The 57,015-nt window shown below is 53.7% G+C and carries 55 protein-coding genes (1 of these 55 only partly in view); 30 read left to right on the top strand and 25 right to left on the bottom strand.

What is annotated here, in order from left to right:
• The 3 genes in view from kdpB to kdpF are tightly spaced (at most 20 nt apart) and all read right to left on the bottom strand, a layout consistent with a single transcriptional unit that may run on beyond the window.
• Positions 1 to 1,216, bottom strand: partial view of a potassium-transporting ATPase subunit KdpB gene (gene kdpB / locus QQZ17_RS25410; RefSeq protein WP_152405463.1) — the 5' portion only. It extends 833 nt beyond the left edge of the window; only the first 1,216 of its 2,049 coding nucleotides appear in the window; it begins with the start codon at positions 1,214 to 1,216; the stop codon falls past the left edge of the window.
• Between the two features lie 20 nt (positions 1,217 to 1,236).
• Positions 1,237 to 2,916, bottom strand: a complete 1,680-nt coding sequence (gene kdpA / locus QQZ17_RS25405; protein ID WP_152405462.1) for a potassium-transporting ATPase subunit KdpA — start codon at positions 2,914 to 2,916, stop codon at positions 1,237 to 1,239.
• A complete protein-coding gene (gene kdpF / locus QQZ17_RS25400) occupies positions 2,916 to 3,005 on the bottom strand; it encodes a K(+)-transporting ATPase subunit F (RefSeq protein WP_042285393.1) in 90 nt (29 codons plus the stop codon). The genes kdpA and kdpF overlap by 1 nt, the downstream gene beginning before the upstream one ends.
• Positions 3,006 to 3,313: 308 nt before the next feature.
• On the opposite strand from kdpF, the gene QQZ17_RS25395 reads away from it, so the two are divergent.
• From QQZ17_RS25395 to nei, 11 genes are all read left to right on the top strand, one after another.
• Positions 3,314 to 3,520: a YbfA family protein gene (locus QQZ17_RS25395; protein WP_152405461.1), complete on the top strand. Its 207-nt coding sequence runs from the start codon at positions 3,314 to 3,316 to the stop codon at positions 3,518 to 3,520.
• Positions 3,521 to 3,614: 94 nt separating this feature from the next.
• Positions 3,615 to 4,568, top strand: a complete 954-nt coding sequence (locus QQZ17_RS25390) for a YbgA family protein (RefSeq protein WP_152405460.1) — start codon at positions 3,615 to 3,617, stop codon at positions 4,566 to 4,568.
• Between the two features lie 20 nt (positions 4,569 to 4,588).
• A complete protein-coding gene (gene phrB, locus QQZ17_RS25385; protein ID WP_152405459.1) occupies positions 4,589 to 6,007 on the top strand; it encodes a deoxyribodipyrimidine photo-lyase in 1,419 nt (472 codons plus the stop codon).
• A gap of 175 nt (positions 6,008 to 6,182) precedes the next feature.
• Positions 6,183 to 6,926 carry a radiation resistance protein YbgI gene (gene ybgI / locus QQZ17_RS25380; RefSeq protein WP_152406374.1) on the top strand — a complete coding sequence of 248 codons (744 nt, stop codon included), beginning with the start codon at positions 6,183 to 6,185 and terminating at the stop codon, positions 6,924 to 6,926.
• A 162-nt stretch (positions 6,927 to 7,088) separates the two neighbouring features.
• Complete coding sequence (gene pxpB / locus QQZ17_RS25375; protein ID WP_152405458.1) at positions 7,089 to 7,745, top strand: 5-oxoprolinase subunit PxpB; 657 nt, start codon at positions 7,089 to 7,091, stop codon at positions 7,743 to 7,745.
• Complete coding sequence (gene pxpC, locus QQZ17_RS25370) at positions 7,739 to 8,671, top strand: 5-oxoprolinase subunit PxpC (RefSeq protein ID WP_152405457.1); 933 nt, start codon at positions 7,739 to 7,741, stop codon at positions 8,669 to 8,671. The genes pxpB and pxpC overlap by 7 nt, the downstream gene beginning before the upstream one ends.
• Complete coding sequence (pxpA, locus tag QQZ17_RS25365; RefSeq protein WP_152405456.1) at positions 8,661 to 9,395, top strand: 5-oxoprolinase subunit PxpA; 735 nt, start codon at positions 8,661 to 8,663, stop codon at positions 9,393 to 9,395. The genes pxpC and pxpA overlap by 11 nt, the downstream gene beginning before the upstream one ends.
• 75 nt (positions 9,396 to 9,470) lie before the next feature.
• A complete protein-coding gene (locus tag QQZ17_RS25360) occupies positions 9,471 to 10,199 on the top strand; it encodes a DUF969 domain-containing protein (protein ID WP_046477539.1) in 729 nt (242 codons plus the stop codon).
• The gene (locus QQZ17_RS25355) at positions 10,196 to 11,191 is read left to right on the top strand and encodes a DUF979 domain-containing protein (RefSeq protein WP_152405455.1); all 996 of its coding nucleotides are present in this window, start codon (positions 10,196 to 10,198) and stop codon (positions 11,189 to 11,191) included. The genes QQZ17_RS25360 and QQZ17_RS25355 overlap by 4 nt, the downstream gene beginning before the upstream one ends.
• 9 nt (positions 11,192 to 11,200) lie before the next feature.
• Positions 11,201 to 11,845 carry a pyroglutamyl-peptidase I gene (pcp, locus tag QQZ17_RS25350; protein WP_152405454.1) on the top strand — a complete coding sequence of 215 codons (645 nt, stop codon included), beginning with the start codon at positions 11,201 to 11,203 and terminating at the stop codon, positions 11,843 to 11,845.
• A gap of 23 nt (positions 11,846 to 11,868) precedes the next feature.
• Positions 11,869 to 12,660 (top strand): endonuclease VIII, encoded by a 792-nt coding sequence (nei, locus tag QQZ17_RS25345; RefSeq protein ID WP_152405453.1) that lies wholly within the window; start codon positions 11,869 to 11,871, stop codon positions 12,658 to 12,660.
• On the opposite strand, the gene QQZ17_RS25340 is transcribed toward nei, so the two are convergent.
• Positions 12,657 to 13,703: an AbrB family transcriptional regulator gene (locus tag QQZ17_RS25340; protein ID WP_152405452.1), complete on the bottom strand. Its 1,047-nt coding sequence runs from the start codon at positions 13,701 to 13,703 to the stop codon at positions 12,657 to 12,659. The two genes, nei and QQZ17_RS25340, sit on opposite strands and share 4 nt — an antisense overlap.
• Positions 13,704 to 13,890: 187 nt before the next feature.
• On the bottom strand, positions 13,891 to 15,174 hold the full coding sequence (locus QQZ17_RS25335) for a citrate synthase (RefSeq protein ID WP_284554213.1): 1,284 nt from the start codon (positions 15,172 to 15,174) through the stop codon (positions 13,891 to 13,893).
• A gap of 695 nt (positions 15,175 to 15,869) precedes the next feature.
• Here QQZ17_RS25335 and sdhC point away from each other — a divergent pair.
• The 17 genes from sdhC (at position 15,870) to QQZ17_RS25250 (ending at position 34,366) form a co-directional block, all read left to right on the top strand.
• Entirely contained in the window at positions 15,870 to 16,274 is a 405-nt protein-coding gene (sdhC, locus tag QQZ17_RS25330; protein ID WP_043001371.1) for a succinate dehydrogenase cytochrome b556 subunit, read from the top strand.
• The gene (gene sdhD, locus QQZ17_RS25325; RefSeq protein WP_046477550.1) at positions 16,268 to 16,615 is read left to right on the top strand and encodes a succinate dehydrogenase membrane anchor subunit; all 348 of its coding nucleotides are present in this window, start codon (positions 16,268 to 16,270) and stop codon (positions 16,613 to 16,615) included. The genes sdhC and sdhD overlap by 7 nt, the downstream gene beginning before the upstream one ends.
• Positions 16,615 to 18,381: a succinate dehydrogenase flavoprotein subunit gene (sdhA, locus tag QQZ17_RS25320; RefSeq protein ID WP_152405450.1), complete on the top strand. Its 1,767-nt coding sequence runs from the start codon at positions 16,615 to 16,617 to the stop codon at positions 18,379 to 18,381. Before sdhD ends, sdhA begins: the two co-directional genes overlap by 1 nt.
• A 15-nt stretch (positions 18,382 to 18,396) precedes the next feature.
• Positions 18,397 to 19,113, top strand: a complete 717-nt coding sequence (sdhB, locus tag QQZ17_RS25315; protein ID WP_152405449.1) for a succinate dehydrogenase iron-sulfur subunit SdhB — start codon at positions 18,397 to 18,399, stop codon at positions 19,111 to 19,113.
• 288 nt (positions 19,114 to 19,401) lie between these two features.
• Positions 19,402 to 22,203 carry a 2-oxoglutarate dehydrogenase E1 component gene (gene sucA, locus QQZ17_RS25310; RefSeq protein ID WP_152405448.1) on the top strand — a complete coding sequence of 934 codons (2,802 nt, stop codon included), beginning with the start codon at positions 19,402 to 19,404 and terminating at the stop codon, positions 22,201 to 22,203.
• Positions 22,204 to 22,217: 14 nt separating this feature from the next.
• Positions 22,218 to 23,444, top strand: coding sequence for a 2-oxoglutarate dehydrogenase complex dihydrolipoyllysine-residue succinyltransferase (gene odhB / locus QQZ17_RS25305; RefSeq protein WP_152405447.1), 1,227 nt, complete (start codon positions 22,218 to 22,220; stop codon positions 23,442 to 23,444).
• Positions 23,445 to 23,589: 145 nt separating this feature from the next.
• Complete coding sequence (gene sucC, locus QQZ17_RS25300) at positions 23,590 to 24,756, top strand: ADP-forming succinate--CoA ligase subunit beta (RefSeq protein WP_042320639.1); 1,167 nt, start codon at positions 23,590 to 23,592, stop codon at positions 24,754 to 24,756.
• Complete coding sequence (gene sucD / locus QQZ17_RS25295; RefSeq protein ID WP_152405446.1) at positions 24,756 to 25,625, top strand: succinate--CoA ligase subunit alpha; 870 nt, start codon at positions 24,756 to 24,758, stop codon at positions 25,623 to 25,625. Before sucC ends, sucD begins: the two co-directional genes overlap by 1 nt.
• Before the next feature lie 539 nt (positions 25,626 to 26,164).
• The gene (locus tag QQZ17_RS25290; protein WP_152405445.1) at positions 26,165 to 26,629 is read left to right on the top strand and encodes a PTS sugar transporter subunit IIA; all 465 of its coding nucleotides are present in this window, start codon (positions 26,165 to 26,167) and stop codon (positions 26,627 to 26,629) included.
• A gap of 164 nt (positions 26,630 to 26,793) precedes the next feature.
• Complete coding sequence (locus QQZ17_RS25285; protein ID WP_152405444.1) at positions 26,794 to 27,075, top strand: PTS sugar transporter subunit IIB; 282 nt, start codon at positions 26,794 to 26,796, stop codon at positions 27,073 to 27,075.
• Between the two features lie 8 nt (positions 27,076 to 27,083).
• Positions 27,084 to 28,481: a PTS galactitol transporter subunit IIC gene (locus tag QQZ17_RS25280; protein WP_371305206.1), complete on the top strand. Its 1,398-nt coding sequence runs from the start codon at positions 27,084 to 27,086 to the stop codon at positions 28,479 to 28,481.
• 48 nt (positions 28,482 to 28,529) lie between these two features.
• Entirely contained in the window at positions 28,530 to 30,074 is a 1,545-nt protein-coding gene (locus QQZ17_RS25275; RefSeq protein WP_152405443.1) for an FGGY-family carbohydrate kinase, read from the top strand.
• Positions 30,074 to 31,108: a zinc-dependent dehydrogenase gene (locus QQZ17_RS25270; protein WP_152405442.1), complete on the top strand. Its 1,035-nt coding sequence runs from the start codon at positions 30,074 to 30,076 to the stop codon at positions 31,106 to 31,108. The genes QQZ17_RS25275 and QQZ17_RS25270 overlap by 1 nt, the downstream gene beginning before the upstream one ends.
• Before the next feature lie 178 nt (positions 31,109 to 31,286).
• Positions 31,287 to 32,024 carry a GntR family transcriptional regulator gene (locus QQZ17_RS25265; protein WP_152405441.1) on the top strand — a complete coding sequence of 246 codons (738 nt, stop codon included), beginning with the start codon at positions 31,287 to 31,289 and terminating at the stop codon, positions 32,022 to 32,024.
• Positions 32,025 to 32,035: 11 nt separating this feature from the next.
• Complete coding sequence (locus QQZ17_RS25260) at positions 32,036 to 32,896, top strand: class II aldolase (RefSeq protein ID WP_152405440.1); 861 nt, start codon at positions 32,036 to 32,038, stop codon at positions 32,894 to 32,896.
• A gap of 20 nt (positions 32,897 to 32,916) precedes the next feature.
• A complete protein-coding gene (locus tag QQZ17_RS25255) occupies positions 32,917 to 33,186 on the top strand; it encodes an HPr family phosphocarrier protein (RefSeq protein WP_152405439.1) in 270 nt (89 codons plus the stop codon).
• A 124-nt stretch (positions 33,187 to 33,310) separates the two neighbouring features.
• A complete protein-coding gene (locus tag QQZ17_RS25250) occupies positions 33,311 to 34,366 on the top strand; it encodes a galactitol-1-phosphate 5-dehydrogenase (protein WP_152405438.1) in 1,056 nt (351 codons plus the stop codon).
• Between the two features lie 191 nt (positions 34,367 to 34,557).
• On the opposite strand, the gene QQZ17_RS25245 is transcribed toward QQZ17_RS25250, so the two are convergent.
• Genes QQZ17_RS25245 through otnK form a run of 8 tightly spaced genes read right to left on the bottom strand, consistent with a single transcriptional unit; the run spans position 34,558 to position 41,333 of the window.
• Positions 34,558 to 35,214 (bottom strand): aspartate/glutamate racemase family protein, encoded by a 657-nt coding sequence (locus tag QQZ17_RS25245; protein WP_152405437.1) that lies wholly within the window; start codon positions 35,212 to 35,214, stop codon positions 34,558 to 34,560.
• Positions 35,211 to 35,630 carry a GlcG/HbpS family heme-binding protein gene (locus tag QQZ17_RS25240; RefSeq protein WP_152405436.1) on the bottom strand — a complete coding sequence of 140 codons (420 nt, stop codon included), beginning with the start codon at positions 35,628 to 35,630 and terminating at the stop codon, positions 35,211 to 35,213. Before QQZ17_RS25240 ends, QQZ17_RS25245 begins: the two co-directional genes overlap by 4 nt.
• A gap of 6 nt (positions 35,631 to 35,636) precedes the next feature.
• On the bottom strand, positions 35,637 to 36,983 hold the full coding sequence (locus QQZ17_RS25235) for a bile acid:sodium symporter family protein (RefSeq protein ID WP_152405435.1): 1,347 nt from the start codon (positions 36,981 to 36,983) through the stop codon (positions 35,637 to 35,639).
• Positions 36,984 to 37,007: 24 nt separating this feature from the next.
• Positions 37,008 to 37,817, bottom strand: a complete 810-nt coding sequence (locus QQZ17_RS25230) for a 3-keto-5-aminohexanoate cleavage protein (RefSeq protein ID WP_152405434.1) — start codon at positions 37,815 to 37,817, stop codon at positions 37,008 to 37,010.
• 36 nt (positions 37,818 to 37,853) lie between these two features.
• Positions 37,854 to 38,630, bottom strand: coding sequence for a hydroxypyruvate isomerase family protein (locus QQZ17_RS25225; RefSeq protein WP_152405433.1), 777 nt, complete (start codon positions 38,628 to 38,630; stop codon positions 37,854 to 37,856).
• Positions 38,611 to 39,420, bottom strand: coding sequence for a DeoR/GlpR family DNA-binding transcription regulator (locus QQZ17_RS25220; RefSeq protein ID WP_174349147.1), 810 nt, complete (start codon positions 39,418 to 39,420; stop codon positions 38,611 to 38,613). Before QQZ17_RS25220 ends, QQZ17_RS25225 begins: the two co-directional genes overlap by 20 nt.
• 6 nt (positions 39,421 to 39,426) lie before the next feature.
• Entirely contained in the window at positions 39,427 to 40,071 is a 645-nt protein-coding gene (gene otnC, locus QQZ17_RS25215; protein WP_284554212.1) for a 3-oxo-tetronate 4-phosphate decarboxylase, read from the bottom strand.
• Positions 40,068 to 41,333: a 3-oxo-tetronate kinase gene (gene otnK / locus QQZ17_RS25210; RefSeq protein WP_152405425.1), complete on the bottom strand. Its 1,266-nt coding sequence runs from the start codon at positions 41,331 to 41,333 to the stop codon at positions 40,068 to 40,070. The genes otnC and otnK overlap by 4 nt, the downstream gene beginning before the upstream one ends.
• Before the next feature lie 372 nt (positions 41,334 to 41,705).
• Between otnK and QQZ17_RS25205 the strand changes: the two genes are divergently transcribed.
• Positions 41,706 to 42,599, top strand: a complete 894-nt coding sequence (locus QQZ17_RS25205) for a PocR ligand-binding domain-containing protein (RefSeq protein ID WP_152405424.1) — start codon at positions 41,706 to 41,708, stop codon at positions 42,597 to 42,599.
• Here QQZ17_RS25205 and cobA read toward each other — a convergent pair.
• A complete protein-coding gene (cobA, locus tag QQZ17_RS25200; RefSeq protein WP_152405423.1) occupies positions 42,578 to 43,357 on the bottom strand; it encodes a uroporphyrinogen-III C-methyltransferase in 780 nt (259 codons plus the stop codon). The two genes, QQZ17_RS25205 and cobA, sit on opposite strands and share 22 nt — an antisense overlap.
• 405 nt (positions 43,358 to 43,762) lie before the next feature.
• On the opposite strand from cobA, the gene QQZ17_RS25195 reads away from it, so the two are divergent.
• Positions 43,763 to 44,671, top strand: coding sequence for a LysR family transcriptional regulator (locus QQZ17_RS25195; RefSeq protein ID WP_152405422.1), 909 nt, complete (start codon positions 43,763 to 43,765; stop codon positions 44,669 to 44,671).
• A gap of 61 nt (positions 44,672 to 44,732) precedes the next feature.
• Here QQZ17_RS25195 and cobO read toward each other — a convergent pair whose 3' ends face one another.
• The 11 genes from cobO to QQZ17_RS25140 form a co-directional block, all read right to left on the bottom strand.
• A complete protein-coding gene (gene cobO, locus QQZ17_RS25190) occupies positions 44,733 to 45,335 on the bottom strand; it encodes a cob(I)yrinic acid a,c-diamide adenosyltransferase (protein ID WP_152405421.1) in 603 nt (200 codons plus the stop codon).
• A gap of 9 nt (positions 45,336 to 45,344) precedes the next feature.
• Positions 45,345 to 46,997 carry a class I fumarate hydratase gene (locus QQZ17_RS25185; protein ID WP_152405420.1) on the bottom strand — a complete coding sequence of 551 codons (1,653 nt, stop codon included), beginning with the start codon at positions 46,995 to 46,997 and terminating at the stop codon, positions 45,345 to 45,347.
• Positions 46,998 to 47,110: 113 nt separating this feature from the next.
• Positions 47,111 to 48,112: a glutaminase A gene (gene glsA, locus QQZ17_RS25180; RefSeq protein WP_284554211.1), complete on the bottom strand. Its 1,002-nt coding sequence runs from the start codon at positions 48,110 to 48,112 to the stop codon at positions 47,111 to 47,113.
• A gap of 126 nt (positions 48,113 to 48,238) precedes the next feature.
• Entirely contained in the window at positions 48,239 to 49,546 is a 1,308-nt protein-coding gene (locus tag QQZ17_RS25175) for a dicarboxylate/amino acid:cation symporter (RefSeq protein ID WP_102602246.1), read from the bottom strand.
• Positions 49,547 to 49,715: 169 nt separating this feature from the next.
• Positions 49,716 to 50,033: a DUF4387 domain-containing protein gene (locus tag QQZ17_RS25170; protein ID WP_152405418.1), complete on the bottom strand. Its 318-nt coding sequence runs from the start codon at positions 50,031 to 50,033 to the stop codon at positions 49,716 to 49,718.
• Entirely contained in the window at positions 50,030 to 51,400 is a 1,371-nt protein-coding gene (locus tag QQZ17_RS25165; protein ID WP_046477579.1) for an acyclic terpene utilization AtuA family protein, read from the bottom strand. The genes QQZ17_RS25170 and QQZ17_RS25165 overlap by 4 nt, the downstream gene beginning before the upstream one ends.
• A 3-nt stretch (positions 51,401 to 51,403) precedes the next feature.
• Positions 51,404 to 52,645 (bottom strand): methylaspartate ammonia-lyase, encoded by a 1,242-nt coding sequence (locus tag QQZ17_RS25160; protein WP_046477582.1) that lies wholly within the window; start codon positions 52,643 to 52,645, stop codon positions 51,404 to 51,406.
• A complete protein-coding gene (locus tag QQZ17_RS25155) occupies positions 52,645 to 54,090 on the bottom strand; it encodes a methylaspartate mutase subunit E (RefSeq protein WP_046477584.1) in 1,446 nt (481 codons plus the stop codon). The genes QQZ17_RS25160 and QQZ17_RS25155 overlap by 1 nt, the downstream gene beginning before the upstream one ends.
• 18 nt (positions 54,091 to 54,108) lie before the next feature.
• Positions 54,109 to 55,497 carry a methylaspartate mutase accessory protein GlmL gene (gene glmL / locus QQZ17_RS25150; RefSeq protein ID WP_152405417.1) on the bottom strand — a complete coding sequence of 463 codons (1,389 nt, stop codon included), beginning with the start codon at positions 55,495 to 55,497 and terminating at the stop codon, positions 54,109 to 54,111.
• Positions 55,497 to 55,946 carry a methylaspartate mutase subunit S gene (glmS, locus tag QQZ17_RS25145; RefSeq protein ID WP_152405416.1) on the bottom strand — a complete coding sequence of 150 codons (450 nt, stop codon included), beginning with the start codon at positions 55,944 to 55,946 and terminating at the stop codon, positions 55,497 to 55,499. Before glmS ends, glmL begins: the two co-directional genes overlap by 1 nt.
• Before the next feature lie 958 nt (positions 55,947 to 56,904).
• Positions 56,905 to 57,015, bottom strand: a 111-nt coding sequence (locus QQZ17_RS25140) for an IS1 family transposase (protein ID WP_001691633.1), incomplete at its 5' end; no start/stop codon positions are given.

The following is a 57,015-nucleotide window of genomic DNA, read 5'->3' as shown; positions in this document are numbered from 1 at the left end:
CAACGTGGCGACGGATAGCATCGACAGAGCCTTTACGAATCATCCGGTTGTCGATGTTAATGCCGCTCATGCGACTCTGGGCGGTAAAGGGAACAAAGGTGGCATGCAGCGACTGCACGTCACGCTCGCGCAGGTTAAACCGCTGCTTGGCGAGGATTACGATGCTGCGGCCTTCCGGCGTCTCATCGGCTAATGAAGAGAGCTGTGCGGCGTCGGCCAGCGTTTTTTCATCCACGCCCTGTGCAGGCAGGAAGTCCGAGGCCTGACGGTTGCCCAGCGTGATAGTGCCGGTTTTGTCCAGCAGCAGTACGTCCACGTCGCCTGCGGCCTCCACTGCGCGTCCGCTGGTGGCGATGACGTTCGCGCCGAGCATACGGCTCATCCCGGCAACGCCAATGGCGGAGAGCAACCCGCCGATAGTCGTCGGGATCAGACAAACCAGCAGGGCGACCAGTACCGTGACGCTGACCGCGTGACCGCCCCAGACTGAAAACGGCCACAGCGTGGCGGTTGCCAATAAAAAGACAATCGTCAGGGCGACCAGCAAAATAGTCAGGGCAATCTCGTTGGGCGTTTTACGGCGCTGCGCGCCTTCGACCATGGCGATCATCCGGTCAAGGAAGGTTTCGCCAGGGTTCACGCTGCATTCGATCACCAGCCAGTCGGAGAGAATGCGCGTCCCGCCGGTTACCGAGGCAAAATCGCCGCCGGACTCACGAATTACCGGCGCGGACTCGCCGGTAATGGCGCTTTCATCCACGGAGGCACCGCCTTCAATGACTTCGCCGTCGCAGGGAATAATATCGCCTGCTTCCACCAGCACGATATCGCCTTTGCGCAGCTCATCGGCCGGGACGTGGTCCATCTTCGCGCCGTACTTCGGCTCACGCAGTTTGCGCGCGAAGGCGGTTTTTTTAACCCCTTTGAGGCTGTTGGCCTGCGCTTTACTGCGCCCCTCGGCGAGCGCTTCGGCAAAGTTGGCAAACAGTACGGTGACCCACAGCCACAGACTGATTGCCCCGGTAAACAGCGCGCTGCCCGCCATCTGTCCCGTCGCCATCGCGAGCGCGATAGCGGTAGTCAGCAGGCTGCCAATCCAGACGATGAACATCACCGGGTTGCGCCACTGGGTATGTGGACTTAATTTTTTCACTGCGTCCATCAGCGCCTGAGCGACCAGAGAGGGTTCGAACAGCGCCAGTTGTTTGCGACTCATAACATTCTGCTCCGCATTGCTCAGCGTAAGGAAAGATGTTCAGCGACTGGGCCAAGCGCCAGTGCGGGAATAAAGGTCAGGGCGCCGACTAACAGCACAGTGCCTATCAGTAAACCGATAAACAGCGCGCCGTGGGTCGCCAGCGTACCAGGACTGGCCGGTTGGCTTTTTTTCGCCACCAGCGAGCCGGCAATCGCCATCACCGGGATGATGACCCCGAAGCGGCCGACAAACATGCAGAATGCCAGCAGGCAGTTCCAGAACGGGGTGTTGGCGCTCAGACCGGCAAAGGCGCTGCCGTTGTTGTTGGCCGCTGAAGAGACGGCGTACAGCACTTCACTAAAGCCGTGTGGACCGGGGTTGAGCATGGCGCTACGTCCCGCATTGGTCATCATGGCGAGCGCGGTACCGAGTAAAACCAGCGCAGGGGTGACCAGAATCGCCAGCGCGGTCATTTTCATCTCGCGAACATCAATTTTTTTGCCCAGGTATTCCGGTGTGCGACCAATCATCAGCCCGGCGATAAACACCGCCAGCAGCACGAACAGCAGCATGCCGTAAAGACCTGAACCAACGCCGCCGAATACCACTTCACCAATTTGCATTAGCCACATCGGCACCATGCCGCCCAGCGCGGTCAACGAGTCGTGCATGGCGATCACCGCGCCGCAAGAGGCCGCCGTCGTGACCACGGCAAACAGACTGCTCACCAGCACGCCAAAGCGGCTCTCTTTACCTTCCATATTGAGACTGGAATCTGCGCCAAACTGCAGCAGATGCGGGTTGCCCTGAACTTCTGCCCACATCACTACCGCAACGCAGACGATAAAGATGAGCGACATGGCCCACAGCAGCATCCGTCCCTGACGACGATCGCCTGCCGCGTCGCCAAACGCGAAGCAGAGTGCGGCTGGAATTAAAAAGATCGCCAGCATTTGCACCATGTTGGTCAGCGCAGTGGGGTTTTCGAATGGATGCGCAGAGTTAGCGTTAAAGAAACCGCCGCCGTTGGTCCCCAGCATTTTGATGGCTTCCTGCGAGGCCACTGGCCCCATCGGCAGCAGTTGTTGCACGCCTTCAAGGGTGGTGAAGGGTTGATAGGGCAGCAGGTTTTGCAGGCTGCCTTGCTGAATAAAGAACAGCGCAATCACCAGCGCGATGGGGCATAAGATCCACAGCGTAATGCGTACCAGATCGACCCACGCATTGCCCAGCGTGCTCATGCTCTGGCGCGTAAAGGCGCGGATCAGGGCAAATACCACGGCGATCCCGGTTGCGGCAGATAAAAAGTTTTGTACCGTCAGTCCGGCCATCTGGCTGAAGTAGCTTAAGGTGGTTTCCCCGCTGTAGGACTGCCAGTTGGTGTTAGCCACAAAGCTGACCGCGGTGTTGAGCGCCAGATGCCACGACAGGCCAGGCAGCTGCTGTGGATTCAGCGGCAGAAGGTTCTGCCACAACAACAACAGAAACAGGATGGTCAGCCCCAGCATATTCAGCGCGAGGATCGCCAGCAGGTACTGCTTCCAGTTCATTTCGCGTGACGAAATGCCCAGCCCGCGCCAGATCAGGCGCTCAATACCTGCCGTACCGGGTAGCGAGTTATTGCCGATCAGCCGCGCCAGGCCCGTGCCTAACGATCTTGCGAGTACGAATAAAATCACCAGGAAACTGAAGATGAGTAAAAATCCTTGCGCAGCCATCAGAACGCCTCCGCATTGATTAATGCATACACCAGGTAACCTAATAATAAGAAAATCAGCACGATGCCGATTATCACGCCTGCACTCACAGTGCACCTCCAGTGGCATAAATGAGATAAACAAAGCGTAAATATCTGGCTGCAAAGATTTCGCAAAAATCGGCGTCGGGGGTGTAAAAAAAGTATAAAAATGGCAAAGACCATCATTTAACTAATGATTAGTATTAATTTAACCTTTATGTAACTTAATTACGCGATAAAGATAAACAAAGCGTAAATAGCTAAAAATAAGTGGTCGGATGAGTAGTAAAATTACACGCAAAGCGGTACTATTTTCAGCAGATAACCAATTTGACTTTACCGGTGATGATTACCGGCCAGATAAAGGGGAGAGAATCATGGGGTTGTACAAAGAATATCCAGCACATGTTGTATTGTTACGCCGTACTTTCGCCGTCGTGGCTGGGGTGCTGGCGCTGCCGGTCATGTTGTTCTGGAAAGACCGCGCCCGTTTTTATAGCTATTTACACCGTGTGTGGTCAAAAACCAGCGATAAACCGGTGTGGATGGATCAGGCTGAAAAAGCCACCGGCGATTTCTACTAAGCCTATCGCGTTCAGAAAAACCGCCAACAGCAATGTGGCGGTTTTTTTATGTCTCTGTGTCTACACTTATTTCAGGAATGGAAAAGGAGACATCATGAGCGAGAAAATCCCTGTTGGCATTAGCGCCTGTTTGTTAGGGGAGGCGGTTCGCTTTGATGGTGGACATAAGCGCCTGACCTTTGCAGTCGAAGAACTTTCACCGTGGGTGCACTTTGAACCCGTTTGTCCGGAAATGGCGATCGGCCTGGCGGTGCCGCGTCCTGCACTGCGTTTAGTCAAAATGGAAGAGGCAATTGCATTGCGTTTCAGCGATCGGCGGGAGGGCGATTTAACCCAGATGATGACCGCGTTCAGTGAAGAACGTGTCAGTCGTTTCGAACACCTTTGTGGTTATATCGTCTGTGCGAAATCCCCCAGTTGCGGCATGGAACGCGTACGCGTGTATGACGCGGAAGGAAAAAACAACCGTAAGGCCGGGCGCGGTATCTATACCGCAGTGCTGATGGCGCGCTTTCCGTGTCTCCCGGTTGAAGAAGACGGGCGACTGCACGATCCACAGTTACGAGAAAATTTTGTCGCGCGGATTTATGCACTGCATGAATTGCATGGTCTTCGCCAACAAGGACTGACGCGCGGCGCGCTGATTAACTATCACAGCCGCTATAAACTGTTACTGCTGGCTCATTCACAGCCGGAATACCGCGAACTGGGGCGCTTTGTCGCTGCTATCCACGAATGGGAAAACCTGGATGCGTTTTTCATTGAATATCGTCTGCGCCTGATGAAACTGCTGTCCCATCCTGCCACCCGGCGTAACCATACCAATGTCCTGATGCACGTTCAGGGCTATTTTCGCAAACAGCTCAATGCCCGTCAGCGGCAGGAGTTGGCTTCCCTCATTGACGGCTACCGACGCGCTACGCAACCACTGCTTGCGCCAGTCACGCTGCTCAAACACTATATGGCGGAATATCCGGATGCGTATCTCTCCGGGCAACGCTATTTTGATCCCTGGCCGGAAGCCCTGCGGCTGCGCTACGGGAGCTGATTTTTTCTTTCGGGAGTGTTATGTCCACCCATCTGGTCTGGTTTCGCCGCGATCTCCGTCTGCATGACCATCTTGCCCTTGCCGCCGCCTGTCGCCACCGCTCCGCGCGCGTCGTGGCGCTGTTCATCTCCACGCCTGGACAGTGGGCGAACCATGAAATGTCACCGCGGCAGGCCGCCTTTATCCAGGCCCAGTTGACCGCCTTACAAAAGGCGCTGGCGGAAAAGGGCATTCCGTTACTGTTTGAGGAGGTCGATGATTTTGCGGCCAGCATCGACGTGGTGAAATCGGTGTGTGAACAGCAGGACGTCAGCCATCTGTTCTACCACTACCAGTACGAAGTGAATGAGCGTGAGCGCGATGCGGCAGTGGAACGCGCGTTACCTGATGTGGTTTGCGAAGGGTTTGATGACAGCGTGATCCTGCCGCCAGGTTCGGTGATGACGGAAAATCATGAGATGTATAAAGTCTTCACGCCGTTTAAAAACGCCTGGCTAAAACGGCTGAAGGAGGGGATGCCGGTGTGTGTTCCCGCGCCCGAACGGCGTGAAGGGCATGAGGTTTCGACATCGCTGCCTCCGATTAACCTTAACTATCCGCAGCAGGATTTTGACCAGACCCTTTTCCCGGTAGACGAGAAAGCTGCGATTGCCCGGCTGCGTCAGTTTTGCCAGCAGGGCGCGGGCGAGTACGAAGCACGACGTGACTTCCCGGCGATTGAGGGCACCAGTCGTTTGTCCGCCAGTCTGGCAACGGGGGGCTTGTCGCCACGCCAGTGCCTGCATCGCCTGCTGGCGGAACAGCCGCAGGCGCTGGACGGCGGCACGGGCAGCGTCTGGCTGAACGAACTCATCTGGCGCGAGTTTTATCGTCATCTGATGACGTACCATCCCAAACTGTGCAAACACCGCCCCTTTATCCTCTGGACCGATCGCGTGCGCTGGCGGGACAGCGCGGCCCATTTTCAGGCCTGGCAAGAAGGAAAAACGGGTTATCCGATTGTCGATGCGGCGATGCGGCAACTGAACGCCACCGGCTGGATGCATAACCGCCTGCGGATGATTACGGCCAGCTTCCTGGTGAAAGATCTGCTGATCGACTGGCGTAAAGGCGAGCGTTATTTCATGACGCAACTGATTGATGGCGATCTCGCCGCAAATAACGGCGGCTGGCAGTGGGCGGCCTCCACCGGAACCGACGCCGCGCCGTACTTCCGCATTTTTAACCCGACGACGCAGAGTGAAAAGTTCGACTGCGACGGTGAGTTTATCCGCCAGTGGATCCCAGAACTGAGCGATGTACCGGGCAAGGCGATACACGAACCGTGGAAATGGGCGACAAAAGCGGGCATCACGCTCGACTATCCGCAGCCTATTGTCGATCACAAACAGGCGCGCGTGGAGACGCTTGCCGCGTATGAGGCCGCGCGAAAAAGCTGACGGTGACTATGCGGTCTGGCGCCATAAATATTCAGAAGGACGCGTGTAAACCCGTCCTCTTTTTTATGGTTTAATGCGGGGCGATGGTTTCTTAATATGGCTAATAATTGTCTATCGACGAACAGGCACAGGGACGCTATGTTAACGGAGTGCATAAATAAACAAGGGATCGATGATGAAAAACACCGAACTGGAGCAACTGATCAACGAGAAACTGAACAGCGCCGCCATCAGCGACTACGCGCCAAACGGTTTACAGGTTGAAGGCAAAGAGACGGTGCAGAAAATTGTCACCGGCGTGACCGCCAGTCAGGCGTTACTGGATGAAGCGGTGCGTTTGCAGGCCGATGCGGTCATCGTTCATCATGGTTATTTCTGGAAAGGCGAGTCCCCGGTGATTCGCGGAATGAAGCGCAATCGCCTGAAAACACTGCTGGCGAATGACATTAACCTCTACGGCTGGCATCTCCCGCTGGATGCGCATCCGGAACTGGGCAACAACGCACAGCTGGCGTCCCTGCTGGGCATCACCGTGCTGGGGGAAATCGAGCCGCTGGTTCCCTGGGGCGAACTGGCGATTCCGGTGCCGGGGCTGGAACTGGCGTCGTGGATTGAAGCGCGTCTTGGACGCAAGCCGCTGTGGTGCGGTGATACCGGGCCGGATACCGTTAAACGTGTTGCCTGGTGCACCGGCGGTGGACAAAGCTTCATCGACAGCGCCGCGCAGGCTGGCGTCGACGCCTTTATCACCGGCGAAGTTTCTGAACAAACCATCCACTCTGCCCGTGAACAGGGGCTGCATTTCTACGCCGCCGGACACCATGCTACCGAACGCGGCGGGATCCGTGCGCTCAGCGAATGGCTGACGGAGAACACCGATTTGGATGTGACATTTATTGATATTCCCAACCCTGCATAACCCGCCTCATAAGGGCTATTTTACTTGCCATTCTGGCCCTGGGCAGTGCTCAAAATCCTCACGTACTCCCTGTACGCTCCGGTTTTTGCGTGCTGTCCGAGTCCAGACTGGCTGCGACAATAACGCCTGATGAAGCGGGTGGTAAGAACAAGAGGAACGCAAGTGCAACGAGCGCGTTGTTATCTGTTAGGTGAAACGGCGGTGGTGCTGGAGCTTGAGCCGCCGGTGACGCTGGCGAGCCAGAAACGTATCTGGCGACTGGCCCAGCGTTTGGTTGAGACACCAAACGTTGTTGAGGCTATTCCTGGAATGAACAATATCACCGTGATCCTGCGCGACCCGCAAACGCTGGCGCTGGATGCGATTGAACGCCTGCAACGCTGGTGGGAGGAGAGTGAGGCGCTGGAGCCTGACTCGCGCTATATCGAAATTCCGGTGACCTACGGCGGTGCTGGCGGTCCCGATCTGGCAGACGTTGCCCGCCACAGCGGTCTGAGCGAAAAGCAGGTGGTGGAACTGCACGCGTCGGTCGAGTACGTGGTCTGGTTTTTAGGTTTTCAGCCCGGATTCCCGTATCTCGGCAGCTTACCGGAACAACTGCACACGCCAAGACGCGCTGAGCCGCGGCTGATCGTTCCGGCGGGGTCGGTGGGTATCGGCGGGCCGCAAACGGGGATTTATCCGCTGCCAACCCCCGGCGGCTGGCAACTGATCGGACACACCGCGCTGCCGCTGTTCGACCCGAAAAAAGAGCAACCGGTTCTCCTGCGCCCCGGCGATAGCGTGCGCTTTATCCCGCAGAAGGAGGGGGTATGCTGAATATTATTCGCGCGGGACTGTACACCTCGGTTCAGGACGGCGGTCGGCACGGTTTTCGTCAGTCAGGCGTCAGCCACTGCGGCGCGCTGGATAAACCCGCGATGCAAATCGCCAACCTGTTGGTGGGCAATGAGGCCAGTGCGCCAGTACTGGAAATTACCCTTGGGCAGTTAGTGGTGGAGTTTGAAACCGACGGCTGGTTTGCCCTGACCGGTGCGGGATGTGAAGCGCGACTGGACAATCACCCCGTCTGGACAGGCTGGCGTCTGCCGGTAAAAGCGGGCCAGCGTCTGGCGCTGAAGCGTCCGCAGCACGGTATGCGCAGCTATCTTGCGCTGGCGGGCGGCATCGACGTGCCGGAAGTGATGGGGTCTTGCAGTACCGATCTCAAAGTGGGCATTGGCGGGCTGGAAGGTCGTCTGCTCAAAGATGGCGACCGGCTGGCCATCGGCAAACCCCGACGCACGTTCAGGGAGGCGCTGGGGGTAAAACAGCTGCTGTGGGGGAACCGCATTCGGGCGCTGCCGGGGCCGGAGTATCACGAATTTGACGCGGTTTCGCAGGAGTCGTTCTGGCGATCGCCGTGGCATCTCAGTCCGCAGAGTAACCGGATGGGCTACCGCTTACAGGGGCAGCCGTTGACGCGAACGACGGATCGGGAACTGGTGTCGCACGGTCTGCTGCCTGGTGTGGTTCAGGTACCGCACAACGGCCAGCCGATTGTGTTAATGAATGATGCCCAGACGACCGGCGGCTATCCGCGCATCGCCTGTATTATCGAGGCTGACATGTACCATCTGGCGCAGATCCCGCTCGGTCAACCCATTCACTTTGTTCAGTGTTCGCTGGAGGAGGCGCTGAAAGCGCGTCAGGACCAACAGCGCTATCTGGAACAACTCACATGGCGACTCAACGATGAACATTGATTTAAATGCGGACCTCGGTGAAGGCTGCGCCAGCGATGGTGCGCTGTTGACGCTGGTCTCATCGGCTAACATTGCCTGCGGATTTCATGCCGGCGATGCGCAAACCATGCTGGCAAGCGTGCGTGAAGCGCTGAAAAATGGCGTTGCCATTGGCGCGCATCCGAGCTTTCCGGATCGGGAAAACTTTGGCCGCACGGCGATGACGCTGCCTGCACAAACGGTCTACGCACAAACGCTGTATCAAATCGGCGCGCTGGCGGCAATGACCCGGGCGGAGGGCGGCGTCATGCGTCATGTGAAACCTCACGGCATGCTCTACAACCAGGCGGCGAAAGATCCGCAACTGGCGGATGCCATTGCGAAGGCGGTGCACGCCTGCGATCCGGCGCTGATTCTGGTCGGCCTGGCGGGAAGCGAACTGATCCGCGCGGGTGAGCGCTACGGTCTCGCCACGCGTCAGGAGGTGTTCGCCGATCGTGGTTATCTGGCGGATGGCAGCCTGGTGCCGCGCAGCCAACCGGGCGCGCTAATTGAAGACGAAGAACAGTCGCTGGCACAAACGCTGGAGATGGTTGAGCGCGGACGCGTAAAAAGCCTCACCGGTGAATGGGCAAGCGTCATCGCGCAGACGGTTTGTATTCATGGCGATGGCGAACACGCGCTGGCCTTCGCCCGTCGTTTACGCTCGGCATTTGAATCACGCGGTATCAAGATTGTCGCATAAGAATTGACGCAGCCCCCACTGAGGGGCTGTGCATATAAAAACACCACAACAAAACACAACATACAGGAATGGATTATGGGAGATGCAATAACTCTCTGGCCACTGATGGGCATCGCCGTCATTGTGGTTGGATTTCTTTTACGTTTTAACCCGGTGCTGGTGGTCATTGTCGCCGGAATCGTCACTGGACTGGCGGCGCAAATGCCGTTCGCCACGATCCTCGAAAAGCTGGGCGAAGGTTTTCTCAACACCCGCAACCTGCCGTTTATCCTGCTGATCCCGCTGGCGGTTATTGGCCTGCTCGAGCGTCACGGTCTGAAAGAACGCGCTCAGGCGTGGATTGCCAAAATTCAAAGCGCCACGTCAGGTCGCCTGCTGATTGTCTATCTGTTCATTCGTGAGGCTACCGCTGCGCTGGGGCTGACCAGTCTGGGCGGACATCCGCAAATGGTGCGCCCGCTGTTAGCGCCAATGGCGGAAGGGGCAGCGGAGAAAACGTACGGGACATTGCCCGGCGCGGTGCGCTACCGCCTGCGGGCGATGTCGGCGGCGACGGATAACGTGGGACTCTTCTTTGGTGAGGATATCTTCGTGGCGTTCGGCGCGATTATCTTCATGCACAACTTTATGCTGGAGTCCGGCGGCATTCAGACCGAGCCGCTGCACATTGCCCTGTGGGGGATCCCGACGGCCCTGTGCGCCTTTGTGATCCACGGTACGCGACTGTGGCGACTGGATAACTATCTGCAACGCGAGATGGCGAAAGCCGGTTCTGTCGACACCCGCAAAGGAGAGGCGCAATGAATTTTCAGCAAAGCTACCTCTACTGGCTGGCGGGGATCGTTCTGCTCATTGTCGCCATCATGTCCTGGCAGGACAAAGCCAATCCGCGTCGGTTGACGACGGGGCTATTCTGGGGCGTCTACGGGCTGTTGTTCTTACTGGGCGACTGGACATATCAACTGGTGGGCGACAAACGTACGGTCAACATTGCCGTGGGCGTCGCGGTGGTGTTAATGGCGCTGATCGCCGGCTTTGGCGGCGTGAAATTGGGGAGTTATCATCAGCGTACCCGCGAGCAGCGTGAAGAGAGCGCCACGCGTCTGGGGAACCGCCTGTTTTATCCGGCGCTGGCCATTCCGGTTGTCACCGTGATTGGTGTGCTGATGTTCAACCATATTCCGGGATTGCAGGATGCCCTGTTTGGACCGGGCAATCACGCCACGCTGGTGACGCTGTTCTCGATGACCGCAGGCTCGCTGATTGGTCTGGGTATGGCGATTAAAATGACCCATGAGAAGGTGCATCAGCCAGTCCAGGAGGCGCGCCGCCTGCTGGATTCCATCGGTTGGGCATTTATTCTGCCGCAGATCCTCGCGACGTTAGGGCTGCTGTTTACGGCGGCAGGCGTCGGCAGCGGAATTTCATATCTTACGCAAGAGTATCTGGCCGTCGACAGCCGCTTCATTGCGGTGGCGGTGTATACCGTTGGGATGGCCCTGCTGACGATGGTGATGGGCAATGCGTTTGCCGCCTTCCCGATTGTCACGGCGGGGATTGGCATTCCGATTCTGGTGCTCCAGCACGGCGGGAATCCGGCGGTGATGGCGGCCATCGGGATGTTCTCCGGCTATTGCGGCACGCTGATGACGCCGATGGCGGCGAACTTTAACATTGTGCCCGCCGCGCTGCTGGAACTGCCGGATAAAAACGCGGTCATTAAAGCGCAGGTGCCGACCGGTGTGCTGTTACTGCTCGTTAACGTGTTCCTGATGTATTTCCTGATGTTCCTGTAAGGAGGACGGATGAAAACAGTCTTAATTACCGGGTTTGAGCCCTTCGGCGGCGAGCAGGTTAACCCTTCCTGGGAAGTGGTCTCTCGCCTCGACAATGCTATCATCGCGGAGTGTCGCGTGGTGGCACGCCAACTGCCGTGTGTGTTTGGCGACGCGCTCAGTGTGCTGAACTCGGCCATTGATACGCTCTCTCCGTCGCTGGTGTTGGCGATCGGTCAGGCGGGCGGACGTACGGATATCACCGTTGAGCGCGTGGCTGTCAACGTCGACGACGCCCGTATCCCGGACAATAAAGGCCAACAGCCGGTGGATGAGCCGATTGTTGTCGGCGGGCCTGCGGCCTGGTTTAGCACGCTGCCGATCAAAGCGATGGTGGCGGCGATGCGTGAAGCCGGCGTGCCAGCGTCGGTATCACAGACGGCGGGGACGTTTGTCTGCAACCATGTGATGTACGGATTGCTGCACAAACTGAGCGGCAGTGCGGAGGTGAAGGGGGGATTCATCCATATCCCTTATCTGCCGCAGCAGGCGGCGGCGCATCCGGGGGCACCCAGTATGGCGGCGGAAACGGTGCGTCTGGCGCTGGAGGTGGCGATCGCCACCGCATTACAGGTCGACGATGACATCGCCGTGACGGGTGGTGCCACGCACTAATCTTCTCAGATAAGGACAGAACCATGCCTGAAGGCCCGGAAATCCGCCGCGCGGCGGATAACCTGGAGGCGGCGATCAAAGGCAAACCCTTGACGGATGTCTGGTTTGCCTTTGCGCAGTTAAAACCGTATCAATCCCCGCTGGTGGGGCAGACCGTCACGGCGATGGAGACGCGCGGCAAAGCGCTGCTGACCCATTTTTCCGATGGCCTGACGCTCTACAGCCATAACCAGCTGTATGGCGTCTGGCGCGTGGTGGACAGTGGCGACACGCCGCAAACCACCCGCGTTCTGCGCGTTAAACTGCAAACGGCGGACAAAACCATTCTGCTCTACAGCGCGTCTGATATTGAAATGTTGACGCCGGCGCAACTGACCACCCATCCCTTTCTGCAGCGGGTCGGACCGGACGTGCTGGACCCGCGCCTGACGCCTGATGAGGTGAAAACCCGGTTACTCTCACCGCGTTTTCGCAACCGCCAGTTTTCTGGTTTGCTGCTGGATCAAGCCTTTCTTGCCGGGCTGGGGAACTATCTGCGGGTGGAGATCCTCTGGCAGGTGGGATTAACCGGTCAGCATAAAGCCCGCGATCTCAGCGAGGTGCAACTGGAAGCGTTATCGCATGCGCTGTTGGATATTCCGCGCCTGTCGTATACCACGCGCGGTCAGGCGGATGACAACAAACATCATGGCGCGCTGTTTCGTTTTAAGGTGTTCCACCGCGACGGTGAACCCTGCGAGCGCTGCGGCGGGATCATCGCAAAAACCACGCTCTCTTCCCGCCCGTTTTATTGGTGTCCACATTGCCAGCATTAATGCGCCTGTCGTGGCGCCTTTGCTGAAATAAAGCGGGCGATGGCCGGGCCGGTAAGGAGAATACTGAACAGGCGCAGGGTTTGCATCGCCATAATCAGCGTCATATCGGCGTGACTGCCGGCGGCAATCACCGCAACCGTATCCAGCCCGCCTGGGCTGGTGGCGAGATAGGCGGTTAAAAAGTCAATCTGCATATAGTGGGCGAGCCCCCAGGCCATCGCCGCACAAATCGCCAGTAAGGCGAAGATAGAGACCAGGATCTGCGGCAACGGTCGCAGTGCCATAATAAATACCTGCTTGTCGAACCCGAGACCAATCTGCCAGCCTATAATCATATAGGCTATTGCCAGCAGCCATTCCGGCAGTTCAATTACCATCACGCCGCTCGCGTGCAGCACTGCGCCGACCAGCATCGGCACCAGCATCGTACCGGAGGGAATGCGCAGCACCCGTCCAATAACGCTGGCTACCGCCGCTAGCAGCAGCGTAGTGAACAAATTGCCGCTCAGCGGCGGGAACCACTCAATCTGTTGGCTGACGGCTTCCGCGCTTTCGCCCATGATAAACCGCGTCACCAGCACCGCCGCTCCGGCGACAAACAGCACCCGCAGATACTGCATAAAGGCGACCAGACGGATGTCCGCGCCGTAATCCTGGGCCATTGCAACCATCGCCGCCGCGCCGCCAGGCGATGAGCCCCACGCGCCGGTGTTACCCGGTAGCGAACTGTAGCGCACCAGCAGCCAGCCGACGACCGTGCTGGAGAGCAGCGTCACCAGCAGCACCGCCAGAACCACTACCCAGTTTGCCGCCAGCGTCGTTAATAATGAGCCTGACAAATTCTGCGCAATCATACAGCCAAGAATGGCCTGCGCGCCGAGGAACGTACAGCGAGGGAGTCGCAGGGAGATACCGCGAAGACTAAACAGAATACCGGTGATCATCGGGCCGAGCAGTAACGCCGCCGGAAGATGAATGCTGAGAAAGAGCAGGGACAGAAGGAGTGACAGCAAAAACAACAAGCCCCACTGCAGAACTGGCATCCTGTGCTCCCGGAAGAAAATGAACAAACTATCCGTAAATCATAGAGAAGGGCAAAGAAGATTAATATAACGAGGGTCAAGAAAAGGTAGGGAAGTTGCCGGATGGCGCTAACGCTTATCCGGCCTACGAATTGACAACCGTAGGCCGGATAAGACGCGGTAGCGTCACCATCCGGCAGTCTGACGATTAATGCTTAAGGTCAGATTTAAAGTCACGCTTGTCGTAGCCGGTATACAGCTGACGCGGACGAGCGATTTTCATGCCATCGGTATGCATTTCGCTCCAGTGCGCAATCCAGCCAACGGTACGCGCCATCGCGAAGATAACCGTGAACATGGAAGACGGGATCCCCATCGCTTTCAGGATGATACCGGAGTAGAAGTCGACGTTCGGGTAGAGTTTCTTCTCGATGAAGTACGGGTCGTTCAGCGCGATGTGTTCCAGCTCCATCGCCACTTCCAGCAGGTCATCTTTGGTACCCAGCTCTTTCAGTACTTCGTGGCAGGTCTCACGCATCACGGTCGCACGCGGATCGTAGTTTTTGTAAACACGGTGACCGAAGCCCATCAGGCGGAAAGAGTCATTCTTGTCTTTCGCACGACGAACAAATTCCGGAATGTGTTTAACCGAGCTGATTTCTTCCAGCATTTTCAGCGCCGCTTCGTTCGCGCCGCCGTGTGCTGGTCCCCACAGGGAAGCAATACCCGCCGCGATACAGGCAAACGGGTTCGCGCCAGACGAGCCGGCAGTACGTACGGTCGAGGTGGACGCGTTCTGTTCATGGTCGGCGTGCAGGATCAGGATACGGTCCATTGCGCGTTCCAGTACCGGGTTCACTTCATAAGTTTCGCACGGCGTGGAGAACATCATGTTCAGGAAGTTACCGGCGTAGGAGAGGTCATTACGCGGATAAACAAACGGCTGGCCGATAGAATATTTGTAACACATCGCCGCCATCGTCGGCATTTTGGACAGCAGACGGAATGCTGCGATTTCGCGGTGGCGCGGATTGTTAACATCCAGAGAGTCGTGATAGAACGCGGCGAGCGCACCGGTGATCCCGCACATCACCGCCATCGGATGTGAATCGCGGCGGAAAGCGTGGAACAGACGGGGGATTTGCTCATGGATCATCGTATGGCGGGTCACGGTGGTTCTGAACGCGTCGTATTCTGCCTGCGTCGGTTTTTCACCGTTCAGCAGGATGTAACATACTTCCAGATAGTTAGACTCGGTGGCTAACTGATCGATCGGGAAGCCGCGATGTAACAAAATTCCTTCATCGCCGTCGATGAACGTAATTTTTGATTCGCAGGATGCAGTAGAGGTGAAACCAGGGTCAAAAGTGAACATCCCCTTTGAACCCAGGCTACGAATATCAATAACATCTTGACCTAGCGTGCCCTTCAGCACATCCAGTTCAATAGCAGTATCACCATTTAGCGTGAGTTTTGCTTTTGTGTCAGCCATTTACGGTCTCCTTAGCGCCTTATTGCTTAAGACTACTCAGGTGAGATTTGCCATCGATACATCAATCAACCGTTACCAGTTTGTTATTCGGCTCGCCGCTCTGGATAGAGGAGAAAACCAGGGTACAGAGCAATGGGCGCTTGCAGGTAAATCAGTTAACTCATGGTGAATTAGCAACAAATCAACAACTTAGCAATCCGAATTATTCAACCTGTCTATCACTATTAACTGTACTGAAGGGATCGGTCAATATCTTCCTACTGTTGCATAACTTATTTGCAGGTTAAAGAGTGACCCCATAACTTTTACGCATTATATGCTTTTTCTGGTGTTGTTTGTAACAACTTTGTTTAATGATTGTCAAATCAGATGATTAAAAATTAAATAAATGTTGTTATCGTGACCTGTGTCACTGTTCGGGATAAAACCCGACAAACTATATGTAGGTTAATTGTAATGATTTTGTGAACGTCCTATACTGCCGCCAGGTCTCCGGAAACCCCTGCAATCCCGAGCCACCCAGCGTTGTAACGTGTCGTTTTAGCATCTGGAAGCAGTGTTTTACATGACGCGCAGTTATAGAAAGGACGCTGTCTGACCCGCACGCAGACCGGAGGAAGGAAATCCCGTCGTCTTTCAGGCTACAGGAGATTCACTCTCTGTACCCGAAGTCCAAAGGGAATAATAAGAACAGCATGTGGGCGTTATTCATGATAAGAAATGTGAAAAAACAAAGACCTGTCAATCTGGATCTACAAACGATCCGGTTCCCAATCACGGCGATAGCGTCCATTCTCCATCGCGTTTCCGGAGTGATCACCTTTGTGGCGGTCGGGATCCTGTTGTGGTTACTGGGCACCAGCCTCTCTTCCCCTGAAGGATTCCAACAGGCATCCGCCATCATGGGTAGCTTTTTTGTTAAATTTATTATGTGGGGCATCCTCACCGCGCTGGCGTATCACGTCGTGGTCGGCGTGCGTCACATGATGATGGATTTTGGTTATCTGGAAGAAACATTCGAAGCGGGTAAACGCTCTGCCAAAATCTCTTTTGTTATCACTGTCGTGCTTTCACTTCTCGCAGGAGTCCTCGTATGGTAAGCAACGCCTCCGCACTAGGACGCAATGGCGTACATGACTTCATCCTGGTCCGTGCTACCGCTATCGTTCTGACGCTATACATCATCTATATGGTGGGTTTCTTCGCTACAAGCGGCTCACTTACCTGGGAAGTCTGGACCGGTTTCTTCTCATCGGCTTTCACCAAAGTCTTCACCCTGCTGGCACTTTTCTCCATCTTGATTCATGCCTGGATCGGCATGTGGCAGGTGTTGACCGACTACGTTAAACCACTGGCAATTCGTTTGCCGCTGCAGCTGGCTATCGTCGTTGCACTGGTGGTTTACGTGATTTATGGATTCGTTGTGGTGTGGGGTGTGTAATGAAACTGCCAGTCAGAGAATTTGATGCTGTAGTCATTGGTGCAGGCGGCGCAGGTATGCGCGCAGCGCTGCAAATTTCCCAAAGCGGCCAGACCTGTGCGCTGCTGTCCAAAGTGTTCCCGACCCGTTCCCATACCGTTTCCGCGCAGGGTGGCATCACCGTTGCGCTCGGTAATACCCATGAAGATAACTGGGAATGGCACATGTACGACACCGTTAAAGGGTCGGACTACATCGGTGACCAGGACGCGATCGAATATATGTGTAAAACCGGCCCGGAAGCGATTCTGGAACTGGAACACATGGGGCTGCCGTTCTCCCGTCTTGACGATGGCAAAATTTACCAGCGTCCGTTTGGCGGCCAGTCGAAAAACTTCGGCGGCGAGCAGGCGGCACGTACCGCGGCGGCGGCTGACCGTACCGGTCACGCGCTGCTGCATACGCTGTATCAGCAGAACCTGAAAAACCACACCACGATTTTCTCCGAGTGGTATGCGCTGGATCTGGTGAAAAACGCCGATGGCGCGGTGGTCGGTTGTACCGCACTGTGCATCGAAACCGGTGAAGTGGTCTACTTCAAAGCCCGCGCTACGGTGCTGGCGACCGGCGGCGCAGGCCGTATCTATCAGTCCACCACTAACGCCCACATTAACACCGGTGACGGCGTGGGTATGGCTATCCGCGCGGGCGTGCCGGTGCAGGATATGGAAATGTGGCAGTTCCACCCCACCGGTATTGCCGGCGCGGGCGTTCTGGTGACAGAAGGCTGTCGCGGCGAGGGCGGTTATCTGCTGAACAAACACGGCGAGCGCTTTATGGAGCGTTATGCCCCGAATGCGAAAGACCTTGCGGGTCGTGACGTGGTGGCGCGTTCCATCATGATCGAAATCCGTGAAGGTCGCGGCTGCGACGGCCCGTGGGGCCCGCATGCTAAACTGAAACTCGACCATCTGGGTAAAGACGTTCTTGAATCCCGTCTGCCGGGTATCCTGGAACTGTCCCGTACCTTTGCGCACGTTGACCCGGTGAAAGAGCCGATTCCGGTTATCCCAACCTGTCACTATATGATGGGCGGTATTCCGACCAAAGTGACCGGTCAGGCGCTGACGGTGAACGAGCAGGGTGAAGACGTGGTGATCCCAGGGCTGTTTGCCGTGGGTGAAATCGCCTGCGTATCGGTACACGGTGCTAACCGTCTGGGCGGTAACTCGCTGCTGGATCTGGTGGTGTTTGGTCGTGCGGCAGGTCTGCATCTGCAGGAATCTATCGCCGAGCAGGGCGAACTGCGCGACGCCACAGAAGACGAAATCGATGCTTCCCTGGCGCGTCTGAACCGCTGGAACAACAACCGTGATGGTGAAGATCCGGTGGCGATTCGCAAAGCGCTGCAAGAATGTATGCAGCATAACTTCTCGGTCTTCCGTGAAGGCGATGCGATGGCGAAAGGGCTGGAAGAGTTGAAAGCTATCCGCGAGCGTTTGAAAAATGCCCGTCTGGACGACACCTCCAGCGAATTTAACACCCAGCGCGTTGAGTGTCTGGAGCTGGATAACCTGATGGAAACGGCTTACGCGACCGCCGTGTCCGCCAACTTCCGTACCGAAAGCCGTGGCGCGCATAGCCGCTTCGACTTCCCGGAGCGTGATGATGCAAACTGGCTGTGCCATTCCCTGTATCTGCCAGAGACGGAATCCATGACCCGACGTGAAGTCAACATGGAACCGAAACTGCGCCCGGCATTCCCGCCGAAGATTCGTACTTACTAATGCGGAGACAGGACAATGAAACTCGAGTTTTCAATTTATCGCTATAACCCGGATGTTGATGACGCTCCGCGCATGCAGGATTACACCCTGGAAGGCGAAGAAGGGCGCGACATGATGCTGCTGGACGCGTTGATGCAGCTCAAAGAGAAAGACCCCACGCTCTCTTTCCGCCGCTCCTGCCGTGAAGGCGTGTGCGGTTCAGACGGCGTGAACATGAACGGGAAGAACGGTCTGGCTTGCATTACGCCAGTGTCAGCGCTGGTTCAGCCTGGTAAGAAAATTGTTATCCGTCCGCTGCCCGGATTGCCGGTGGTCCGCGATTTGGTAGTAGACATGGGGCAATTCTATGCACAATATGAGAAGATTAAGCCTTACTTATTGAATAATGGGCAAAATCCGCCAGCTCGCGAGCATTTACAGATGCCTGAGCAGCGTGAAAAACTTGATGGGCTGTATGAATGTATTCTGTGCGCATGCTGCTCAACATCTTGCCCATCCTTCTGGTGGAATCCGGATAAGTTTATCGGCCCGGCAGGTCTGTTAGCTGCGTATCGCTTCCTGATCGACAGCCGTGATACTGAAACCGACAGCCGTCTGGAAGGGATAAGTGATGCATTCAGCGTATTCCGCTGTCACAGCATCATGAACTGCGTCAGTGTATGTCCTAAGGGACTGAACCCGACGCGCGCCATCGGCCATATTAAGTCGATGCTGTTGCAACGTAGTGCGTAAGTAGACATTGCCCGCGGTGGCAATCCTGTAGGCCGGATAAGACGTTTACGTCGCCCTCCGGCACATTTTGCCTGATGGCGCTTCGCTTATCAGGCCTACGGGGTCGCCATCCGGCAAATGAGTGCAGGAAACCTCTAAAAACTGCCCCCTATGTTTGACAGTTTTTAAAGGTTCCTTAGCGGACGCAGATCACACGACAGTCCGTAACAAGTGAACCCCGGCACGCATACGGCGTATGCGTGGTAGTATCCACGGCGAAGTAAGCATATAAATGCTTAAGGGATCACGATGCAGAACAGCGCTTTGAAAGCCTGGTTGGACTCTTCTTACCTCTCTGGCGCAAACCAGAGCTGGATAGAACAGCTCTATGAAGACTTCTTAACCGATCCTGACTCGGTAGACGCTAACTGGCGTTCGACGTTCCAGCAGTTACCTGGCACCGGAGTCAAACCGGATCAATTCCATTCCAAAACACGTGATTATTTCCGTCGTCTGGCGAAGGATGCCTCACGTTACTCTTCTTCAATTTCCGACCCTGACACCAATGTGAAGCAGGTAAAAGTCCTGCAGCTCATTAACGCTTATCGCTTCCGTGGTCACCAGCATGCGAATCTCGATCCGCTGGGACTGTGGCAGCAAGAAACTGTGGCCGATCTGGATCCCTCCTTCCACGATCTGACAGAGGCCGATTTCCAGGAAAGCTTTAACGTAGGTTCTTTTGCCGGCGGCAAAGAGACGATGAAGCTGGGTGAGTTGATTTCTGCGCTCAAACAAACGTACTGCGGCCCGATTGGCGCTGAGTACATGCACATCACCAGCACCGAAGAGAAACGCTGGCTGCAACAGCGGATCGAATCCGGTCGCGCCGCATTCAGCGGTGAAGAGAAAAAACGCTTCCTGAGCGAACTGACCGCAGCAGAAGGTCTGGAACGTTACCTGGGCGCGAAATTCCCGGGGGCGAAACGCTTCTCGCTGGAAGGCGGCGATGCGTTAATTCCAATGCTCAAAGAGATGATCCGCCATGCTGGCAACAGCGGCACCCGTGAAGTGGTGCTGGGGATGGCGCACCGTGGTCGTCTGAACGTACTGGTCAACGTGTTGGGTAAAAAACCGCAGGACCTGTTCGACGAATTTGCGGGCAAACATAAAGAACATCTCGGCACCGGTGACGTGAAGTACCACATGGGCTTCTCGTCAGATATCGAAACCGAAGGCGGTCTGGTTCACCTGGCGCTGGCGTTTAACCCGTCGCACCTGGAAATCGTCAGCCCGGTGGTGATTGGTTCCGTGCGTGCACGTCTGGACCGACTGGACGAACCCAGCAGCAACAAAGTCCTGCCGATCACCATTCACGGGGACGCCGCGGTCACCGGGCAGGGCGTGGTTCAGGAAACCCTGAACATGTCGAAAGCGCGGGGTTACGAAGTGGGCGGTACCGTTCGCATCGTCATCAACAATCAGGTGGGCTTCACCACCTCTAACCCGCTGGATGCCCGCTCCACCCCGTACTGCACCGACATTGGTAAAATGGTACAGGCGCCTATCTTCCACGTGAATGCGGACGATCCGGAAGCGGTCGCGTTCGTGACGCGTCTGGCGCTGGACTTCCGTAACACCTTCAAACGCGACGTCTTCATCGATCTGGTGTGCTACCGCCGTCACGGCCACAACGAAGCCGACGAGCCGAGCGCAACCCAGCCGCTGATGTATCAGAAAATCAAAAAGCATCCGACCCCGCGCAAAATCTACGCTGATAAGCTGGAAGCGGATAAGGTCGCGACGCTGGAAGATGCCACTGAAATGGTCAACCTGTATCGCGACGCGCTGGACGCGGGCGAATGCGTGGTGAAAGAGTGGCGTCCGATGAACATGCACTCCTTTACCTGGTCGCCGTACCTCAACCACGAGTGGGATGAAAACTACCCAAGCCAGGTGGAGATGAAGCGTCTGCAGGAACTGGCGAAACGCATCAGTACGGTGCCGGAAGCGGTGGAAATGCAGTCACGCGTCGCGAAGATTTACGGCGATCGTCAGGCGATGGCCGCCGGTGAGAAGCTGTTCGACTGGGGCGGCGCCGAGAATCTGGCCTACGCCACGCTGGTTGATGAAGGTATTCCGGTTCGTCTGTCCGGTGAGGACTCAGGTCGCGGCACCTTCTTCCACCGTCACGCGGTTATTCACAACCAGGCGAACGGTTCAACCTATACCCCGCTGCAGCATGTGCATAACGGACAGGGTTCCTTCCGCGTCTGGGACTCCGTGCTGTCTGAAGAAGCGGTACTGGCATTCGAATACGGCTACGCCACGGCGGAACCGCGTACCCTGACTATCTGGGAAGCGCAGTTCGGTGACTTCGCCAACGGTGCACAGGTGGTTATCGATCAGTTCATCTCCTCCGGCGAGCAGAAATGGGGCCGGATGTGTGGCCTGGTGATGCTGCTGCCGCACGGTTACGAAGGGCAGGGGCCGGAGCACTCCTCCGCGCGTCTGGAACGTTATCTGCAGCTTTGCGCCGAGCAAAACATGCAGGTGTGCGTACCGTCTACCCCGGCACAGGTGTATCACATGCTGCGTCGTCAGGCGCTGCGCGGAATGCGTCGTCCGCTGGTGGTCATGTCGCCGAAATCGCTGCTGCGCCATCCGCTGGCCGTCTCCAGTCTGGATGAACTGGCTAACGGCACCTTCATGCCGGCCATCGGCGAAGTTGATGACCTCGATCCGAAAGGCGTGAAGCGCGTGGTGATGTGTTCTGGTAAGGTTTATTACGACCTACTGGAACAGCGTCGCAAGAACAACCAGAAAGATGTCGCCATTGTGCGCATCGAACAACTCTATCCTTTCCCGCATCAGGCGATGCAGGAAGTATTAAAACAGTACGCTCACGTACATGATTTTGTCTGGTGCCAGGAAGAGCCGCTCAACCAGGGCGCATGGTACTGCAGCCAGCATCATTTCCGTGAAGTAATTCCATTTGGGTCCGCTCTGCGTTATGCAGGTCGCCCGGCCTCCGCCTCTCCGGCGGTAGGGTATATGTCCGTTCACCAGAAACAGCAACAAGATCTGGTTAATGACGCGCTGAACGTCGATTAATTAAAGGATAAATAATGAGTAGCGTAGATATTCTTGTTCCCGACCTGCCTGAGTCCGTAGCGGACGCGACTGTTGCCACCTGGCACAAAAAACCGGGTGATGCAGTGGTTCGTGACGAAGTGCTGGTAGAAATCGAAACTGACAAAGTGGTACTGGAAGTACCGGCATCAGCGGACGGCATTCTGGATGCGGTTCTGGAAGATGAAGGCACGACCGTGACTTCGCGCCAGATCCTGGGTCGCCTGCGTGAAGGCAACAGCGCCGGTAAAGAAACCAGCGCGAAGTCTGAAGAAAAAGCGTCCACCCCGGCGCAGCGTCAGCAGGCCTCTCTGGAAGAACAAAACAACGATGCGCTGAGCCCGGCGATCCGTCGCCTGCTGGCTGAGCACAACCTCGACGCCAGTGCTATCAAAGGCACCGGTGTAGGTGGTCGCATCACCCGTGAAGATGTGGATAAGCACCTGGCAAAAGCGCCTGCGAAAGCCGAGGCCAAAGCCGCATCAGCCGCGCCTGCTGCAGCTGCACAGCCAGTTCTGGGTGCGCGCAGCGAAAAACGCGTACCGATGACCCGTCTGCGCAAACGCGTTGCCGAGCGTCTGCTGGAAGCGAAAAACTCCACCGCCATGCTGACGACCTTCAACGAAGTCAACATGAAGCCAATTATGGATCTGCGTAAGCAGTACGGTGAAGCGTTTGAAAAACGTCACGGCATCCGTCTGGGCTTCATGTCCTTCTACGTGAAGGCCGTGGTGGAAGCGCTGAAACGCTATCCGGAAGTGAACGCCTCTATCGATGGCGACGACGTGGTGTATCACAACTACTTCGACGTGAGCATGGCGGTTTCTACGCCGCGCGGTCTGGTGACCCCGGTTCTGCGTGACGTTGATACGCTGGGTATGGCTGACATCGAGAAAAACATCAAGACGCTGGCAATCAAAGGTCGTGACGGCAAGCTGACGGTAGAAGATCTGACGGGCGGTAACTTCACCATCACCAACGGTGGTGTGTTCGGTTCCCTGATGTCCACGCCGATCATCAACCCGCCGCAGAGCGCGATCCTCGGGATGCACGCGATTAAAGATCGTCCGATGGCGGTAGATGGCAAGGTGGAAATCCTGCCGATGATGTACCTGGCGCTGTCCTACGATCACCGCCTGATCGATGGTCGCGAATCCGTGGGCTTCCTGGTGGCGATTAAAGAACTGCTGGAAGATCCGACACGTCTGCTGCTGGACGTGTAGTAAACAAGAGTATCACCTGCCCGTAGGCCGGATAAGGCGTTTACGCCGCCATCCGGCATTGATGAGATGCCTGATGGCGACGCTCCCGCGTCTTATCAGGCCTACGGTTTAAAGATAACGATTACCTGAAGGATGGACAGAACACATGAACTTACATGAATACCAGGCAAAACAACTTTTTGCCCGCTATGGCTTACCGGCGCCGGTGGGTTATGCCTGTACTACTCCGCGTGAAGCTGAAGAAGCGGCATCGAAAATCGGTGCAGGTCCGTGGGTAGTAAAATGTCAGGTTCACGCGGGTGGCCGTGGTAAAGCGGGCGGTGTGAAAGTGGTCAAAAGCAAAGAAGAGATTCGCGCTTTTGCTGAACACTGGCTGGGCAAACGTCTGGTGACCTATCAAACAGACGCCAACGGTCAACCGGTAAACCAGATTCTGGTTGAAGCAGCGACCGATATCGATAAAGAGCTGTACCTGGGCGCGGTGGTTGACCGTAGCTCCCGTCGCGTGGTTTTCATGGCCTCCACCGAAGGCGGCGTAGAAATTGAAAAAGTCGCGGAAGAAACCCCGCACCTGATCCACAAAGTTGCGCTCGATCCGCTGACCGGCCCAATGCCGTATCAGGGACGCGAGCTGGCGTTCAAACTGGGTCTGGAAGGCAAACTGGTTCAGCAATTCACCAAAATCTTCATGGGTCTGGCGACGATTTTCCTTGAGCGCGACCTGGCGCTGATCGAAATCAACCCGCTGGTTATCACTAAGCAGGGCGATCTGATCTGCCTCGACGGCAAACTGGGCGCTGACGGCAACGCGCTGTTCCGCCAGCCGGATCTGCGTGAAATGCGCGATCAGTCTCAGGAAGATCCGCGTGAAGCGCAGGCTGCGCAGTGGGAACTGAACTACGTCGCACTGGATGGCAACATCGGCTGTATGGTTAACGGCGCGGGTCTGGCGATGGGCACCATGGACATCGTGAAACTGCACGGCGGCGAACCGGCTAACTTCCTTGACGTTGGCGGCGGCGCAACCAAAGAGCGTGTGACCGAAGCGTTCAAAATTATCCTCTCTGACGACAACGTTAAAGCGGTTCTGGTTAACATCTTCGGCGGTATTGTGCGCTGCGATCTGATCGCTGACGGCATCATCGGTGCGGTAGCGGAAGTGGGTGTTAACGTACCGGTCGTGGTTCGTCTGGAAGGCAACAACGCCGAACTCGGCGCGAAGAAACTGGCTGACAGCGGCCTGAATATTATTGCAGCGAAAAGTCTGACGGATGCAGCTCAGCAGGTTGTTGCCGCAGTGGAGGGGAAATAATGTCTGTTTTAATCAATAAAAACACCAAGGTTATCTGTCAGGGTTTTACCGGTAGCCAGGGGACGTTCCACTCCGAACAGGCGATTGCTTACGGTACGCAGATGGTTGGCGGCGTAACGCCAGGTAAAGGCGGTACCACGCACCTGGGTCTGCCAGTGTTCAACACCGTGCGTGAAGCGGTTGAAGCAACGGGCGCAACCGCAACGGTTATCTACGTTCCGGCACCGTTCTGCAAAGACTCCATTCTGGAAGCGATCGACGCAGGTATCAAACTCATCATCACTATCACCGAAGGTATCCCAACGCTGGATATGCTGACCGTGAAGGTGAAACTGGATGAAGCCGGCGTACGCATGATCGGGCCGAACTGCCCGGGCGTTATCACCCCTGGCGAATGCAAAATCGGCATCATGCCGGGTCACATCCATAAGCCAGGTAAAGTGGGTATCGTCTCCCGCTCCGGTACGCTGACCTATGAAGCGGTTAAGCAGACCACCGACTACGGTTTCGGCCAGTCCACCTGTGTGGGCATCGGCGGCGACCCGATCCCGGGCTCTAACTTTATCGACATCCTGAAACTGTTCCAGGAAGATCCGCAGACCGAAGCGATCGTGATGATCGGTGAGATCGGCGGTAGCGCAGAAGAAGAAGCGGCTGCTTACATTAAAGATCACGTCACCAAACCGGTGGTTGGCTACATCGCCGGTGTGACCGCGCCGAAAGGCAAGCGCATGGGTCACGCAGGGGCCATCATCGCTGGGGGTAAAGGGACAGCAGATGAGAAATTTGCTGCCCTGGAAGCTGCTGGCGTGAAAACCGTTCGCAGCCTCGCCGATATCGGCGAAGCGCTGAAAGCCGTGATTAAGTAAGACTCAAATAAGCAATAAAACAGTCTACTCCCCTTCATTTACCCGTGATGAAGGGGCAAAGACTGGTCCAGTTTCGACATGGTTGGCCATCTGATGATGGCCTTTTTTTTGTCCTTATTTTTGAATGTGTTGTAATCCGGAAAAGCAGGTACACCATTTTCTTTTCTCATTCATCACCTCTCATCTATCTCTGAACTAGCCGGTCAGTATCGATTGTCAGTAAACCCGAACGGTCTTTTACTCGCATCACTGCAGCGTGTTCCTAACGGAATCGACTTGTCTGACAGGATCTGCCTTCGTGGTTAAGCGACAGAACTGATGGCGATTGTTTTTAATGCATTGTTTTTTAGATGAAAAAAATGACTACCTTAACAGGGGGAATTTTTAGTGTGAAGCACCGCACAAAAAAACGTCGCTACTATTGAAGCGAAATCGTACGAGGTATAGCTTTAAGTCACTTGAACATAGTTGTCTATGTACAACCATGACCGACAGTAGATATGTTAAATGAAAATTTTTAAGGGAGCAGAGGTGTTTTTATGTCGATTGCCACCAGCCTTGACAGTGATTTTATCCTTTTAAACTCTCCATCTGTGAACCGTGAAGCATTATTTTATGAAGTTAACTCATTGTTATGTGAGAAAAATATTGTAGAGGGAACTTACTTACAGGCGTTAATCAACCGAGAAGAGAACAATCCCACGGCGATGCAACTGGAGACGATGGGCGTCGCCATTCCGCATGTTGATATTGAACATGTGAAGCGCGAACAACTTGTTGTGGTCACCTGCCCGGAAGGGATTACGTTTAAGCAGGCTGAAGATCCTGATGAAGAGATGACCGTGCACGTTATTTTTTTCCTGCTCCTGAAAGAGAAAGATGCCCACATTGACTTTCTGATGAAGCTTATCGGCTTATTCAGACAAACCGAGAAAATGGATGCCATTCTAAAAACCCATTCACCTGATGAGGTAAAGAAATTACTCGAAGAAGTCATTAATTAAAATATACGCGTCATCCTTCAACCTGTCTCTGCGTTGGCTGCGTGTGCTCACCCGAATCACTTACTTGCGTAAGCTCATCGGGATTCGTTCACTTGCCGTCTTGATGCAACTTGAATGATTTTGCGTACAGGTCGTCATTTTAATAACTGTACCCGGAGATTGTTATGAATAAGAAAATTATTTTTGCATGCACTAGCGGTATTGCTACATCAGCCGTTGCAACAGAAAAAGTGGTTCAGTATTGCAAAAACAACGGAATTAATATCGAACCTATTCAGTCCAATATCGGCACTATTAACAAACAGGATGGAATGGCAGATTTAATTATTGTGACTTCTGCCGTTAAAACGGAATTAAAAACCCCCGTTCTTAATGGGCTTCCGCTTCTGACCGGATTCGGGGAAGAGGAATTACTGGAAAAGATCGTCGCCATCCTTAAACAATAAAGGTAAGCATGATGGATAAAGTATTTTCCGCCGTCCAGTTTATTCTGGGATTAGGTCCGACGATCATGTTGCCGATAATCATTTTTATCATGGCAATGTGTCTGCAAACAGGGTTTAGCCGAGCCTTACGTTCGGCGTTGACTATTGGCATGGGGTTTATCGGTATTTTTCTGGTCTTTGGCTTACTCATCGACAGCCTTGGGCCAGCAGCAAAAGAGATGGTCAGCCATACAGGGATTGATCTTCCCGTGGTGGATCTGGGTTGGACGCCGCTTGCGGCTATTGCCTGGGCATCACAGGTTGCGCCGTTTGTTGTTCCTATGACTATCGGTATTAACATATTGATGTTGACGCTGAACTGGACCAAAACGGTCGATATCGATGTCTGGAATTTCTGGCACTTCTCGATGGTTGGCGCGATGGTGTACGGCGTGACGGGCAACTTCTTCTTTGGTTTGCTGATTGCCGGTGCGACTGCTGCCTTAACGTTCGTGATGGCTGACTGGTGCGCGCCAATGATTCAGAAGTATTTCAATTTGCCGGGAATTTCACTGCCAACGCTCTCATCCGTGATCTTTTTCCCGATTGGTGTGCTGGGAAATATGGTCCTCGACAAAATACCGGGGATTAACAAACTGAATGCAGACCCGGATCAGATTCAGAAACGCTTCGGTGTTTTTGGCGAGCCAATGATGCTGGGCGTGATTCTGGGGGCAGGGATTGGCCTGTTGGCAGAATATGATCTGAAGGGCGTACTCAACCTTGCGATGAGCCTCGGTGCCGTCATGTTGATCATGCCGAGAATGGTAAAACTGTTAATGGAAGGATTGCTGCCGCTGTCGGACGCCGTTCGTACCTTCCTGCGCAAGCGTTACCCTGACCGTCATGATCTTTACATCGGCCTGGATATCGCTGTTGCGGTTGGTCATCCATCGGTTCTGTCCACCGCATTGTTGTTAATTCCGGTTGGCGTACTGTTGGCGGTTGTTTTACCGGGTAACCGACTGCTTCCGTTAGGTGACCTTGCCAATATTTGGGTGCCTATCTCAATGGTGGTGCTCGCGTGTCGTGGCAATATAGTGCGGGCATTTATTATTGGTATTCCCTGCCTTGCTGTGAATCTTTATGTGGCTTCGGCGGCAGCACCAATTCTGACGAAAATAGCCAAAGATATGAATTTCCCGATTAAAACGGATGGTGAAATTTCAAGTCTGTTGGACGGCGGTAATCCCTATCGGTTCTGGGCGGTAAAAGTCTTTGAAGGTAATGGTATTGCGCTGGCCTTAATTCCGGTTATCTTCCTGCTCTGTTTATGGTTGTATCGGGTGACCAAAAAACAACTCCAGGCAGATGAAGCCGCAGAAAATAGTCAATCAACGACCACGGATGTACCGGTAATAAAATAACTCAACCTATTCTGAAGCAGAATACTTTCTGCTTCAGAATATAAATAAATGAAGTCCCTTGCCCAAAAGAAGGGGAGAGTGATGTATACGATCGGAATCGATATTGGCACAACGAATTGTAAGGTCTGTTTATTCCAGTTTCCGTCTCTTGAATTGGTTAATGAGTACAGTTTTAAAACGCCAAAAAATATCGAGGGTGATAACGCTGTGTTTGATGTTCGCCTGATATGGGACGGCGTGGTTCACGGTCTGAAAACCATCACCGACAGGATTAATGATACGTTCAATATAAAAGCTATCGCGGTTGCCAGCGTTGGCGAAGCCGGGGTGTTGCTTGATGAATCGGATAATCTGATTGGCCCCGCGTTGACCTGGTACGACACACGGCCTCAGCCGCAACTGGAAAAGATTCTGGCAGCGCTGGAGATGAAAAGTATCTATGAGATTACCGGTATTCCGGCGCATTCTAACTACAGCATCAATAAGATTAAATGGCTGCATGACAATGTTGAACAGGCCAGGCAGGGCAAAAAATGGCTCTGCCTTGCCGAGTACATCGCGTTCAAATTATCAGGCGTGAAGCGCTCCGAATACTCTCTTGCCTCACGCACGATGGCGCTGAATATCACTCAGAAAACGTGGGACGACAAACTGCTCGCTGCCGTTGATCTCTCTTCTTCACTGTTCAGCCCTCTGGTTCAGGCTGGAGAGGCGATAGGCCATTTGACACAAGAAGTTTCTGTTTTAACTGGAGTACCAAAAGAGGCCTGCGTCGCGATTGCCGGACACGACCATATGTGTGGCTCGGTTGCCGTAGGGCTGTGTAATGAAAGTCAGATCCTCAACTCTACCGGCACAACCGAGGGGTTGCTGGTCGTGACAGACACGGTTAACAACACCGAACATTTCTTCCAGGCGCGTGTATCGAATGGGGTTCATGTTCTGCCTGGATTGCATTCACTTTATGCCTCGTTGCCGTCGGCGGGATATGCCATTGAATGGTTCAGAAATCTGTTTGAGCTTGATATGGCCGAATTTTTGAGAATGGTCGATACCCTGCGTAACGATAAAGATCTGGCCACCGCGAAGAAAATGGATGGCATCTTCATTCCTCACCTGCGTGGAAGCGGGCCACCGGACAGAAATACCGGGTCCAGAGCATTGATCTACGGCCTCGATGATCAATCCCGTCCGGAAGATATTTTGCGCTTTGTATTTCAAGGACTGTGCTTTGAATTACGTAACCTTCTCGAGCTCTATGAAACCTTAACCGGACGGACTTATCCGGAGGTTAACGTCATCGGGGCTGCTTGTAAGAATCCGTATTGGCTACAGCTTAAGGCCAATATTCTCAATCGCGAGATTGTTGCCTGTAATGTCGATGAGGCGGTCAGTAAAGGTGCGGCGATTCTTGCAGCAAAAGCAGTCGGGGTGAATATCGAGAGTGAGGCTATCACCGCACCAGAACGGCAGAAACGTTACCACCCTGAGTCTGCTTGCGTTGCGCATTATCAGCAGATGTATACCCAGGTTTATAAACCGCTTTATGAATCCAAGATGCGGACTGAGCATCTTTGTTATGGAGTTAACTAATGAAAGCCAGCGTTTATTACAGCAAAGATGATATTCGTTATGAAGATGTCGATGTGCCGGAAGTGGGGGACGGCGACATGCTCATTAAAATGCACTCCTGCGGCCTGTGCGGCACCGATATTCATAAAGCGCAGCATCAAACTGTCACGGGGCCGATTATTCTCGGCCACGAGGTTTCCGGCGAAGTGGTGAAAGTCGGAAAAGAGGTCACACGCTATAAAGTAGGGGAGCGCGTCGTTACGGCAATTCATGTGCCGTGCTTTAACTGCCATTACTGTGACCGCGGATTTTTCACCCTCTGCGATCAGTTTAAAAAAACCAGTTTCGAGCCCGGCGGTTTTAGCGAGTTCATTCGTCTCCCCCGGATGCACGTCGAACACTTAACACACCGGATTATCGACTCTCTCGACTGGGATCGCGCGGCAATGATTGAGCCAGTTGCCTGCTGCTTACATGGACTGAAATCGGCCAACCTCCATGCGAAGGATACCGTCCTTGTCCTGGGATCCGGCACAATTGGCCTGGTTAGCGCACAGCTTGCGGCGCTGAAAGGGGCATCAACGGTCATTGTCTCCGATCTCTCACGGTTTAAGCGTGAGTTGGCGCTGAAAGTGGGGGTGACTTACGCGATTGATCCAGCAAATGAAGATCTGGAAACACGGGTTGCAGAATTAACGCAAGGGAAAGGACCGGATGTAGTGATTATTGCCGCTGGCGTATCATCACTGGTTTCCCAGGCCGTCAATGTTGTGCGTCGCGGTGGTCGAATCGTGGTTTTTTCTCCCTTTGATAAGGATCCGGTCGTTGAGATCGATGCCGGACGTCTGTTCCGTGATGAGATTTCCATCGTCGGGACTTATTCACTGACGCCTTATGAAATGAAAGAAGCGATTGAGATTGTGGAGAAAGACAAGATCAATACGCGAGACATGATCACGCATACGTGGCCTCTTTCCCGTATGGAGGACGCGATTAAGTTTGCTGCAAACCCGGAAAATGACGTTCTGAAAGTCATTATCAAAGCTGACGCATGACATAAGTCGCCCCGGTTACTGGCAGGGTACGTGGAATTCATTATCTTTTGTTACATGGACATCAGGGAGTTAGGCTCAAAACTGTGGAGTTGATCATAGTGTTATCTCGACAAAAACTCTGTAATATCGTGACTTGTTCATACTTGTATACAGATGATCTACACAGGAGAAGCACAACATGAGTTCAGTACTCAAAGATTCAGAAATTCCACTGTATATGCAGGTGTCGGAGTGGATTCGCGAAAATATTTACAAAGGTGAATTGGGGAAAGGAGATCGTATCCCTTCTGAAAATCAGATCATGGACATCCTTCACGTCAGTCGCGGAACGGTGAAAAAAGCGGTCTCGATGTTGGTCAATGAAGGATTGCTCGTTCAGGTTCAGGGCAAGGGCACGTTTGTCAAAAAAGAAAATATCTCTTATGCACTGGGTGAAGGGTTACTCTCTTTTGCTGAATCACTTGAAAGTCAGCATATCTCCTTTACCACCGAAGTTATCGATTCATATATCGAGAAAGCGTCAAAAAGTGTTGCTGAAAAACTAAAAATTGAGCCAGGGGCTCCCATTCTCTACCTGAAACGTGTGCGTAGTGTTGATGGTGAAAGAGTGATGTTGATTGAGAACAGAATCAATATGGCGCTTTGTCCTGGCATCGCCGATATCGATTTTAATAAACAAAATTTGTTTCCTACAGTGGAAGAACTTTCCGGACAAAAAATTGTTTATTCCGAAAGTCGGTATGCTGCGAAAATTGTGGGTAGCGAACGTGGACATTATCTTGAGGTTAATGAAGATGCACCTGTTTTGCACCTGGAACAACTTGTCTTTCTCGAAAATAAAATGCCGTTTGATTTAGGTAATGTCTGGCTTAAATCGGATAAATACTATTTAGGAACTATTCTACAACGACGATAGAGGATAATGCTATGCCATTAGTTAACGGAAAAATTTTGCTCGACCGTATCCGTGAGAAGCGCGTACTTGCCGGTGCGTTCAATACCACGAATCTGGAAACTACAATCTCAATTCTTAATGCAATTGAACGGTCAGGTCTACCCAACTTTATTCAGATTGCCCCGACAAATGCGCAGCTTTCTGGCTATGACTATATTTATGAGATTGTAAAACGTCATGCCGATAAGATGGACGTGCCCGTCAGTCTTCACCTCGATCACGGAAAGACATTTGAAGATGTGAAACAGGCTGTTCGTGCAGGATTTACCTCCGTTATGATTGATGGCGCAGCTTTTTCTTTTGAGGAGAATATTGCCTTTACCGCCGCAGCAGTTGATTTCTGTAAGTCTTACGGTGTGCCCGTTGAAGCTGAATTGGGGGCAATTTTAGGTAAGGAAGACGATCATGTCAGTGAGGCTGATTGTAAAACCGAACCAGAAAAAGTACGTACCTTCGTTGAGCAAACGGGCTGCGACATGCTTGCGGTATCAATCGGCAACGTACATGGTTTGGATGATGTTCCGCGTATTGATATTCCATTGTTGCAGAGAATTGCAGAAGTCTCTCCTGTCCCTCTGGTCATCCATGGCGGCTCTGGTATTGATGAAGACACGCTGCGCAGTTTCGTTAATTACAATGTGGCTAAGGTAAATATCGCCAGCGATCTGCGCAAAGCGTTTATCACTTCTGTCGGTAAAGCCTATGAGCAAAATAATAATGAAGCCAACCTGGCGCGCGTTATGTCCTCAGCCAAGCAGGCTGTGGAAGAGGATGTGTATTCTAAAATCCTTATGATGAATAAAGGCCATCAATTTCTCCGTAAAGCATCCTGAACAGAAAATGAGTGACGAAAATGATTAGACAAAGTGTCAAGGTTGTAAATAGTACCGGGTTGCATGCGCGGCCAGCGGCATCCCTTGCCAAAATTGTGAAGAAATATACCTCGTCATTAACGTTAATTAATAACGGTAAGGAAATTCAGATTAAAGGTATGATGAGTATTCTCGGTGCCGGGGTTAAAGGTAACACGATGGTGGATCTTATCTGCAATGGTGAAGATGAACATGAGTTAATGAATGAGTTAAAGCTCGCTTTTGCTGATGGTTTCGGCGAAAAAGAGTAAAACCCGAACCGCCTGCTGGGCGCTTAGCTGAATTAACAATATAGGTATTAATGACGCATGGCGGATTTACCCGCAGGATACCCTATTCTTTTTTTATTCATTTTAATTACAAAAAGGTGATTAGATGAAAGCATTAAATCTCTATTCTGTCCAGGATGTCAGATATGAAGAAACAGAAAACCTGCTCTTAAAAAATGAAGACGATGTATTAATAAAAGTTCAGGTGGCGGGGATTTGTGGTTCTGATATTTCCCGTTTTGGCAAGCTGGGTTCCTATAATCCAGGTCTCACCTGGGGACACGAATTTTCTGGCGTGGTGGTTGATGTGGGAGCGGCTGTTAGCGACCTGAAAAATGGCGACAGGGTGACTGCCTGCAACTGTTTCCCTTGTTTTGAATGTACATTCTGCCAGCAGGGGCGCTACTCGCAATGCGTCGACCTTAAAGTACTGGGAGGGCATATAAAAGGGGCGTTTGCTGAGTATATTTGTGTCCCGGCCCGTAACGTTTTGAAATTGTCCGAAGAGATGGATTTTGCAACCGCCTGCTTTATCGAACCTTCAAGTGTTGTGGTGCATGGTTTTCGGCAGGTCGATGTAAAAGCAGGCAGCCGTGTTGCTGTCGTGGGCTGTGGCACCATCGGGTTGTTGGCGGTGCAATGGGCAAAAATAAGCGGGGCAACTGAAGTTTTTGCATTTGATACTGATGAACATAAGCTTTCCATCGCCAGCGAAACAGGTGCAGATCATGTTTTCACTGTTCAGGATGAGGATTACCTCTCACGTTTTAATGCGTTAACAGAAGGCTTGGGTGTTGATGTCGTTATTGAGTCCTCTGGTAATGCAGCAGGTATTGCCAGTTCACTACTACTGGCGGCAAAAGGCGGCGCCGTTGTTCTGCTGGGGATCCCCTATGGGGACGTTGCTTTCCCACGACTCAATTTTGAAAAGATCATTCGTAGCGAGCTAAAAGTGCTGGGTTCATGGAATTCAATTTCGGCACCGTTTCCCGGCAGCGAATGGAAAACATCAGCGCACTACCTGAATACGGGGCAAATAGATATCAAGCCGCTCATCTCCAAAAGGATTGCCCTCAGGGATGCACCCGCAACCTTCCCGGGTCTTTACCAGCGCGAATACCCCTTTGTGAAAGTCCTGATTGACATTGGCAGGCAGGAATAGACCATAAGTCATGTGCGTGATTTTATGCGATATCGAATCGTAGCGAAAAAGTGATTCGCACTCATACAGACGCAGGCGTAATCGTGTCTGTCTTTTCTGGGCCCTGAAAGGCCAGGGCCCAGAGTTAACCTTATGATAACGTTCTTGTGTAAAATCACCGCCAGCGATTACCGCTTAGCCGGCGTCCAGCATTACGCGCTTTCAGCCAGCGTTTTCAGCCAGCGAATACCGCTTTCTGGTGAGGTCATCACCGGGACGGGCGGAGGAGGAAGCTGTTGCAGAACGCGCGCCATCGACGCCTGTGCCAGCATCACAACATCGGCCTGTTTATAGGCGCTGTGTAATCCTTCACTGACGATGCGGTCGTGGGTCTCCATATCACCCGCCAGCAGGGCGTGGAAGGCCTCCTCCATCAATATCGGCGTCACCGAGCATGGCTTGCCGCTGGCCTGTACTTTGCGCTGCACATACTCCAGCGTCGGTTTCATCGTGGTGGCGACGGTGGCCAGTACGGCAATGTTTTCACCCAGGCTAATGGCGTTTTCCACCATCGCGCAGTCGATACGGGCAAGTTGCAGCGGCGTCATAAACTGGCACTGCTCTACCGCTGTGCCAATGGACGAGCAGGCGGTGATGAAAATCTCACAGTCTGCTTTTTCGGCAATGTGAACATAGTCGGCAATGCGTGCCGCAATGTTCGGCGTAACGCCCCCGGCTTTCATCACCTGTTTGATCATCGACTCTTCGACCAGGTGCATCACTTCCGCCTCTGGCATGATGTCCCCGATCAGTTGCTGCATCATGGCGAGCGTGGCGGAACTGGTGTGAAGCATAGCGATCTTTTTCATTCTGCGATCTCCTTGAGCAAACTTTCGGCAACGGCCATGGCCGCATCGTGATCTTCCTGCGCGGACAGTCCGCCGACCGCGACGGCCCCCAGGCATTTACCGTTGTGAAGAATCGGTACACCGCCGGGCAGCGCGGTAAAACGTGGGTCAGCAAAGTAGCTGATATCCAGCGACTCTTTTTGCAGGCGTTGTAGGAACGCCTGTGTGGTGCAGCCTAAACGGCTGCTGGTGCGTGCTTTGCGCTGTGTCAGCTCAATGGTTAACAGTTTGGCGTTATCCATACGGGCAAAGCTCAGTAATTCACCGTTGGCGTCGCACACTGCTACGCTGAGCGGACGTTGCGTATAACGGGTATTGGCGAGATCGAGCGCACAGTCCACCGCGCGTCGTGCCTGTTCCAGAGTTAACGTCATCATTGCTGGTTATCCTTTTGACAGAGGTTCTGATATTGGCTGAGCAGGTGTGTTTTGACTCAGGGCCTGTGCTTGTCGGGCATCTTTTTTGCGCCAGTAGTTAGCCAGCAGCGAGCCGCTGACGTTGCCAAGCGGCGTCATGACCGCAGAGGCGAGACCGACGGTCGCCAGTTTGCCCATCGCGGCAGCAAGACCCGACGCCATACCGCCGTTTTGCAGACCGACTTCGAAGGCCACCGTCCGCGCAGACTGGACATCCATACGGAAGATCCAGCGGCTCATCAGATAGCCAATCAGGAAGCCGCCGAGGTTGTGCATCAGCATGGCGAAGCAGAGCAGGAAACCGACCTGCACCAGGTTGTCGCGTCCGGCAGCCGCCGCGGTGGTGGTAAAGAAAATGATGCCCATCATTGAGATGGTCGGCATGACTTTCTTAACGCCGTCCACGCGGCTGTACAGCCAGTTGTAGAACAGCGACCAGATAATCCCGCCTGCCACAAAGTTCAGCACGACCGCGTACATTTGTGCGTCAGCGCTGGCGCTGCCAAACAGCGAGTCCCAACCGCCGGCAATCATATACAGCAGCCAGACGGCGCTGATCCCGGCCAGAATTTGCACGGTACGACGCCCCTGCACACCGGCATAGGTTTTCAGGTAGTCGTGTAAAATCGCCGCGCCAATTGGGATCAGCACGATTTTCACCACGTCCATCACCATCGCGGTGAGCTGGATGTCGATCATCGATCCAGCCAGCAGATTCACCCACAGCGGCGTCATCACCGTCGCCGCCAGCGTCGAGACGGCGGCAATAGAGACCGCCAGCGCCAGGTTGGCGTTAGCGATATACACCATCACAGTGGAGGAGAGCCCGCTGGGGCAGGAACCAATCAGTAGAATGCCCACTGCCACTTCCGGCGGGAAGTCAAAGAGCAGCGTGATGCTCAGGCCAAGCAAAGGCATGATGACGAAATGACAGAAGGTGCCGATGAACACCGCCCATGGCATTTTGGCAACGTCGATAAAATCCTGAATCGTGAGTTTGGTGCCCATACTGAACATGGTCGCCTGGATCACTAAGAAGACGATCCACTTATGCGTGATGTTGAATCCGCCCCAGACGATCAGATCGGTTGACCAGGTCATCGCGGCGACAAAGCCGGCGATGATCCACAGGGTAAACTGATAGCTGCGAAGACCAGGCCAATAACCCGCGCCTGCCGCGAAGCCTGCTGTCAGCATCACCAGCCCCGGCTGCCAGAGGGCAGGAGACTGCATCAGCGCGCCAATTGCCGCCAGTGCGCCACCGGCGATGCAGACGCCCAGTCCGGTTTTGTGAATAACGGTCGTGATAGTCATGATGAAATGTCCTTTCTCTCGTTATTACTGTCGTGGTGGAATAGCTAACATTTGCCGCGCAATATCTGGCGTGGCGACCTTTTTATCCATACTGCGAATAAGCGTGGCGAGTTTGGCAACTTGCTGATAATTATGCTGGGCTTTCTCTTCTGCGCTTAAATAATAGCTGTCTTCAAAACCAATCCTCACTTCACTGGCACCCATTCCGACCGCTGCTGCAATAATATCGAAGTTCTTACGGCCAAAATGCGTAATTCCCCACAAAGCGTCACGTGGAATCATACTCCGCAAGGCAATTAACGCATCAACCGTCGCCGGGGAACTTCCACGATGTCCGAGAACAATATTGAATAACATGGGTTTTCTGAACTGAATTTTTTCTTCCAGCGCCAGGATGTTATTAATCATCCCTATTTCAAAGACTTCGAATTCAGGAATAATTGAACGCTGGGTAATTTGTTGGGAACAATATTCGACGTCCGGTCCGGGATTAAAATACACGGCATCGCCGAGGTTAACGGAGCCGACGTTCAGCGAGGCCATTTCGACGCCGGGGCAATCCAGCGGCGCGCAGCGTTCGGCAATCGACATAGCGGAGACACCACCGGTAGAGGCCTGAATAATCAGGTCAGAATGGCGCATGACGTCATCGATTGTCGCCTGAAAATCCGTGGTGTCCGGCGTCAGGCGACCCTGCTTATCGCGAACGTGTAAATGCACTATTGCCGCACCATGTTCGACGCTGGCCAATATTTCCTGCGCCAGTTCTTCGGGTATAACTCTGGGGCAATCCGCGGCAACGGGTGCCAACGAGATAATAACAGTATCCGACATGTGTTCCTCCGGTATTCCGGTACAGAGATATTAAAATTATAAGTACGGTGTCATCCAGCGTAACGATTCGGGCCCTGGTGTTGACGGTTTGTATTCACAACCCATCCAGCCCTGATAACCTGTCTGCTTAATAAAATCAAAGAGCCATGCTTCGTTTAATTCTCCCGTTCCTGGCTCATGGCGACCAGGCACAGAAGCAATCTGAAAATGTTTAATTATCGGTAAATAGCGTTCAATAAAATGCGCAACATTACCGTGTATTTTTTGGCAGTGATAAATATCAAACTGTAAGCCGATATTTTTTCTGTCCACTTCGTTAATCAGACTTTCGGCCAGAGGAAAGCTGTCGACGAAATAACCTGGCATATCTTGCGGATTTAGGGGTTCAATCAGTACGTCGATTCCGGCCTCGACCATGACGTCACAGGCGATACGCAGTCTGTCAGTCAATCGTTCGCGCTGGGCGCTGGCGGAAAGCGTGTCCACGCGCAGTCCGGCCATGACGTGCACCTTGCGACACCCTAACGCCGTGGCGTAATCGCGGGCAATCATCAGACTGCGCTGATATTCCTCATCACGCTCAGGCAGGGATGCCAGCCCACGTTCACCTGCCTGCCAGTTACCCGCCGGGGCGTTCATCAACGCTACTGGCAGGCCGGTTTCCTGCTGCGCTGCCAGTAGAACGTCCAGCGAATGCTGCCAGAGAAACAGCCCTTCAACGCCGTGGAAACCCGCCGCCTTAGCTGCCTGAAAGCGTCCGGCAATGGGGTGTTCACAAAACAGCCAGTCGAGGTTAGCCGCTAACTTCAGCATGGTGCGTTCCCTCCCGGCAATCAACCAGATGCAGTTTCACGCCCTGGCTGGCAATGGTGTCCTGCGCCACATCGGGTAACTGGTTATCCGAAATAATGTCGGTCAGTTGATCCAGCGAGCAGATGTGGAACATCCCGTATTTGCCAAATTTACTGCTGTCGCAGACCAGCACCCGACGGCGGGAGACGGTGAGCACCGCCTCTTTCACCGAGGCTTTGCCCTCGCTGGGGGTCGACATACCGCGTTCGGTATCCCATGAGGACGAGCTGAGAAACGCCACGTCGATGTTAATCGTGCGCAGAAAGCTGGCAGCGCTTTTCCCAAGGCAGGAACGGTTGCGCTGATCCACCAGACCTCCGGTGTGATACAGCGTGATGTGCGGCATGTCCATCAGGTAGTGGCTGATGGAAAAATCATTCGTTACCACCGTCAGGTTGAAGCAGTGGCTGGCGGCGACCGCTTTCGCCACTTCAAACAGTGAGGTGCCGGCATCCAGATACAGCGTTTGCCCCGGTTCGATCAGCATTGCGGCAAGCTGTCCCATCCGCCGCTTCACCTCATGATGCAGTTCGGCCTTTTCCCGCCACGGCAGCTCCGATTTCAGCAGATTGTTGAGTTTCACCCCGCCATTAATCGAGATGACTTTGCCTTCTTCTTCCAGCAACTGAATATCGCGACGCACGGTCATGTGTGACACGCTCATCAGATCCGCCAGCTCATTAAACGAGGCGACGTTTTTTTCATGCACGTAGCGGTAGATAAAATCACGTCGTTGTTCGGGGATCATCATTTCACCTCATGCTCGCTGGGATTGTTCGAGTTCAGCCACCGCTTCCGCCGTGAGCGGCACGTAACCGAGGGGTTTTAAGGTCAGCCAGATGCGGGCGCTGTCTTCCAGCTCTTCGGCATTAAAAACCGCCTCACGAAGTGAGCGACCACTGACTACCGGGCCATGATTGGCCAGGAGCGCCGCAGTATGGTCCGCCGCAATTTCGCTAAGTGCGCTGGCAATGCCTTCATGACCAGGTTTGAAATAGGGCAGAAGCGGCAACTGCCCGACGCGCATCACGTAGTACGGCGTTAACGGCGGAAGACAGTTTTCCGGCGTGCTGCACGGCAGACAGGAAAGGGCGGTCAGCCACGGCGAGTGCAGATGGACCACCGCGCCGCAGGCCGGACGATGGCGATACCAGGCCAGGTGCATAGGCACCTCTTTTGATGGCTTATCACCACTCAGGTGAACGCCGTTGGCATCCAGTTTACTGAGCGTGGCGGCGTCCAGCTCTCCCAGGCAGGAGTTGGTCGGTGTGACCAGATAGCCGCCGTCCGGCAGCCTTACGCTCAGGTTGCCCGAGCCGCCGCTGCTGAAGCCGCGCATAAACAGAGAGCGGCCATAATGCACCAGCTGTTCGCGGAGTTGCTGTTCGGTAAGCGGGTTCATGATGTGTACTCCTGCGCGGTAAAAAAGAACTCTTCATCACCGAAGTTGCCTGACTTCAATGCCAGCGCTAACGGTGGTTCGGCGGAAAACACCCAGGGGACGCCGGGGGCGATGGCTTTACCGACCGCCAGTCGCGATACCTGCAACGCTTCCACTACGGTGCCGGACGTTTCGCCGCCCGCAACGATAAAACCGTTCACACCTGCAGCCTGCAGTTTGGCCGTCAGTCTGGCAAAGGTATGTTCAATCGCCCGGCTGGCAGGCTGCTCGCCATACTCCTGTTGAATGCGTTTTAGTGCTTCCGGCGGCTGGGTGGCGTAAATCAGCGGGGCGAGCGCGTCATCGACATGCGCCATCGCCCACAGCGACAGCTCATCGCTGTAATCTTCTGCGTCTGCCAGGCAGCGCGCCACGTCGAGTAAACGGGACGCGGCCCGCGTTTTATAGCGATTCACCTGGCGGTTGCTCATGGTGGAACAGCTTCCGGAAAAGACCACCGTTTTTGCAGGCTGCGGGAAAGGATGTGCCGCCTCCTGTCCACGCTGCGGGGTGGCGCACGCGGCCAGTGCACCGCCCAGACCGGAACCGCCCGCCAGCAGCGGCGTATGACGCAAGGCCTGAGCGAGAGTTTGCAGATCGGCTTCACTGAACGTATCCACGATCACGTGGCGTACACCTTCAGACTGACAGCTGTCCAGGGCGTGAGTGACCGCTTCCACACCTCTTTGAATCGTGCTGAGATCGATGCGTCCGACGGTACGGGGGGTTTGTGCCGCAAGCAGTCGAATCAGGTTCGCGTCGGTCATCGGGTTGAGCGGATGTTTCTCCATGCCGGATTCGTTCAGCAATACGCCATTCACAAACAGATGGCCGTGGATCACTGTCCGTCCGTTTTGCGGCAGGGCAGGACAGTGAATGATGTACGGCGTGTGCATGGCTTCCATCAGCGCATCGCTGACCGGACCGATATTACCGGCAGGGGTGGAATCAAAGGTGGAACAATATTTGAAGTAAATCTGCTGCGCACCGGCTGTGTTGTGCAGCCATTGCCAGCAGCGTAATGATTGATCGATGGCCTGGTCAGCCGCCAGAGAACGGCTTTTAAGCGAGATGACAATCGCGTCGACCTCTTCATTCCACGGCTGTGCGGCGTCTGGCATACCGGGCAGCAGTGCGACTCGCCAGCCTTGCTCAGCCATAAAACTTGCTATATCCGTTGCGCCAGTAAAGTCGTCGGCGATAACACCTGTCGTGACGGGCATACATCCACTCCGTTCAGATTGTCTGGTAATTGAGCCTATTATTCAGGAGGACGTTTCACATTCACATGATGATTCTCACAAATAAGCACATCATAAAATTGTATGAATATTTAATAACTTTATGAAAACAATAGATAAAATTTCAATTCACATTGAAATAATGCTCACAGAGTGATGTGAAGATTCGTTAATCTTTGGGAAATGTTGTCACAACAGCCGCGGGACAGGTTTAGAGGAGACGGGACGCCGCTCTTGCAATTTGATCATAATCACCTGAATAAATGAGATTATTTTTTGCGGTCAGGGTCATTCTTTCCCCAGGATAAATTTTGCATATTAGCAACGTTATCCAGACCACGGGCGGAGCGTAACGTGCCTCAGCATATTCAGGACGATGTCTTACACAGTTTTTACTCACTGGCCGAGGTGTTTTCTAAGGCGACAGGGCTTGCCGCCGTGGTGGTGGACATTAATGGTCGGGAAATTTCCGCCTGTCATAATTTTAATTCTTTCTGTTCATTACTGCGCACCGATCCGCGATATCAAAAAAGTTGTCAGAAATGTGATAAATATTGTGCTTTTGAAGGACTGAAAGAAGAAAAAATCAGAATACTCTGCTGTCATGCAGGGTTGAGTTTTTTCTCGATGCCATTAATTCGTCAAGGGCATCTGCTGGGATTTATTATTTGTGGTCAGGTGCGCGCAAAGTATCCAGAATATAAAACGATTGTCATTGATGACGATCGGCAATGGGTTTTTGATCCCAAAATTAAATCAGCCTGGAATCAGGTTGCCATTGTTGAAAATAATCATCTGGTGGCGGCGGCAAACCTGCTTAGTTTTATTATTAATAATATCAATCCAGTCCAGAGTTCAACGCTGAGCAATGCAGATGTACAGTTGAGCGACCTGCGGTTGTCGGCAATGGAGCTTTCGCGTCACGAAAAGAAACTGGTCGCCGCACTGCGTTATATCGATGAACACTTATACGAGGAACTGACGCTGGAGTCGGTGGCGGCACATGTCTGTTTAAGCGCCAATTACTTTAGCCGCTTCTTTAAGAAACGGCAGGGAGTGAATTTTAAAACCTGGGTGAGTCAGAAAAAAATGCAGCGGGCGAGCGAGTTACTGTGCGATCCGACGAACTCTATCGACAGTATCGCCCGGAAACTTCAGTATGCGCAGACCAGCTACTTTTGTCGGGTATTCCGGGCTGCTCACCAGACTTCTCCGCAGTCATTCCGTCATGAACAGCTCTCGCTGTAGACGCGTTCCATCACCTCTGGAATAAAAGAGAGTCGGTCGCTCAGACGGACAACATCGCCGACCACAATCAGCGCCGGCGGCACAATATTCGCTTCCTGCGCTTTGGTGAGCAATGTGCCGAGCGTACAGGTTAAGCGCCGTTGATTTTCCCGGGTGGCCGACATGACAATGGCGGCGGGCGTGTCTGGTGATTTGCCTCCCATCAATAGCTCTTCACAGATAAACGGCAGATTCGCTATCCCCATAACGATCACCAGCGTGCCGTTGAGCTTCGCAAGCTGCCGCCAGTCCTGCTGCTGATTGCCTTCGCGGGTATGTCCCGTCACGACATGAAAACCCGACGCCAGGTCGCGGTGGGTGACCGGGATCCCGGCGCAGGCCAGCCCGCCAATGGCGGAACTGATGCCCGGCACCACTTCGAAGGCAATACCTTCCTCGACCAGACACTCCACCTCTTCGGCACCACGACCAAACACGTAAGGATCGCCGCCTTTCAGGCGGACAATGTTCCGATGCGTCCGCGCATGCTGGATAAGCAGGGCATTGATCTCCTCCTGAGGAACGCAATGATAGCCCGGACTTTTGCCGACATTGATACAGGTACAGTTCACTGAGCACCCGTCGAGTATTTTAGGGTTGACCAACCGATCGTAAATAATGACATCAGCCTGTTGAATGCACTGCAGGGCTTTGAGGGTCAGTAAGGTGATATCACCAGGACCTGCGCCAACCAGCCAGACTTTTCCGGAATTTTTCATATGTCGTCCTTAATTATTGTCGGGAAAAACGGTAAAAAGAGTAAAAACGGATGGAAAAACGCCATCGTTTGCTTATCGTTAAGTGAACTGAATTCTCCTGAAATAATAAGTAAATAATATTGATTAACCCCGCAAAGTTTTTTCTCCGATAAACAAGTTGTCTTGAAAAATTATTAAGAACTTATTGGCGCTATTTGTCGCAAAATAACCTTAATTAAATTGTGTTTATGGCCAGCCTTGCGTATTATCGGTCATTATTTGTTCGCCTTCTGTGTGAATAAACCATGGAGTGGATCAATGACATCCAGGTAGGAAATAAAATATAACTCTCAGGCCAATCGGGAGTCGGTTGCATTTATTTTTTATAATTTAAACTATTTTTGTACGCGGCATATGGAAGACGTTATGAGAGGAAAGATACCAAAGACTGAATTACTGGTGACGTTTGAAGTAGTGGCACGTCATGAAAGTTATACGCGTGCGGCGGAGGAGTTAGCATTAACGCAAAGTGCCGTATTTCGCCAGGTGAATGCACTTGAGGATTTTCTGCATACTGCATTATTTAGTCATGCCAAAAAGCGGATTTTTTTAAACGCGGCCGGGAAGCATTATTTGAGCATTGTTAAGGAAACGCTAAATAAACTTGAGCGTGATACCAACACCATTATGACCTGGCAGCCCACGGTGGAGGTCATTGAACTGGCGGTCAATCCGACGTTCAGCACCCACTGGCTGATCCCCAATCTGCGTGAATTCAATAAACGTAACCCCGATATTATCGTCAATATTCACTCACTGGCGAACATTGGTGATTTTCTCAACCGTGAATATGATGCGGCCATTATGCGAGAGGACTTCTGTTCGCCGTGGTCAGAAGTGGAGTATCTGTTCGAAGAGGAAATTCTACCGGTCTGTAGCGGCAGTCTGCTGTCGCAGCCCAACCAGAAACTGGCGGTCGAAGAGCTGCTCAATGAGTTTCCGTTGCTGCATCAAAGTACACGAATTAACGGCTGGCAGGAGTGGTTCGCCCTGTCAGATGTCAGTAGTCCACTGGCCAACAAAGGCCCGCGTTTTGATCTGCTGTCGATGCTGATCGCGGCGGTGCGGTCTAATCTGGGGGTCGCGCTGCTCCCGCGCTTTGCTATCCAGCACGATCTGGATAACGGTGACATGGTGATCCCCTGTGATGTGCCTATGCGTACAGGTAATCGCTTCATCATGACCTGGCGGGAAGAAAAAGCGGAATCCCGTCATTTACAGGTCTTCCGCGAGTGGTTGTTGCAAAAATCGGTGGTGTCACCTCTGGAACGCTGATGCCGGTTGGCAGGCGAACGGTAGGCCGGATAAGCGCGTGCGCTATCCGGCAACTACGTGACTACCAGTCAATTCCCGCCTGTGCCTGAATACCGTTGTCAAACGCATGCTTCACGGGGCGCAGCTCGCTCACGGTATCGGCAAGCTCCAGTAACTGCGCATGGCAACCTCGTCCAGTCACAATCACACTCTGCTGGGCCGGACGTTCCCGGATGGCGGCAATCACCTCTTCGGTATCAAGATAGTGATACGCCAGCATGTAAGTGAGTTCGTCCAGTACCACCAGATCGTAATGCGCGTCGGCCAGCATACGCTTGCTCTCTGTCCAGACGGCAAGCGCCGCCGCGATATCTGACTCGCGGTTTTGCGTTTCCCAGGTAAACCCGGTGCCCATAATGTGAAACTCAACGCCCAGCGGATGCAGGGTGTTGTATTCGCCATTATCCCACTGGCCTTTGATAAACTGCGCGACGCCAACGGTTTTGCCGTGTCCCACCGCACGCGTGGCGGTGCCAAAGGCGGCCGTGGATTTCCCTTTTCCATTACCGGTGAAAACGATCACAATCCCTTTTTGTTCCGTGGCGGCAGCCACGCGGATATCAACCTGTTCTTTCAGCTTTTGCTGGCGCTGACGATGACGGTCGCTATTGGCTCGCGCTTGCATAAACGCTCCTTAATGTCCTGCCGGGCAGGATGCACAACGGTGCTGTTGTTCAAACTGGCTGAAGAAGTTGTTGCCTTTGTCGTCCACCAGCACAAAGGCTGGCAGGTTTTCAACTTCCATCATCCAGACCGCTTCCATTCCCAGTTCGGGATATTCGAGACAGCGCAGACTTTTCACATATTGCTGTGCCAGCAAGGCGGCGGCACCGCCGATACTGCCGAGGTTGAATCCGCCGTGTTTATGACAGGCCTCGGTCACCTGCGGACTGCGGTTGCCTTTTGACAGCATGACCAGGCTGCCGCCAGCGGCCTGGAAGGCATCGACATAGCCGTCCATGCGCCCGCCGGTGGTTGGCCCGAGCGAGCCGCAAGCCATCTGGTCTGGTGTTTTAGCCGGGCCCGCGTAGTAGACAATGTGATCTTTCATATACGCCGGCATCGCTTCGCCGTTGTCCAGACGCTCTTTGAGTTTGGCGTGCACGATATCGCGGGCGACGACAATCGGGCCGTTTAGCGAAAGTCGTGTGCCGACAGGCAGGGCGGATAAATCATGAAGGATCTCGCGCAGCGGACGGTTCAGATCCAGATTTACGCTCTGTGCGCTGTTCTCGACGCGGCTGGATTCAGGGATAAATTTGCCTGGATTATGCTCGAGTTTTTCCAGCCAGATCCCGTGCTTGTTGATCTTCGCTTTGATATTGCGATCGGCGGAGCAGGAGAGAGCCATCGCGATCGGACAAGAGCCGCCGTGGCGCGGCAGACGAATCACGCGAATGTCATGGGCGAAGTATTTCCCGCCAAACTGTGCGCCGATGCCAAATTCACGACTGGCGTTAAGCAGCGTGGACTCCAGCGCCGTGTCACGAAACGCCTGGCCCAGTTCATTACCGCTGGTGGGGAGGTTGTCGTAATACTTGGTTGAGGCCAGTTTGGCGACCTTGAGCGCCTGGTCAGCGGAGAGACCACCGACCACAAAGGCAATGTGGTACGGCGGGCAGGCGGCCGTGCCCAGTGATTTCATCTTCTCGATCAGAAATGCGGTGAGTTTTTCCGGCTGCAGGATAGATTTCGTCTCCTGGAACAGTGCCGCTTTGTTAGCCGAGCCGCCGCCTTTATTGACGAACAGGAAGCGGTATTCGTTACCCGGCGTGGCGCTGATGTCTATCTGCGCGGGCAGGTTAGTACCGGTGTTGACCTCGTTGTACATATCCAGCGGGGCGTTTTGCGAATAGCGCAGGTTATTGTCTTTAAAGGTGGCATAAATCCCTTTGCTGAGCGCTTCAGCATCATCGCCGCCGGTCCATATTTGTTGACCTTTGCTGGCGACAACCGTCGCCGTGCCCGTGTCCTGGCAGTTCGGCAGCACGCCTTTCGCCGACACTTCCGCATTACGTAACAGCTGTAGGGCGACGTATTTGTCGTTACTGCTGGCCTGCGGATCGTGCAGGATGCTGGCTATTTGCTTTAAATGTCCGGTGCGCAGGAAGAACGATGCTTCATAGAATGCCTGTTGAGCCAGCAGCGTTAATGCTTCCGGCGCCACTTTGATGACCTCTTCGCCATCTAATTCAGTCACCGTAACATGCTGATTGCTCAGTAATTCGTATTCCGTACTCTCTTTGCTTTGTACAAAGAGTTCTTGCCAGACAAAGGGTTTAGACATGTTACTTCTCACGTTAAGGTTGATATCGCCGGAGGGCGGCGTCGCGCCGTATCCGACCAACAAAAATGCCTGATTCGTAGGCCGGATGTGCATGAGCGCTCGCCGGCATCTGCTTAATGCGCCATAAAGAGATTGGCCTGCGTTGCATGGGCAACATATTCAATGGTCTGCTGGGCGCGCACGCTGTTCCCGGCGCTATCCAGCGGCGGTGAGTAAACGGCGATGGCATATTGCCCCGGAACCACTGCGACCATCCCGCCACCGACGCCGCTTTTCGCCGGAATACCGACGGTATACAGCCATTTGCCGCTGCCGTCGTAGAGGCCGGCGATGGCCATTTCTGCCAGCACCTGCGGCACATAGCGTTCATTCAGCAACTGTTTGCCGTTGAACGGCGATTTGCCCTTATTGGCCAGCACAGCCCCCATTTTGGCGAGCTGCTCAACGGTGATATCCACTGAACACTGGCGGGTGTAGATCTCCACGGCATCCTGCGTATTGCCGTAGAAGCTGTTGTACGATGCCATCAGTTGCGCCAGCGCCTGGTTATGCTGATTGGTCTCCATTTCCGATCTGAACACCGGTTCATTAACCGTGAGCGTGGCGTCGGCCCAGGCGTTCAGGTTGGCGAGGATTTTGTTCCAGCGGTCGGTTTTGTCTTTAGCATCAATCAGGCTGACGGTACTCATGGCACCGGCATTGACCAGCGGATTCTCCGGCGCGCCCTTCGTGAGTTCGACGGCGAGGCCGGAATTAAAGGGCAAGCCGGTGGCGTTCGCACCGAGTTTATCCAGCACTTCCTGCGGCCCGCGTTGTTCCATTGCCAGCGCGAGGGTGAAGACTTTGCTCAGCGACTCCATCGGGAACGCTTTACTGATGTCTCCAGCCTGGTAAATTTTGCCGTCAACGGTAGCGAGGGTAATGGCGAAGTTGTTGGGGCTGTATGCGGCAAGGGCAGGGATATAGTCGGCGACGTTGCCGTCGTGGTTACTTTTGTATTTCTGGTGTGCCTGTTCGATCAATGCGGCGTAGTCCGGCACCGTTTGCGCCAGCGTGGCGGCGCTAAAAAACAGGCTGGCGGTTAACATGCTCGCGCCGAAGAATTTTACGTTCATGGTGCAACCTTGTTGGTGTGATTGGCATGTTGCCGGATGGCGGCGCAAGCCCCTTATCCGGCCTACAGGTTAATACTCAATGTGTAGGCCGGATAAGCAATAGCGCCACCCGGCAACCTTATATCATCAGGACATCACCACTTCTGACGGTTCAGTTGCAGGACGCTCCTGTTCTGGCGTTTTGACCGGCGCAGTGCCCCGGCAGCCTGAACCGAAGTGTTCACCTTCCCAACGACCGACAATGGCGGCACCCATGGCGTTACTCATGACGTTGGTCGCAGAACGGCCCATGTCGAGGAACGGATCGACGCCCATCAGCAGGATCAGACCCGCTTCCGGAATGTTGAACTGGTTGAGGGTCGCGGCAATGACCACCATCGAGGCACGCGGTACGCCCGCCATGCCTTTGGAGGTCAACATCAGGATCAGCAGCATGGTGATCTGCTCGCCCATGCTCAGTTCAATGTTGCACGCTTGCGCGATAAAGACGGTGGCAAACGAGCAGTAGGCCATTGAACCCACCAGGTTAAAGGAGTAACCGATAGGCAGCACAAAGCTGGCAATCTTGGATGAGACGCCGAATTTCTCCAGTTTATCCAGGGTGCCAGGGAATGCGGCTTCAGAACTGGAGGTGGTAAACGCCAGCAGTGCCGGTTCGAGGATCGCTTTCGTCAGACGACTGATGCACGGACCGACAATCACCGTTGACAGGCCGATCAGGATCGCCCACAGCATGCCCAGCGTCAGGTAGAACTCACCCATGAAGATCCCGGCGCTTACCATCACGCCCAGTCCGCGTTCAGCGATCAGCCCGGAGATGGCGGCGAACACCGTTAACGGTGCGAACAGCATGACGTAACCTGTCAGCTTCAGCATGACGTGAACCAGCGAGTCGAGCACTTTCACGATCGGCTCGGCTTTTTCGCCAATGGCGGCCAGGCTGCAACCGAGGAAAATCGAGAACACCACGATTTGTAGGATTTCGTTACGCGCCATCGCATCCACGATGCTGGTCGGCACGGCGTGAGAGATAAACACTTTCAGCGTGAACGGTTCTGACTGCACGCCAGCCACTGCCGCAGCGTCATGGGCGACAAAGTTAATGCCCGCACCCGGCTGGAACAGATTGACGATGACCAGACCCAGCGCAATCGACAACAGTGAGGCGCAGATAAACAGGAAAAAGGTTTTCGAGAATATACGGCCCAGCGTTTTGGCATCGCCCATTTTCGCGATACCAACGACCAGGGTTGAAATAACCAACGGCGCGATAATCATTTTTACCATACGTAAGAAGATAGTGGTAAAAATAGAAATATCCTGCGCGTATGATTTTGCTGTATCTGCCGATGCCATATTATTAATAGCCACCCCGGCAATCATGCCGAGTATCAGGCCTAATATGATCATTTTTGTTAGACTTATTTTCTTCATGTTTACTCCATCGGATCAAGGCTAGTCTGTAAAATTATGTAGGGCGGCGTGCGCCTGAGCGCGGACAGCAGCTCAGATGCACGCCTGTTATGACCAACCGCATGAATTATCTGGAATACAGTGATACAGCGAAATCCTGTACGCCAATGGACGTTGTTGTATTTTTTAATTACAGATCGAACTCAATACTTAATAACGGTGCATGCTGCTGCGCGCCATAAACATCATTGTCACCGACGTTGCCGGAAATAATATCGCGAGGCATCACGATTTTTACGGCATTCGCAGGGTCAAACCAGACGATGCGATGAATAAAATTAGGTTCAACGTTATATAAGCGGGCAATTAACTGCGGAGTTAATTGCTCAGAACGTTTTACCCGCTGATAGTCTTCGCGCGTTTTAAATAAAATATCTAACACCAGTTCATACGGTCCGGCGTTTTTGGAACGAATCACCTGCGCCAGGGTGCAAATAGCGTGTTTCATGCCTGAACTCCTTCTGGCGTCACCTGTTCGATATGGAAGTCAAAACGCAGTGCATCGCTGGCTTCGATCAGGTGATAGATTGAGAACTCATACACCGGCCCGCTTTGAATATCGGATGGCGAGAACGGGAAGGCGAGGTTGCCTGCCGTGGCGATCCGGTTTTCGTAGCCGTAGTGCAGCAGGGTAGAGCGCACCAGCGAACAGACGCTGTTGGCGATATCCTGCGTTGGCGCGACCACGTCCAGTAAAATGCCCAGTTCGTGCCCGGCAGTTTGCATCGGTTCATGATTGCCCATCACGCCGTTCTTACCGTACAGGTGGAACGTCATGCGGATGCTGTCATCATTCAGTGAGAGGTTGCGGGCAACGCTTGCCTGAACTTCTTCGAGAATGGTGTCGATGCCAGCAATCATGATCGGATCGCGGGTACCGGCAATGGTCAGGCAGCGGAAGCCCACCTGGCGCGCGCCTTCCAGTTTCAGCGCATACGGCGTTTCTTCATGACGGGAACCGCTGACGTACACTTCGCCATCGTTTACCGCGGTGAAGCTGCACCCTTTCAGGTTCAGTACGCCGCCAGGGCCTGGCAGGAAGTAGGGATCGGACTTCTCATACAGGGTGTGCGCCGCCGCCGACGTTTCGGTGAACTTGCGTTTTGGATTGAACGTCTTAAGCGTAAAGCCGTTGTCGTCGATAATCCCCATCGCGCAGTCGGAACCGGAACCTGGGGTGGCGGCAATGGCCGCACATTCCAGGATCTTGCCGCAGTGCAGCGCCAGACCTTCATCAAAGCCCTGCATAATTGGCAGTGCCGCGAAGCAGGCCGGATCGTAAGCCCGTCCGCCCAGCACCACCTGCGCCCCCGCTTCCAGCGCACGCTGGAACGGCTCGATCCCCATCTGCGCCACGATATAGGTGCTCTCTTCGATCGCCTCGTGGGTCAGTGCCGGAACAAAGTCCAGCGCGGTGATTTTGCCGTTATCCAGCGCCTGATGAACCACCTCTTTATTCACATCCGATGGGATCAGGGCCATTGAAAAGGACAGTTTTTCTTCCTGCGCAATCTCAAGGATAATCTGCCGACACCACTCAAGGTGCGGTGCAGCACCGGATCCCCCGGCGGTGCCGATCACCACCGGAATGTTGTTCTTAACGCCCGCCGTGATCATATAACGCAGATCGCGTTTCACCCCGGCCCTGTCGGTAAACGGTTTACCCGCCCCCAGATAGTGGGGGCCAGGATCGGAGGAGCCTGCGTCAACCGCGATCAGATCCGGTGACTCTTCCATGGCTTTACGAAAGCTCTCTTCCGGGAAGCCATAACCCAGGATAGCCGTCGGCGATAAGATCTTAAATGTGCGTGCCATCTCTTAATCCTTAGTCTGCAACAGCGCGATGGTGCGGTTCATTTCGTTAAACACGATATTGAGACCTTCATCGAAGCCCATACCTGGCTTTATCAGCATACGCATCGGACGTGCGGCGAGAGCCACATGTACGCAGGTACGGGCGCTGATTTCGGTTTCGTTACAGGTACCGCCCTGGTAGGCTTCCATCCCGTGTTTGTTGCAGTACAGCACCGCGTCAACGATGTTGTGAATGCCGCCGAGATCCGGGGTTTTGATCTGCACCATGTGGCAGCTGCCGGCATCGGTGAAGTCCACGATGTCCTGATAGGTGTTACACCATTCGTCCGCAACAATTTTCACGCCGGAACCCAGACGGGTCAGCTCTTTGGTGATGGCCGTCAGCATGCGGATCTGATCCGGCTTGTTGCCCGCATCGACCGGACCTTCAATGTACAGCGGCAGGCCCTGCGCCTCTTTTTCCAGACTGGCGATGTACTCGGCGCAGCGGACCGGGTCCATATCGAAGATCAGACCGATGGTGCCATACACGTCGATATGCAGCGTCGGATGGTAGCGCGGGCTGCTGCGCAGGCTGAGAATACGGTCGGACAACCAGCGTACGTACTCACGCAGTTTTTCACCTTTGAAACCGAGCTTTTCTTCGACGTTGTTGATCAGCGCGTGCGGCAGGACATCAACGCCTTTGAGGATCATCTTGTCGACGGCGATATAGCGGTCATCGCCACTCTGACCAAATAAAGGAATCGCTTCCGGTACGCAGGGCAATTGCCATTCGTCGCACACGACTTCCGTTTTCAGGCGACCTGAGGCCAGCGCGGTGGCGTCAAGCAGTGCCTGTGACAGACCGTAACGAACGGCGGTATGCAGTAAATTACCGTCGATGCGCAGTTTGTCGAAGAAACGGGCGTTCGGCAGGAACGCATCCACGTCGCGGCCTTCAAGCAGCGGTTTAATGTGATCGTTGAGGAACGGAATAAAGTGTTCAGCCAGGAACAGCGGATCGCGGCCACCGGCACCGGAGTACTGCACCGCGGCACAATCACCCACCGCCACCGCGCCGTTTTCCAGAATCAGCTGTACGGAAACGCACTCACCGGCCTGACGCACAGAGGTAAAGCCTGGGGTGACCGGATCGCCGGTATAAATAAACCCGTCATGACCTGCGCCATTTTTGATCGCCTGCTGGTCATCAAAATAGAATGAGGAGTAGCCAGCGGTGAAAAGCGCCTGTTTAATTTTCATTATGGTCTTCCTATTAATTGACTGTGGGATACAGCGTTGATGTCATCAACAACCATCTGGAATGAGGGTTTACGTCCTTCGTATTGCGCACGCTCGGCCACATAGTCGTGGTGCAGGGCGAGAATGTCTTTTGGCAGTGGAACCGAGCCGGCTTCCAGAATACGGATAGCGCCGGAGTTGTCGCGAACCGGCAGGATTTTCCCGGCGTTGCAGGAGGCCGGAGCGAAAGGCACATCCAGGACGCCAGCTTCAAAGGCCAGCACCGTCCCGCGCGCAACGTCGCCGTTGCCCAGCTCAAACACTTTCTTCAGGACTGCGCGAACTTCGCTCTTAATCAGATCCACTTCCTGTTCTACTGCGGCGCACGGCGGGAATTTCTGGTCGCTGACCATATTGAGCATCTGACGCGATGCGCGCAGTCCCTGGGCGTTAGCCGCGGCCGTCGGGATACCGAAGGCTTCATGTGGGCTCTTGGTGATCACTTTGGTGGCACCGGACATGCCGGCGACCGCTGCGCCCCAGGAGATAATGGCGAATGCTTTGGATTCGTCTTCCGGGAAGCCGCCCATCCACTGGTGGAAGACGGTGCTCAGTTCATAATCATTGAAACCGTAATTCTGGAAATACTCGTGGGACAGTTCGCGCAGTGACTGGATCGCAGCAATATCCTGCGTCAGGCTGCCCACCTGGCCGTAGCCGACGGTGATGGATTTCACGCCTTGTTCCAGCGCCAGCAGACCTTCGATAATCGCCACAGCATGAGACATGAACGGTGGGATCAGCGTGCCGGTCAGCGGGCCGAACGGTTCGCGGTTAATGCGAATGCCGTGTTCTTCATACAGCCCCATCAGACGGTCACAGTACTGCCAGTCGCGAATGGATTTTTCCAGCGTGACGCGCTTGGCGTAAGGAATGTTGTAGGAGATACCGCCGCCCTCGTAGCTGGTGAAGCCGCTGGCCATGGCAATCTCTGCCAGCAGACGCGCATCCGGCGTACCGTGACGTACCTGAATGGGTTTCTCCAGCGATTCGGTCATTCGGCGACAGGCCGCCACGCCGTGGTTAACCACCGGCAACCCGTTGAGCTTCGACGTCCCGGCTTCAATGGATTTCTGGATCCCAATGGCGGCTTCTTCATAACGATTCAGACGGGTGTAGGCATCGATAGTGCTGGGCAGCAGGTCACACTCTGCCTGCAGGGTTTTCAGCAGTTCAATATGCTCATCCATCAGCGCCACGCCGGCGCGCGGCTGGCTCAGGGTTTTCCCTTCCTGGTCAGCCTTCAGCAAGGCATGAGAGAAACGTTTTTTCTCAGGAATGGTCTGCTGGTACTTCACGCCATCTTCAAAATGTTCGACGTCTTTGCCGGTATGCCACGTCTGCAACACCTGATGCCGCTCAGTCATAAATTCGTCATGGGTTAATTTCTTATTTCGAAGTTCCATTCGTCGCTGCCTTAGGTTTTATAGGGTTAAACAGTGAATGCTGGTGCGCGCAGCGGCCTGGGGATCCAGTCTGGCAACGTTTGCCAGCAGCGGGAGCAGACCTTTTGCATCGCGGTAGTACTCAAACTGAGTGGGTAAAAGAATGCGTCTGCCGTCGTCGTCCAGTTCGCGATATTTGAGCCAGTGATGGATATCAAACTGACTGGCGCGGGAGAGCCAGCCGCCCGAGCCGACCACTTTGCGCACGGTGGTCAGGTCGCGTCCCATCTGTAAATCGACGTTGCCAACGCAGGTACAGACCTGCTTTTTGGTGCCAGCGTGACGCTCGGCGGCGTAACCAACACACAGTCCGGCTAACAGAGAATCAAAGTATTTCTCTTCCTCGCTTTGCGGCAGATAATCGGGATGTGCTACCAGATGGCGCAGGTAGCCATAAAAGGCCTCCTGGCGCGCCGGCTGCTGAGCGAATACCACCTTCACCAGTTCATGGGTGCTTTCGCCTACCACCACAGCGGAGACGCGCATGCCGAGATCGCCTTCCACTGTGCGCTTAACGAACGGCTCCGGGACGCCGTGCAGTACGGTGTCGGGCGAGAGGGTATTGGCGCTGGCGGAATAGACGTCGGTGGTCGCGCCGCCCATGTCGATGAGCATGAACTCTTTCCACGCGCTGTCGACTTCGCTGATGGCTTTGACCAGTTCGTACACCGTCCAGGGCGTCGGCATGGGCTCTTCGCCGGTTTCACCGACAATCACATCCAGTCCTTTGCCTTTCACGATGCGGGACAGGAAGACATCACAAATCGCCTTGCGGGCGGCGAAGGGATTCGGGTGATCGAGGTCGGGCAGAATGTTGTCTACCGTGATCAGATCTTTGTGTCCCAGAATCGCCTGGACATCGTCCTGAATGTCGCGGTTTCCAGCGTAGATAATGGCGCAGTCGAGACTGGACTCTGCCAGCGCATGCGCGTTGGCCAGACCGTAGCTCTCTTCACCGCCATCGGTTCCGCCGGTAAACAACAGAATGTCCGGCGGCGTGGCTTCCAGCGCCTTAATGTCATGACGATTCAGCTTATACGAGTAGTACTGGGCGATTTTGGCCCCGGCGGAATGTGCCGTGACTTTTGCCGATTCCAGAGTGATCGACGGCACCAGTCCCATTGCGGCGACGGCAAGGCCGCCTTTTGCCGATGAGGAGTATTTCAGTGTCACTTCACCGCGGTTGAGCAGTGGGCGCGCATCGGCAACGTTCAGCACCTGGTTCAGGCTGGCGAAAAAACCGTCCGCCAGATGATGGGTCGTCGTCGGAGTCAGAACGTGGTTAACCAGTGTTAACGCATCCCCCTCCTTTGCGAAGAGGGCAGCTTTGGTCCACGTCGAGCCGATATCGACAGAGACGGTTTGCATCAGATAGCCTCTTCCAGACAACGCTGTTCGATACCGTGGCGCTTGTTGATATCCATTGCCATCAACTGACAAACATCTTCGAGATCGTGGCTTGGGGCGAAGACACGCTGGAAGCCCATCTCTTTAAATTTGGCTTCGACGTCTGCGAAATCATGCTTTCCGACGACCAGGTTGCCGCCGACGTAAAGAAGGATATCGCCAATGCCTCGTTCGATGCAGCGCTCGCGCAGCCCCAGGCAGTCAATGTCGCCATGGCCATAAATAGAGGAGACGACAATGGCATCGGCGCCGGTTTCGATCGCGGCATCGATATATTCATCCTGGCTCACCATTACGCCCAGATTGATTACGCGAAAATCATGGGCAGTAAAAACGCGGTCCAGAACTTTATTGCCTACTGCATGGCAGTCAGCACCAATGACGCCAATAACGAGTGTTGATTTTTTCATGGGTAATCCTCTCCAGGACTCAGGGTAAGAAATAAAATGTTTTTGAATGTTTTAATAGGGACGGAGTGTCGTGGGGAGGCGCGATGGATGCAATTGATCTATTTTCAAAATATCTTTCGAAAAATGACTGTTCTATGAAGTAAAATTAAAATATCTTTACTTTCATATAGTTGCGATTGTGGTTTCAGCGCATTAATATTTTAATAAAAAGGTATCTATTAAACGGAGTTTCATGTTTGTGATCTGAATCCTGTTTATTTGTCTGTTGGCGAAAGGCGCCTTTAAATAATTTAAGAAGAAGAAGTGTGAGATAGATAACGGAATTAACTGACCCCTTAATATAGACATAAAAATAACTGTTAATGAAAAGATAATAATTTGTTCCGAGTGCGTTTGTATTATTCAATTAAGCTGTACACCATTCCAGGCAACACCGTGTCACATTCTGGTCATTTCTTGTTGTTTCAGGTGAGTCAGTTCCGCAAACGTATCATGTCGGATTGACGGGGCGCTGAACCAGGCTAAATGAGAGTTCATGCCAGGGGAGGAGAACGATTCTTCGTCAACCTGCTGGACGGGCAGCAGCATACCTGGCGGAATAATCAGCAAACAGATCGGCGCTGCTCACAGCGTCATTTTATTGTTAACGGAATAATAACAATGTGGTGTTAATTCATTTTTCTGTAAAAGTAAAATAATTGTGAATAACAACGTGCAGATTCTTCGTCTCTGGAAAATAACTGAAAATTGACTACGCTAAATTGAGCGGGTCAGGGCCACGGAAAATGCCGTTACCGCGTTAATTAAAGCACTGTCTTTTTATATAGACATTTTCACTTAGTAACCATCCCCACCCGCAAAGATACATGTTAGCAACATGTTTTTCACTACGATCACTCAATTTAAACACGATTAACAAAAAGCACTGTTTTTGATTTAAATCGGTAATGACTCCAACTTATTGATAGTGTTTTATGTTCAGATAATGCCCGATGACTTTGTCATGCAGCTCCACCGATTTTGAGAACGACAGCGACTTCCGTCCCAGCCGTGCCAGGTGCTGCCTCAG

The organism is Citrobacter sp. T1.2D-1, assembly GCF_950098555.1.
Lineage (GTDB): Bacteria > Pseudomonadota > Gammaproteobacteria > Enterobacterales > Enterobacteriaceae > Citrobacter_A > Citrobacter_A telavivensis.
This window is presented reverse-complemented; position numbering and strand designations above follow the sequence as displayed.

What these genes read in the sequence shown, in the direction of transcription:
- cobO (WP_152405421.1), bottom strand. Translation starts at nt 45,335, where the DNA reads ATGCAAGCGCGAGCCAATAGCGACCGTCATCGTCAGCGCCAGCAAAAG.
- QQZ17_RS25355 (WP_152405455.1), top strand. Translation starts at nt 10,196, where the DNA reads ATGAATTTTCAGCAAAGCTACCTCTACTGGCTGGCGGGGATCGTTCTG.
- sdhA (WP_152405450.1), top strand. Translation starts at nt 16,615, where the DNA reads ATGAAACTGCCAGTCAGAGAATTTGATGCTGTAGTCATTGGTGCAGGC.
- QQZ17_RS25260 (WP_152405440.1), top strand. Translation starts at nt 32,036, where the DNA reads ATGCCATTAGTTAACGGAAAAATTTTGCTCGACCGTATCCGTGAGAAG.
- QQZ17_RS25155 (WP_046477584.1), bottom strand. Translation starts at nt 54,090, where the DNA reads ATGGAACTTCGAAATAAGAAATTAACCCATGACGAATTTATGACTGAG.
- glmL (WP_152405417.1), bottom strand. Translation starts at nt 55,497, where the DNA reads ATGCAAACCGTCTCTGTCGATATCGGCTCGACGTGGACCAAAGCTGCC.
- sucA (WP_152405448.1), top strand. Translation starts at nt 19,402, where the DNA reads ATGCAGAACAGCGCTTTGAAAGCCTGGTTGGACTCTTCTTACCTCTCT.
- QQZ17_RS25175 (WP_102602246.1), bottom strand. Translation starts at nt 49,546, where the DNA reads ATGAAGAAAATAAGTCTAACAAAAATGATCATATTAGGCCTGATACTC.
- pcp (WP_152405454.1), top strand. Translation starts at nt 11,201, where the DNA reads ATGAAAACAGTCTTAATTACCGGGTTTGAGCCCTTCGGCGGCGAGCAG.
- QQZ17_RS25280 (WP_371305206.1), top strand. Translation starts at nt 27,084, where the DNA reads ATGATGGATAAAGTATTTTCCGCCGTCCAGTTTATTCTGGGATTAGGT.
- QQZ17_RS25225 (WP_152405433.1), bottom strand. Translation starts at nt 38,630, where the DNA reads ATGCTGAAGTTAGCGGCTAACCTCGACTGGCTGTTTTGTGAACACCCC.
- nei (WP_152405453.1), top strand. Translation starts at nt 11,869, where the DNA reads ATGCCTGAAGGCCCGGAAATCCGCCGCGCGGCGGATAACCTGGAGGCG.
- odhB (WP_152405447.1), top strand. Translation starts at nt 22,218, where the DNA reads ATGAGTAGCGTAGATATTCTTGTTCCCGACCTGCCTGAGTCCGTAGCG.
- sucD (WP_152405446.1), top strand. Translation starts at nt 24,756, where the DNA reads ATGTCTGTTTTAATCAATAAAAACACCAAGGTTATCTGTCAGGGTTTT.
- QQZ17_RS25270 (WP_152405442.1), top strand. Translation starts at nt 30,074, where the DNA reads ATGAAAGCCAGCGTTTATTACAGCAAAGATGATATTCGTTATGAAGAT.
- QQZ17_RS25170 (WP_152405418.1), bottom strand. Translation starts at nt 50,033, where the DNA reads ATGAAACACGCTATTTGCACCCTGGCGCAGGTGATTCGTTCCAAAAAC.
- glmS (WP_152405416.1), bottom strand. Translation starts at nt 55,946, where the DNA reads ATGAAAAAATCAACACTCGTTATTGGCGTCATTGGTGCTGACTGCCAT.
- QQZ17_RS25195 (WP_152405422.1), top strand. Translation starts at nt 43,763, where the DNA reads ATGAGAGGAAAGATACCAAAGACTGAATTACTGGTGACGTTTGAAGTA.
- QQZ17_RS25245 (WP_152405437.1), bottom strand. Translation starts at nt 35,214, where the DNA reads ATGAAAAAGATCGCTATGCTTCACACCAGTTCCGCCACGCTCGCCATG.
- QQZ17_RS25235 (WP_152405435.1), bottom strand. Translation starts at nt 36,983, where the DNA reads ATGACTATCACGACCGTTATTCACAAAACCGGACTGGGCGTCTGCATC.
- sdhD (WP_046477550.1), top strand. Translation starts at nt 16,268, where the DNA reads ATGGTAAGCAACGCCTCCGCACTAGGACGCAATGGCGTACATGACTTC.
- QQZ17_RS25360 (WP_046477539.1), top strand. Translation starts at nt 9,471, where the DNA reads ATGGGAGATGCAATAACTCTCTGGCCACTGATGGGCATCGCCGTCATT.
- sdhC (WP_043001371.1), top strand. Translation starts at nt 15,870, where the DNA reads ATGTGGGCGTTATTCATGATAAGAAATGTGAAAAAACAAAGACCTGTC.
- QQZ17_RS25230 (WP_152405434.1), bottom strand. Translation starts at nt 37,817, where the DNA reads ATGTCGGATACTGTTATTATCTCGTTGGCACCCGTTGCCGCGGATTGC.
- otnC (WP_284554212.1), bottom strand. Translation starts at nt 40,071, where the DNA reads ATGAACCCGCTTACCGAACAGCAACTCCGCGAACAGCTGGTGCATTAT.
- QQZ17_RS25160 (WP_046477582.1), bottom strand. Translation starts at nt 52,645, where the DNA reads ATGAAAATTAAACAGGCGCTTTTCACCGCTGGCTACTCCTCATTCTAT.
- phrB (WP_152405459.1), top strand. Translation starts at nt 4,589, where the DNA reads ATGTCCACCCATCTGGTCTGGTTTCGCCGCGATCTCCGTCTGCATGAC.
- QQZ17_RS25265 (WP_152405441.1), top strand. Translation starts at nt 31,287, where the DNA reads ATGAGTTCAGTACTCAAAGATTCAGAAATTCCACTGTATATGCAGGTG.
- pxpA (WP_152405456.1), top strand. Translation starts at nt 8,661, where the DNA reads ATGAACATTGATTTAAATGCGGACCTCGGTGAAGGCTGCGCCAGCGAT.
- QQZ17_RS25185 (WP_152405420.1), bottom strand. Translation starts at nt 46,997, where the DNA reads ATGTCTAAACCCTTTGTCTGGCAAGAACTCTTTGTACAAAGCAAAGAG.
- QQZ17_RS25390 (WP_152405460.1), top strand. Translation starts at nt 3,615, where the DNA reads ATGAGCGAGAAAATCCCTGTTGGCATTAGCGCCTGTTTGTTAGGGGAG.
- cobA (WP_152405423.1), bottom strand. Translation starts at nt 43,357, where the DNA reads ATGAAAAATTCCGGAAAAGTCTGGCTGGTTGGCGCAGGTCCTGGTGAT.
- sucC (WP_042320639.1), top strand. Translation starts at nt 23,590, where the DNA reads ATGAACTTACATGAATACCAGGCAAAACAACTTTTTGCCCGCTATGGC.
- sdhB (WP_152405449.1), top strand. Translation starts at nt 18,397, where the DNA reads ATGAAACTCGAGTTTTCAATTTATCGCTATAACCCGGATGTTGATGAC.
- otnK (WP_152405425.1), bottom strand. Translation starts at nt 41,333, where the DNA reads ATGCCCGTCACGACAGGTGTTATCGCCGACGACTTTACTGGCGCAACG.
- pxpC (WP_152405457.1), top strand. Translation starts at nt 7,739, where the DNA reads ATGCTGAATATTATTCGCGCGGGACTGTACACCTCGGTTCAGGACGGC.
- QQZ17_RS25240 (WP_152405436.1), bottom strand. Translation starts at nt 35,630, where the DNA reads ATGATGACGTTAACTCTGGAACAGGCACGACGCGCGGTGGACTGTGCG.
- QQZ17_RS25290 (WP_152405445.1), top strand. Translation starts at nt 26,165, where the DNA reads ATGTCGATTGCCACCAGCCTTGACAGTGATTTTATCCTTTTAAACTCT.
- QQZ17_RS25250 (WP_152405438.1), top strand. Translation starts at nt 33,311, where the DNA reads ATGAAAGCATTAAATCTCTATTCTGTCCAGGATGTCAGATATGAAGAA.
- QQZ17_RS25255 (WP_152405439.1), top strand. Translation starts at nt 32,917, where the DNA reads ATGATTAGACAAAGTGTCAAGGTTGTAAATAGTACCGGGTTGCATGCG.
- QQZ17_RS25395 (WP_152405461.1), top strand. Translation starts at nt 3,314, where the DNA reads ATGGGGTTGTACAAAGAATATCCAGCACATGTTGTATTGTTACGCCGT.
- QQZ17_RS25340 (WP_152405452.1), bottom strand. Translation starts at nt 13,703, where the DNA reads ATGCCAGTTCTGCAGTGGGGCTTGTTGTTTTTGCTGTCACTCCTTCTG.
- kdpA (WP_152405462.1), bottom strand. Translation starts at nt 2,916, where the DNA reads ATGGCTGCGCAAGGATTTTTACTCATCTTCAGTTTCCTGGTGATTTTA.
- QQZ17_RS25165 (WP_046477579.1), bottom strand. Translation starts at nt 51,400, where the DNA reads ATGGCACGCACATTTAAGATCTTATCGCCGACGGCTATCCTGGGTTAT.
- ybgI (WP_152406374.1), top strand. Translation starts at nt 6,183, where the DNA reads ATGAAAAACACCGAACTGGAGCAACTGATCAACGAGAAACTGAACAGC.
- glsA (WP_284554211.1), bottom strand. Translation starts at nt 48,112, where the DNA reads ATGAACGTAAAATTCTTCGGCGCGAGCATGTTAACCGCCAGCCTGTTT.
- QQZ17_RS25275 (WP_152405443.1), top strand. Translation starts at nt 28,530, where the DNA reads ATGAAGTCCCTTGCCCAAAAGAAGGGGAGAGTGATGTATACGATCGGA.
- QQZ17_RS25220 (WP_174349147.1), bottom strand. Translation starts at nt 39,420, where the DNA reads ATGATGATCCCCGAACAACGACGTGATTTTATCTACCGCTACGTGCAT.
- QQZ17_RS25335 (WP_284554213.1), bottom strand. Translation starts at nt 15,174, where the DNA reads ATGGCTGACACAAAAGCAAAACTCACGCTAAATGGTGATACTGCTATT.
- QQZ17_RS25285 (WP_152405444.1), top strand. Translation starts at nt 26,794, where the DNA reads ATGAATAAGAAAATTATTTTTGCATGCACTAGCGGTATTGCTACATCA.